The 42,740-nt window shown below is 26.8% G+C and carries 42 protein-coding genes, 1 tRNA gene and 1 other RNA gene; 21 read left to right on the top strand and 23 right to left on the bottom strand.

Annotated features, from left to right (window positions below; translation table 11 throughout):
- Positions 1 to 89: 89 nt before the first annotated feature.
- Entirely contained in the window at positions 90 to 1,592 is a 1,503-nt protein-coding gene (locus LRB30_RS03840; protein ID WP_231019589.1) for a peptidylprolyl isomerase, read from the bottom strand.
- Positions 1,593 to 1,777: 185 nt separating this feature from the next.
- On the opposite strand from LRB30_RS03840, the gene LRB30_RS03835 reads away from it, so the two are divergent.
- Positions 1,778 to 2,629, top strand: a complete 852-nt coding sequence (locus tag LRB30_RS03835) for a protein-glutamate O-methyltransferase (RefSeq protein WP_231014598.1) — start codon at positions 1,778 to 1,780, stop codon at positions 2,627 to 2,629.
- An 83-nt stretch (positions 2,630 to 2,712) separates the two neighbouring features.
- Here the strand turns inward: LRB30_RS03835 and phoU are convergent, their stop codons facing one another.
- The 4 genes from phoU to LRB30_RS03815 are packed head-to-tail and all read right to left on the bottom strand — an operon-like array spanning position 2,713 to position 7,306.
- Positions 2,713 to 3,384 (bottom strand): phosphate signaling complex protein PhoU, encoded by a 672-nt coding sequence (gene phoU / locus LRB30_RS03830; protein WP_002556647.1) that lies wholly within the window; start codon positions 3,382 to 3,384, stop codon positions 2,713 to 2,715.
- A 10-nt stretch (positions 3,385 to 3,394) separates the two neighbouring features.
- Positions 3,395 to 4,435 carry a tetratricopeptide repeat protein gene (locus tag LRB30_RS03825; RefSeq protein WP_231014599.1) on the bottom strand — a complete coding sequence of 347 codons (1,041 nt, stop codon included), beginning with the start codon at positions 4,433 to 4,435 and terminating at the stop codon, positions 3,395 to 3,397.
- Complete coding sequence (locus LRB30_RS03820; protein WP_231014600.1) at positions 4,432 to 4,833, bottom strand: hypothetical protein; 402 nt, start codon at positions 4,831 to 4,833, stop codon at positions 4,432 to 4,434. Before LRB30_RS03820 ends, LRB30_RS03825 begins: the two co-directional genes overlap by 4 nt.
- Before the next feature lie 25 nt (positions 4,834 to 4,858).
- Positions 4,859 to 7,306, bottom strand: a complete 2,448-nt coding sequence (locus tag LRB30_RS03815) for a chromosome segregation SMC family protein (protein WP_231019579.1) — start codon at positions 7,304 to 7,306, stop codon at positions 4,859 to 4,861.
- A gap of 91 nt (positions 7,307 to 7,397) precedes the next feature.
- On the opposite strand from LRB30_RS03815, the gene LRB30_RS03810 reads away from it, so the two are divergent.
- A complete protein-coding gene (locus tag LRB30_RS03810) occupies positions 7,398 to 7,943 on the top strand; it encodes a ribonuclease HII (protein WP_231014218.1) in 546 nt (181 codons plus the stop codon).
- 26 nt (positions 7,944 to 7,969) lie between these two features.
- Here LRB30_RS03810 and bpuR read toward each other — a convergent pair whose 3' ends face one another.
- Entirely contained in the window at positions 7,970 to 8,338 is a 369-nt protein-coding gene (gene bpuR, locus LRB30_RS03805; RefSeq protein ID WP_231014219.1) for a transcriptional regulator BpuR, read from the bottom strand.
- Between the two features lie 150 nt (positions 8,339 to 8,488).
- On the opposite strand from bpuR, the gene LRB30_RS03800 reads away from it, so the two are divergent.
- Positions 8,489 to 8,560: transfer RNA gene (locus LRB30_RS03800), tRNA-Gly, on the top strand.
- A gap of 82 nt (positions 8,561 to 8,642) precedes the next feature.
- Here LRB30_RS03800 and ssrA read toward each other — a convergent pair.
- Positions 8,643 to 9,004: a transfer-messenger RNA gene (gene ssrA, locus LRB30_RS03795) on the bottom strand.
- 117 nt (positions 9,005 to 9,121) lie between these two features.
- Between ssrA and LRB30_RS03790 the strand changes: the two genes are divergently transcribed.
- Positions 9,122 to 9,799: a queuosine precursor transporter gene (locus LRB30_RS03790; protein WP_231014220.1), complete on the top strand. Its 678-nt coding sequence runs from the start codon at positions 9,122 to 9,124 to the stop codon at positions 9,797 to 9,799.
- Between the two features lie 76 nt (positions 9,800 to 9,875).
- The gene (locus LRB30_RS03785) at positions 9,876 to 10,568 is read left to right on the top strand and encodes a queuosine precursor transporter (protein WP_231019599.1); all 693 of its coding nucleotides are present in this window, start codon (positions 9,876 to 9,878) and stop codon (positions 10,566 to 10,568) included.
- Here LRB30_RS03785 and LRB30_RS03780 read toward each other — a convergent pair.
- Positions 10,565 to 11,221, bottom strand: coding sequence for a TrmH family RNA methyltransferase (locus tag LRB30_RS03780; RefSeq protein WP_231014221.1), 657 nt, complete (start codon positions 11,219 to 11,221; stop codon positions 10,565 to 10,567). The genes LRB30_RS03785 and LRB30_RS03780 overlap by 4 nt on opposite strands.
- 83 nt (positions 11,222 to 11,304) lie before the next feature.
- Here LRB30_RS03780 and ung point away from each other — a divergent pair, with 83 nt between their 5' ends.
- Entirely contained in the window at positions 11,305 to 11,976 is a 672-nt protein-coding gene (ung, locus tag LRB30_RS03775; RefSeq protein ID WP_231019565.1) for a uracil-DNA glycosylase, read from the top strand.
- Between the two features lie 97 nt (positions 11,977 to 12,073).
- Here the strand turns inward: ung and secG are convergent, their stop codons facing one another.
- From secG to trxA, 8 genes are all read right to left on the bottom strand, one after another.
- Positions 12,074 to 12,439, bottom strand: coding sequence for a preprotein translocase subunit SecG (gene secG / locus LRB30_RS03770; protein ID WP_231014224.1), 366 nt, complete (start codon positions 12,437 to 12,439; stop codon positions 12,074 to 12,076).
- 17 nt (positions 12,440 to 12,456) lie between these two features.
- Positions 12,457 to 13,218 carry a triose-phosphate isomerase gene (gene tpiA / locus LRB30_RS03765; RefSeq protein WP_231019553.1) on the bottom strand — a complete coding sequence of 254 codons (762 nt, stop codon included), beginning with the start codon at positions 13,216 to 13,218 and terminating at the stop codon, positions 12,457 to 12,459.
- Between the two features lies 1 nt (position 13,219).
- Complete coding sequence (locus LRB30_RS03760; protein ID WP_231019543.1) at positions 13,220 to 14,401, bottom strand: phosphoglycerate kinase; 1,182 nt, start codon at positions 14,399 to 14,401, stop codon at positions 13,220 to 13,222.
- Positions 14,402 to 14,420: 19 nt separating this feature from the next.
- Positions 14,421 to 15,428, bottom strand: coding sequence for a type I glyceraldehyde-3-phosphate dehydrogenase (gene gap, locus LRB30_RS03755; RefSeq protein ID WP_231014228.1), 1,008 nt, complete (start codon positions 15,426 to 15,428; stop codon positions 14,421 to 14,423).
- Positions 15,429 to 15,501: 73 nt separating this feature from the next.
- Positions 15,502 to 17,472 carry a tetratricopeptide repeat protein gene (locus tag LRB30_RS03750; RefSeq protein ID WP_231014229.1) on the bottom strand — a complete coding sequence of 657 codons (1,971 nt, stop codon included), beginning with the start codon at positions 17,470 to 17,472 and terminating at the stop codon, positions 15,502 to 15,504.
- Positions 17,469 to 18,248, bottom strand: coding sequence for a hemolysin family protein (locus LRB30_RS03745; protein WP_231014230.1), 780 nt, complete (start codon positions 18,246 to 18,248; stop codon positions 17,469 to 17,471). The genes LRB30_RS03750 and LRB30_RS03745 overlap by 4 nt, the downstream gene beginning before the upstream one ends.
- Positions 18,249 to 18,716: an rRNA maturation RNase YbeY gene (gene ybeY, locus LRB30_RS03740; protein ID WP_231014231.1), complete on the bottom strand. Its 468-nt coding sequence runs from the start codon at positions 18,714 to 18,716 to the stop codon at positions 18,249 to 18,251.
- An 83-nt stretch (positions 18,717 to 18,799) separates the two neighbouring features.
- The gene (gene trxA, locus LRB30_RS03735; protein ID WP_231014232.1) at positions 18,800 to 19,153 is read right to left on the bottom strand and encodes a thioredoxin; all 354 of its coding nucleotides are present in this window, start codon (positions 19,151 to 19,153) and stop codon (positions 18,800 to 18,802) included.
- A gap of 73 nt (positions 19,154 to 19,226) precedes the next feature.
- Between trxA and LRB30_RS03730 the strand changes: the two genes are divergently transcribed.
- Positions 19,227 to 19,943 carry a 16S rRNA (uracil(1498)-N(3))-methyltransferase gene (locus LRB30_RS03730; RefSeq protein WP_231014233.1) on the top strand — a complete coding sequence of 239 codons (717 nt, stop codon included), beginning with the start codon at positions 19,227 to 19,229 and terminating at the stop codon, positions 19,941 to 19,943.
- A gap of 51 nt (positions 19,944 to 19,994) precedes the next feature.
- On the opposite strand, the gene LRB30_RS03725 is transcribed toward LRB30_RS03730, so the two are convergent.
- From LRB30_RS03725 to LRB30_RS03705, 5 genes are all read right to left on the bottom strand, one after another.
- Entirely contained in the window at positions 19,995 to 21,002 is a 1,008-nt protein-coding gene (locus LRB30_RS03725; RefSeq protein ID WP_231014235.1) for a PASTA domain-containing protein, read from the bottom strand.
- 63 nt (positions 21,003 to 21,065) lie between these two features.
- Positions 21,066 to 22,004 carry a methionyl-tRNA formyltransferase gene (gene fmt, locus LRB30_RS03720; RefSeq protein ID WP_231014236.1) on the bottom strand — a complete coding sequence of 313 codons (939 nt, stop codon included), beginning with the start codon at positions 22,002 to 22,004 and terminating at the stop codon, positions 21,066 to 21,068.
- Positions 22,001 to 22,498, bottom strand: a complete 498-nt coding sequence (gene def / locus LRB30_RS03715) for a peptide deformylase (RefSeq protein ID WP_231014238.1) — start codon at positions 22,496 to 22,498, stop codon at positions 22,001 to 22,003. Before def ends, fmt begins: the two co-directional genes overlap by 4 nt.
- 34 nt (positions 22,499 to 22,532) lie before the next feature.
- Positions 22,533 to 23,222, bottom strand: coding sequence for a hypothetical protein (locus LRB30_RS03710; RefSeq protein WP_231014239.1), 690 nt, complete (start codon positions 23,220 to 23,222; stop codon positions 22,533 to 22,535).
- Positions 23,219 to 24,997 carry an aminopeptidase P family protein gene (locus LRB30_RS03705; protein WP_231014240.1) on the bottom strand — a complete coding sequence of 593 codons (1,779 nt, stop codon included), beginning with the start codon at positions 24,995 to 24,997 and terminating at the stop codon, positions 23,219 to 23,221. The genes LRB30_RS03710 and LRB30_RS03705 overlap by 4 nt, the downstream gene beginning before the upstream one ends.
- Positions 24,998 to 25,114: 117 nt before the next feature.
- Between LRB30_RS03705 and LRB30_RS03700 the strand changes: the two genes are divergently transcribed.
- The 13 genes from LRB30_RS03700 (at position 25,115) to LRB30_RS03640 (ending at position 39,664) form a co-directional block, all read left to right on the top strand.
- The gene (locus LRB30_RS03700; protein WP_231019534.1) at positions 25,115 to 26,020 is read left to right on the top strand and encodes an HAD family hydrolase; all 906 of its coding nucleotides are present in this window, start codon (positions 25,115 to 25,117) and stop codon (positions 26,018 to 26,020) included.
- Positions 26,005 to 27,243 (top strand): aminopeptidase, encoded by a 1,239-nt coding sequence (locus LRB30_RS03695; RefSeq protein WP_231014676.1) that lies wholly within the window; start codon positions 26,005 to 26,007, stop codon positions 27,241 to 27,243. Before LRB30_RS03700 ends, LRB30_RS03695 begins: the two co-directional genes overlap by 16 nt.
- 14 nt (positions 27,244 to 27,257) lie before the next feature.
- Complete coding sequence (locus LRB30_RS03690) at positions 27,258 to 27,719, top strand: divergent PAP2 family protein (RefSeq protein WP_231014675.1); 462 nt, start codon at positions 27,258 to 27,260, stop codon at positions 27,717 to 27,719.
- Positions 27,720 to 27,734: 15 nt separating this feature from the next.
- On the top strand, positions 27,735 to 29,207 hold the full coding sequence (locus LRB30_RS03685; RefSeq protein WP_231019591.1) for a hypothetical protein: 1,473 nt from the start codon (positions 27,735 to 27,737) through the stop codon (positions 29,205 to 29,207).
- Positions 29,208 to 29,214: 7 nt separating this feature from the next.
- Positions 29,215 to 31,533, top strand: coding sequence for an RnfABCDGE type electron transport complex subunit D (locus LRB30_RS03680; protein ID WP_231014644.1), 2,319 nt, complete (start codon positions 29,215 to 29,217; stop codon positions 31,531 to 31,533).
- The gene (locus tag LRB30_RS03675) at positions 31,530 to 32,090 is read left to right on the top strand and encodes a hypothetical protein (RefSeq protein ID WP_231014643.1); all 561 of its coding nucleotides are present in this window, start codon (positions 31,530 to 31,532) and stop codon (positions 32,088 to 32,090) included. Before LRB30_RS03680 ends, LRB30_RS03675 begins: the two co-directional genes overlap by 4 nt.
- Before the next feature lie 15 nt (positions 32,091 to 32,105).
- Positions 32,106 to 33,183, top strand: a protein-coding gene (gene prfB / locus LRB30_RS03670) for a peptide chain release factor 2 (RefSeq protein ID WP_231019528.1) whose coding sequence is annotated in 2 segments (ribosomal slippage) — positions 32,106 to 32,161 and positions 32,160 to 33,183 — 1,080 coding nt in all. Because the reading frame shifts where the segments join, the coding sequence is not laid out codon by codon here.
- Positions 33,165 to 34,574, top strand: a complete 1,410-nt coding sequence (locus LRB30_RS03665; protein WP_231019513.1) for a hypothetical protein — start codon at positions 33,165 to 33,167, stop codon at positions 34,572 to 34,574. Before prfB ends, LRB30_RS03665 begins: the two co-directional genes overlap by 19 nt.
- Positions 34,575 to 34,610: 36 nt before the next feature.
- Entirely contained in the window at positions 34,611 to 35,456 is an 846-nt protein-coding gene (gene ftsY / locus LRB30_RS03660) for a signal recognition particle-docking protein FtsY (protein ID WP_231019511.1), read from the top strand.
- The gene (locus LRB30_RS03655; RefSeq protein WP_231014651.1) at positions 35,453 to 36,481 is read left to right on the top strand and encodes a hypothetical protein; all 1,029 of its coding nucleotides are present in this window, start codon (positions 35,453 to 35,455) and stop codon (positions 36,479 to 36,481) included. The genes ftsY and LRB30_RS03655 overlap by 4 nt, the downstream gene beginning before the upstream one ends.
- Complete coding sequence (locus LRB30_RS03650) at positions 36,482 to 37,732, top strand: ABC transporter permease (RefSeq protein ID WP_231014652.1); 1,251 nt, start codon at positions 36,482 to 36,484, stop codon at positions 37,730 to 37,732.
- Between the two features lie 4 nt (positions 37,733 to 37,736).
- Positions 37,737 to 38,417: an ABC transporter ATP-binding protein gene (locus LRB30_RS03645; protein ID WP_231019498.1), complete on the top strand. Its 681-nt coding sequence runs from the start codon at positions 37,737 to 37,739 to the stop codon at positions 38,415 to 38,417.
- Positions 38,414 to 39,664, top strand: coding sequence for an ABC transporter permease (locus tag LRB30_RS03640; protein WP_231019496.1), 1,251 nt, complete (start codon positions 38,414 to 38,416; stop codon positions 39,662 to 39,664). Before LRB30_RS03645 ends, LRB30_RS03640 begins: the two co-directional genes overlap by 4 nt.
- Before the next feature lie 9 nt (positions 39,665 to 39,673).
- Here LRB30_RS03640 and LRB30_RS03635 read toward each other — a convergent pair whose 3' ends face one another.
- Both LRB30_RS03635 and LRB30_RS03630 read right to left on the bottom strand, forming a co-directional pair.
- Positions 39,674 to 40,969, bottom strand: coding sequence for a hypothetical protein (locus LRB30_RS03635; RefSeq protein ID WP_231014624.1), 1,296 nt, complete (start codon positions 40,967 to 40,969; stop codon positions 39,674 to 39,676).
- Positions 40,959 to 41,279: a hypothetical protein gene (locus LRB30_RS03630; RefSeq protein WP_002656160.1), complete on the bottom strand. Its 321-nt coding sequence runs from the start codon at positions 41,277 to 41,279 to the stop codon at positions 40,959 to 40,961. Before LRB30_RS03630 ends, LRB30_RS03635 begins: the two co-directional genes overlap by 11 nt.
- A gap of 179 nt (positions 41,280 to 41,458) precedes the next feature.
- Between LRB30_RS03630 and LRB30_RS03625 the strand changes: the two genes are divergently transcribed.
- Entirely contained in the window at positions 41,459 to 42,727 is a 1,269-nt protein-coding gene (locus tag LRB30_RS03625) for a cysteine desulfurase (protein ID WP_231014621.1), read from the top strand.
- Positions 42,728 to 42,740 lie beyond the last annotated feature (13 nt).

Here is a 42,740-nt window from a genome sequence, read left to right as displayed (position 1 = left end):
TAAAAATAATTATAAAACCAAATTAATTCTTTATCCTTACTAAGAACAATTGCACTAACACCCAAAACCTTTGTCATAACATTTATTTCTTAATTTTGACTAAAGTTTTGCAAAGCAAAAAACGACTCATTAAAATTATTAACAAAATCTTTTTTATTCAGCAAAAAATCTGTAATCAAACCACTATTTGCAATATTAAAATTGTCAAGAAGTTTTTCATTTTTGATTTTTTCTTTGAGCCGATTAGATCTTTTTTTAGCTGAATTGAGAAAAAATAAATAAACTTTTTTATTTACTACAAAAGGCTTAGACCAAGAATTTTCTTTTAATCCAAAAATAATATCATAAAAAGACTTACTATTATTAAACTCAACTAACTCCTTTAGAGCATTTGGGTAAATATTAATATTATAAGACAAATTAACAATTTCTTCTTTTAAGCTAAGCTGATATTTTTCAAGAACTTGGCTTAAATTACTAAATTTAACATCACTAAGAAAATCAGATAGCTTATTTTCTAAATAACCCTCAATAACGCTTGGTTCATAAGTTTCAATGTAATTTTTAACAGAACTAATATCACGATCTAAATTTTTATCAAAATCATGAACATTGCTAAATGCTTTATATATTTGATATTCATTTTTATTTTTAATCTTAATAGGCTTACTAAACTCACCTTCTCTTAAAGAAAAAATAGAATTTAGATCTTCTTTCTTTTCAACATTAAGATCTAAATCAAAATAATACTTATCCAAAGAAACAACACCCTTGAAATTAGCTATATCATCTGAATAAAGCTTAGCAAGTTCTTCAAATGGAGTCTTGTTTAATAGTTTATCATAAGCAGTCCGAGCATCATTCATATTTTTAAAACGAATAGACGCAAGCGATAAACGTTTAAATAAATTTAAATTTTTCTCAGCATAAGATATTACCTCTTTATTGGAAAAATCCTTATAGGAAAGAGAAAGATATGAAATATGCCTTGCTACAGTACTCATATCCTTAATCATATCAAAAATAGAATCGGGAAATATCAAATTACTATTTAAAAAAATTTTCACATTAGAAAACAATATATTTTCTACCATATCATCATAAATTTTAACTTTTTGATAATCAGAAGCTTTATTATATCTTTTAGAACTGAAATTTCCACTAGAGTCTAAATATTCTGGAGATCTAAGTAAATTTTTATTTAGCATTTCTTTAGAAATATAAAAATTATATTTTTTTACTAAGTCCAAAAAAGCAACATCTTCAACATATTTCATAAATGCCAAATACCAGGCATTATAATCTGTATTAATATTTTTAGAATTGCCCTGCAATCTAGAATAAAGATTTGAATAATAATTAACATATTGGGCAAACTTACTATCTTTTTTATAGTAAATAGGTTGACCTTTATAAGAACCAAATTTTAAACCAGATGAATGAGCATTATCAAATATCCCTGGAAGCAAAGGTGCAACAATAAATCCTAAAACAATTAAAACAAGAGCAAAAATCCCCCACATACCAACTTTTTTTTCTTTAGATTCAAGCACAACTAAATTATTTTTGACTTTTCTACTTCTTTTTCGCATAAAACAACCTTCAATAAGTAAGCATACTAATAATTTAACTACTAAATTATCACAATTGAAAAATTATTGCAATTGAAATATCTAACTTAAGATATACGCTTAAATATTATAGAGCTAAAAAAAATTACATTTCTAATATGAAAACGAATCGCTATGGATAAAAAGGAGAATGAAATCAAAAGTATATGAATATGAATCAAAACAAATTCAACCTTAATATAAATATAACTAAGGACGAACTTTTAAGATTAATAAAAATAGTTTATAACAATTTTGGAATCAATCTCAGCGAAAAAAAAAAGCTACTAATTGAAAGCAGATTATCATCCCTTCTGAAAGTTAAAGGTTTTAAAAATTTTACCGAATACATCAACTTTTTAGAAGAAAGCACTGGAAATATTCAATTGATCGAATTAATAGACAAAATATCAACAAATCATACCTACTTTTTCAGAGAGTCTAAGCATTTTGATTTTTTAAATAATAAAATATTGCCCAAACTTACTGAAAAAATATTAAACTCAGAAAACTCAGAAATTAGAATATGGTCAGCTGGCTGCTCAAGTGGAGAAGAGCCTTATACAATTGCAATGATACTAAAAGAATATATGGAACAGAATAAAGTAGATTTTAAAGTTAAAATCTTAGCAACAGACATTTCAATTAGCGTTCTAAATGAGGCTCGTGAAGGGATTTATCCTGAAGATCGCATAATAAATTTGCCCAAATATTTAAAAACTAAATATTTAAATAAACTTCAAGATGATAAATTCCAAGTTAAAGAAATTTTAAAAAAAATGGTTTACTTTAAAAAATTAAATTTAATGGATGAGAAATTTCCATTTAGCAAAAAATTTGACCTAATATTTTGCAGAAATGTCATGATCTATTTTGATGAAAAAACTAGAAACAACCTTGCCAATAAGTTCAGCTACTATCTTAAAAAGGATTCTTATCTTTTAATTGGACATTCAGAAACAATCAGAGGAAACAAAAATCTTGAATACATAATGCCTGCCACCTATAAAAAGAATTAATGCTCATGAGCATTAATTCTTTTTATAATAAATTTTATATTATGTAAAATTTATTTAGCTTAAAAGGTCTAAAAATAATACTGCTAAGTTAAGTTTACTTTTTCACCTATTCTAATAAAATAAAGCAATTCACCAATTGTTGCTACATGATCGCCTACTCTTTCTAAAAAACTATTCAAAAATAAAATATTTAAAAGATAATCCAAATTTTCAGGATTTTTTTTCATTGCATCAATAACAATACTTTTCTGCTTTGAAAATAATTTGTCTATTATATTGTCATACTTAACTATCTTTAATATTTTAGTAAAATCTCCATCAAAATATGCATCAAAAATATCAGACAACATTTCTTTAGCTGTATCGGCCATTTCTCTTAAAGGTTTAAAATATAAATTAAGAAAATCAAAATCATCCAAATCTGATTCAAGCAAAAGAACAACCTTTACAATCTTAGTAGCATGATCTGCAATCCTTTCAAGAGAACTTATTATTTTAATAATTGCTAAAATTTCTCTAAGCTCTGTAGCAACAGGATGTTCAGTCGCGATTATTCTTCCACACAAATCCTCAATATCGTATTGATAATCATCTATTATTTTTTCATCTTCATTGATTATTTTTTTAGCTAAATTTTTATCTTTAGATTCTAAAGCTATTAAAGAATCATCTATAATTTTAAGCACACATTCTTTCATATCCCAAAGATAATCTTTTATTATTTCAAGTTGTTTAGTAAGCTTTCTCCTTATCATATTATATCTCCTAAAAAAACCGCTTTAAAAATAAATATCTTATCTTGGCTCTCTCATAATAATAACTAAAAGGGTAATTATCAATAACCAATTTATAGTAATGCAAAGCCTTTAAAAAATCTTTATGCTTGCTCTCAGACTCATAAAGTTTTCCCAACAAATAACTATATTTGTCTGAAAAACTTGAATTAATATACTTAGGAAAATAAAGAGAGCTAAAATTTAAAGCAAACTCATACTCTCCCCTTGTTACTAAAAATTCAAAAATCTCAAGATAAATACTCTCAGAAAAATCAACATTCTTTTCAACTAAATATCTAGCGTTCTCCAAAACCTCTTCTTTAATATTTAATTCTATACCCAGCTTAATTAGATCAAAAACAATGCTTTGAAAATATTTGCTCTTCAATTTCAAATAATTTTCATAAGATTTTAAATAATCCCCATTTTTATAATGAATTTCTGCCTTCAATAAAATATATTTATCGTCATTGAAATTATACTTATTAAGCAAATCTATTGCTCCCTTGTAATCATTTATGTAAGACAAATTTAAAGCCCTGACAATAATCTCTTTAGAGGTTGCACGGTTAATACTATCCCTTCCAAGTTTAAGATTATTAACACTTGCAATGTTATTGTCCTGGCTAGAGCCAACACCACCGCCATGTGGAATTGCAACTTCAATCTTCTTTGTAATTTTCAAGATAATTATTTTATTAAATTCACTTAAATCTTTAACATTTTGATAACTGAAAACCAATTTAATTTTGCCTTCTTTTTTAAAAGTTTGAAAAGTAAAAACAGCACCATTTTTATAAGATTCTCCAATTAACTTAATAAAAGCTTCATTTTCAATGCTTTTAATATAAACCCAAGACTCATCTTTAAAAGAAAGCTTAAACTTTGAATTGGTATTTACATTAATATCTACCTCTCTACTACTAAAATCAAGCTCGTATGAATCGTTTTGATTTATAAAAGCTGGCTTAGAGCAAACTTCAAAAACAATGAATAGCAAACTTATATAAATCAAATATTTTCTAATCATTTGGAAATTTCTAAAATCTTATCTATTAATTTTTCATTCTCCTTTTCAATATCAACATTAAATAAATTTTCCTTTTTAATCCAAAGATCCTTGAAAAAATTCTCATCAAGAAATTTATTTTTAATCAACCCATCAACAACTAAATTCTTATTTAAATTTTCATTTAAAAAATCAGGTCTTGGAATAAAAAAATCATCCATATTTAGACATTCATTTAAATCAAAATAAAAATCTTCCATATCAACTAATTTAACCTTAGCATCTAAATTGTCTTCAACAGACTTTTGAGATTTTTCTAACATTTGCGTTGAATAAAAATAAGTAATGCCTGAAACAATAAAAATCAAAAATATTAAAATTAAAAAATACTTTCTAAAGCTAAACTTTCCATATTGCATGTTAATTTCCTTAAATCTAACTTAATTATATATTAAACACCCTGCTTTCACCATTATCAAGTGTAATACCTATCAAATTTTCACAACCTTCAGAAACATATGCATTATGAGTTATTACTAAGAGTTGGATTTTTTTTCCCAATTCTTTTAAAAGTAAGGAAAGTTTTTTACTATTCTCAAAATCAAGAGCTGCATCTATTTCATCAAGCATGCAAAAACAAGCAGGAGAATAATAATAAAGTGCAAATAAAAAAGCCATACTAACCAAAGTACTCTCGCCTCCTGAAAGCATATTATTGTTTTTGACAAACTTATTTGAAAAATTTATTCTAATCTCAACATTATCGGTATTTTCATTATAAAAAAGACTGGCGGTTCCTTTAAAAATTTTTTTAAAAAAGTAAGAAAAATTTTTATTAATCTCATCAAATGATTCTCTAAATTTTTTATAAATCTCATTTTTTATTTTTTTTTGAAGCTTTTGTAATGAATATTTTGAAAGCTCTAAATCTTCTACTTGTAAACTTACTTTTTCAAAACGATCCCTAGTTTCATCAAATTCTTTATCAATATTGAAAAATACATAATCCCCCAGATTGATTGCATCTATATCTTTGCGCAACAACTCTCTTGTTGCAAGATCTTCTTCCAATTCAAATTTATCAGACATTTTATTAGAAACATTGAAATTTTCTATTTCGCTCTTAATACTTGCATTAGAATTTAAAAGAAATTCATATTCCGTCTGTTTTTTTATATATTCATAATAATTGGTTTTTTTAAATGATTTTAAAAAAACCAAGGAACTAAAATCTTTCTCCTTGAAAGGTTCGCCACTAAATTTTGAAGAACCAATAAGATTACTTAAATTAAGCTGAATATCACTCTTTTCTAAATTTAAATTTTCAAGCTTTAAATACAAATCTTTAAGCTCTTCATCAAGGCTATTCTTAGATTCAAATAAAAATTCCAAATTGCCATCTATAAGTTTAATTTCATCCAAATTTTTAAATTTAGAAAGCTCTATATACTCAAGCTCACCTAATACATCATTTAATTGAAGGGTTTTTTCTTCAATTAATCTCTCAATATTTGTTATCTCTTTAGCAAGATTTGATTTTAAAGCATTTTTTTCGAGCAAAAATTTTTTCAAATTAACATTTTGATCGAAAATAGGCTCAATTTTGTCCCTTAATAAAGCCAAAAGATTCTCATCTTTGCTTATATACTTGATTAAATTTACTCTAATCTCTTTAATATATTTTATACTCAATGATTCTTCAAAAAGTTTAAGAGAGTCTAATATATTCTCTTTTAATAAAACAAACTCTTCTGATTTGGCACTCTTTAATACAGATAAAATTAAATCAACAAGCTCAAAAAAACTTTTAGTATACCTATTAATCTCGTCACTTAAAGAAAAAAATTCATTTTTCTTTTCTTTAAGTAAACTATTTAATTGATATAAATTGCTATTTATAGAATTTTTTTTCTCTTCAGATTCAGATTTGCTCTTAGCAAACTTATCTTCTAAATTAATCTTTAATGTCTTTTCTTGCTCTAATTTTTGAATTTTAATTTCTAGTCCAAGAATTTTAGACTTCACAAGCTCAAGATCTTTTTCTAATGCTTGAATATTGTTAATGACATTTTTTTCTCTAAATGAATAAAATTCTAACTTCTCCTTAAAACTAGAAGACAAAAATTTAGTCAAACCGTCTAAATTTAATTTGCTCTTCAAGATATTAAGCTCAAAATTAATATTGAAAAGCTTTTTTAACGTTATTGTTTTTTCTAAAGCTTCTAATTTTTGACTTAAATCTTGATGTTTTTTTCTCAAAAGGTAAACATTTTTTATGTTATCGTACTTTTGCCTTAAATTTTCTTGCAGAGACAACAAAGATGATAAATTTTGATTAGATTGCTTGAAATTTTTTAAAGCCTCTTCTTCTTCAATTTTTAAAATATCTATTCCGCTTGCCTGTTCAATTAAAGATTTAAGATTTACATTTCTTTCCAAAGAAATGTCTTCAACCCTACCTTGATTTATAAACATATACGGCGACTTTTTAAACTTAAAACTATTCAAAAGTCTATTATAATCTTGAAAATTCAAAATTTTATTATTAAAATAATACTCACTTGAACCATCCTTATAAAGACGCCTGCGAATATAAAAATCTCCTTCAAATTCCTTTAAAGTCAATTCTTCAGAGTTAATGTTGCTAAAAAAAAGAGTTATTTCTGCAAAATTTGATTTTCCTAGTTTTGAAACAGAAATTAAATCAGAAATATCTTTAACCCTTAAAAATTTTAAATTATCTTCTCCCATACAAAAACGTACAGCATCAACAAGATTGCTCTTTCCACATCCATTAGGACCCACAATAAAACTTAAATTTTCACCTATTTCAAACTCTTGTCTATTTAAAAAAGATTTAAACCCTAAAAGCATTATTTTTTTTAAAACCAAACTAACTCCCAATTAAAATTAAAAACCAATTACTGATAAATCTACAATTTCATATTATAATAAATAAAAATATTTTTAAAAAAGGTCAATTATGATTTGCGGAATAGATGAAGTTGGAAGAGGTTGCATTTTTGGGCCCATTCTAAGCGCTGCTGTAGTTTTCAAAAAAAAACTTAGCTTTATAAAAGAATTGGATGACTCTAAAAAACTAAAAAAAGAAAAAAGAGAATACCTATCCTCATTAATACTTGAAAACTCGTATTATGCATTTGCTGAAATTTCAAATATAATAATAGAAAAAATAAACATTCACAACGCATCCCTTCTTGCAATGCAAACTGCATACGAAAACCTAAAATTAAATTGTAGCCTAGTACTTGTAGATGGCAAATTTGTCCCCAAAATAACAGCAAAAAATGTTAAAGCAATAATTAAAGGAGATTCAATAATAGACGAAATAAAAGCTGCTTCAATTATTGCCAAGGTCAAAAGAGACAAACTAATGGATGAATACGATAAAATTTATCCATTATATTTACTCAAGAAAAATAAAGGATACCCCACAAAAGAACATAAAAATGCAATAAAGAAATATGGGGTTTTAAGCCTTCACAGGAAAAATTTTAAACTAATTTAATTTAAAAAAATAAAGAATAATAAAATTTAATAATCCTTCTTTTTAAATCGCCCGCCTGATAAATGAGATTTCTTATCAAACCTAGAATCGTCTAATTTAGATCTCTCTCCATATTCACCATACCTTTTATTATGCCTTGCAGAAGAACTACCGAGCTCTGTAGATACTTTCTGCTTAATAACCGCTATTGCCTTAAGCAAATTGGATTCAAACTCACTTATATTTTCTTCATATACAAAAATAGAATGTCTTTCAAAATCTCCACTTGGATTTCTTTTGCTCTCTACAATATTTAAAAAATAATCTCCTTTTCTATTTTCCTTGACATTAAAAAAATAAGTTCTCTCAGACTCTGTAAATAGCTTCTCAGAGTATACTTCCCCTCTCTCTCCCATCAATTTCCTCCACACAAGTTTTTATACTTGACTACATTTAAGTTAAATTAATTGTACTTATTTAAAAAAAAAATTACTAGCCAAAAATAACATTACAATAAATCTTATTGACATAAATTGATTTTTTTTATATAAGTAAATTATTGTATTGCGTCCTTCGTATAATGGCTATTACCTTAGCCTTCCAAGCTAATGATGTCGGTTCGATTCCGATAGGACGCTTAAAATAATGACAGTACACTTTTCAAGCTTGGCAATGCTTATTAAAAATGAGAATTATATTTAAAGAATAAAAGAATGAAATAAATGGAGATGGCGGGAATTGAACCCGCGTCCTAAAAACAATACTATAAGCTTCTACAAGCTTATCTAGCATTTTATTAAGCAATATGGTTTGGAAATGCTAGCAAACCGCCAAATCGCTCTCAAGTATAAAAGTCCCTAAAAATCAACTTGAAAAATTTTTAAGCAAGCTTCGATGTCAAAAAGAGTATAAGCGAACCTCAAAGCCAAATTCAACAAAACTCCCTGCTAACTTAAGCAGCCATTACAAGATTTGAGCTTGTAAAGTTATTATTTTTTGCATTTATTTGTAGAAGTTTTAAGAGATTCCCTCTGCCTGCAACTTATAATATTAACATCTTTAGTCAAATCCAAAACATCCCCTCATATAAAAGCCACTATAGCATAATTTTAAGAAAACAACAATGCTTAAAGTCTTATTTGAAAAAACTAAGCTAAAATTTTATAATAGTAAATCCAATATTAGTAAAAGGTAATTTTATGTTTAATGAAATTTTGTGGGTTTTTATGCTAATTACTACTTATTCATTTTTGATTATTGTATCCTTTTTTTTTAAAAAAAACGGATTATTTGCATGGGTTGCAGTAGCAATTATTATAGCAAACATTCAAGTTTTAAAACAAATTACAATATTTGGAATTAATGCTACATTGGGCAACATTATTTATGCATCATCATACATTGCAACAGACATTCTCTCAGAATTTTATGGGAAAAAAACTTCAAAAAAAGCCGTTTACATTGGATTTATCAGCTTTATTGTCTTTGCAGTATTAACAAATGCACAAATACACTTTATGTCAAATAGAACTCAAGAAAATTTTAAAAGTTTAGAAAACATTTTCTCTTCAATACCAGCTTTGCTATTAGCATCTCTTGTTGCATACCTAGTATCCCAATTAAACGATGTTTATCTATATCAGCTTATTAAAAAAAAATTTCCTAAATTTTTATTTTTCAGAACCAATGGATCAACATTAATAAGTGGCTTAATAGATACAACAATTTTTGTAGGCATAGCAACATATTTTAAAGTATTTCCAAGGCAAGCTTTCCTAGATATAGTAATTTCCACATACCTAATTAAAGGTCTAGCAGGAATTTTGGGAACACCTTTTATATATTTTTTTGTAAAATATATAAAGCTTCAAAAATGAAAAAGTTAATTTGCATAAATAAAAAACTTTATCTAAGATAATTAATCTGGTACAATTAAATGTTATGAATAAAGATATGTTTGATTTAAGCTTGTGGATAGGAATGGTTCTATTTACATATGCAACATTGGGAATTCTTTACCGATTTTTTGGAAAATCTGGGCTTTTTTGTTTCAATGCAATTATTTCAACAATGTCAAATATTATAATATTAAGAAATTTAAAAACATTTGGAATGTTATTAAATTTATCAGGTATTACCTTTTTATCGGCATTATTCTCTTTAAACTTAATGGTAGAAAAATACAGCAAAAAAGAAGCAACAAAATCTGTTATATTGAGCCTTTTGTTAAACATAACTTTTACAATTATGATTAATTTTATGATACTATTTAATCGTAATAAATTAGACACCGCAGATATTCATTTTAAAATACTGTTTAATAACTGTACATATATTTTAACAATATTAATTGGAACTTATGTGTTTTTTTTATCCCAATATATAAACATCTTACTATATAATTATTTTAAGCAAATAAAAATAAAATCTTTGTGGATCATTATTCATCCTCTATCAAGACTAATTTCTGGATATATAGCTAATTTGCTAGTTTCAATAGCTATAAACACAATACTTAAATTTTATCCTGAAACAAAAAATATCGAACTTATAAAAGGTTCCCTAATTATTACATTAATAATAATTTCAATCGATACCATTTTTTACCTATTTCTAAATTCTTGGAAAAAAATAAGAGAGGCTTAAGAATTAATAAGATTTTCAATAAATTGATAATTTTTAACAACTTGTCTATAATATTTTAATCTCAAATTTGATTTCTCAACTTCATTTAGCAAGTAATCAATGCTGCTTTTTCTTAAGCGAATCAACAAAGAATATATAACTATCGAAACAGCCACAGAAATATTATAACTTTGAGTAAATCCATACATAGGGATTTTTACATATAAATCGGCAACTTCTAAAACTTCTGCACTAAGCCCTGTTAGTTCTGTGCCAAAAAATATCGCCATTTTATTGTTAATTGGAAAATTTTCAAGATTTATTGATTTTTCATTCAAAGATGTGGCCACTATTTTATATCCATCAGACCTTAATCTATCAATTGCAAAAGTAGCATTTTTATATTTATTTAAATTTATCCATTGTGAAGATCCTAAAGTAACATCTGGATTTAAAGTATACTTATTCTTTTTTTCAATAACATGAACATCACTAAGTCCTAAAATTTCACCCGTTCTAATAGTAGCGCTTGCATTCTGAGACTGAAAAATGTCTTCTAATGCAAATGTTAAATAATTAGTGCGAAGACTTAATACTTTCTCAATCCTAGCTTTTTTTTCATCTGTAATAAATTTAGATAAAACACCTATTCTTTTTAATACATCATCATCCATAATAAAAATTAAATTTCAAAAATAACAAAATTGTTTTCTTTAATATATTTCAAATTACAAACTATTTCTTATATAATACAAAAATGAAAGTAAAAATTGAAGAATCTTGGAAAGAAGTTTTAAATAATGAATTTAACAAAGAGTACTTTAAAAAGCTTGTGAGATTTATAAAACATGAATATAAAACAAAAAATGGAAAAATATTTCCTCCTCCAAGACTTATATTCAATGCTTTTAATTCTTTACCATTTAAAGATATAAAAGTGGTAATAATTGGACAAGATCCATACCATGGAAAAAATCAAGCAAATGGACTTGCTTTTTCTGTAGATTCAAAAATCAAAATTCCACCGTCTTTACAAAACATATTTAAAGAAATAGAAAAAAGTTTAAAAATAAAAACCATCCCAAATGGAGATTTGAAAAGATGGGCAATTCAAGGTGTATTTCTGATAAATACAATCTTAACAGTCGAAGAAGGCAAGCCTTCTTCTCACAAAGCCATTGGATGGGAAATTTTTACAGATGAAGTAATAAAAATAATCTCTAAAAATTTGAAAAACATTGTGTTTATGCTTTGGGGCAATTTAGCAAGAAGCAAAAAAGGGCTAATTAACCCAACAAAGCATCTAATTCTTGAAACAAGTCATCCATCGCCATATTCAGCAAACAATGGATTTTTAGGATCAAATCATTTTAGCAGCGCTTTAGATTATTTAAAAAAACACAATAGAAATATAATAAACTTTCAATAAAATTAACAAATTTAATAATGGTTAGATTTAAAATTTCTTTATGTAAAAACTCTACTTAAATACTACTCTTAGCATAAACAACGATAACCAATTTAAATCATTTCTCTTTCAAATTGTTTTCTTTAATTTCATTAATGTTGGTATCTGATTTATTATTATTCTCATCATCCCAGAAAGTTGAACTATTCTTGTTTTTAGTCTTTATATCATTTAGAAAGCTATCATCTGCTCTTCTAGTGTTTAGAAAAGATAACAAAACTACAAAGATAAAAAAGAGTGCTATAAAAAATCCAGTAATCTTTACAGCAACACTTGAAGACTTTGCCCCAAAAATAGAAGAACTACCACCCCCAAAAACACCACCTATTCCATCGCCCTGCTCATCTTGAATTAAAACCAAAAGAATAATAAAAATTGAAACAATAACAAAAATTATAAAAATAAAAAATCTAACTAAATCCAAAACAAACCTCTCTTTAACTAAAGAACATTATTAATTATAGATAAAAAAGATTCGGCCTTTAAAGATGCTCCACCTATTAGTGCACCATCAATATTGGACTCATTCATAAGCTCTTTTACATTGCTTGAATTAACAGAGCCCCCATACTGAATTATAATATTGTCTGAAGCTGACTTTGAATAAAGCTTCATAATCTCAAGTCTAATTGCCTTATGAACTGTTTCTGCTTCCTCTTTAGTTGCGGTTTTACCCGTTCCAATTGCCCAAACAGGTTCATAAGCTAAAATTATCCTTTTAATATCTGATTCAGAAACACAATTTAACCCATTTTTAACCTGATTTAAAACAACGTCTAAAGTTTTCCCAGAATCTCTCTCATCAAGAGTTTCTCCAACACAAAGAATTAAATATTTAAAAGGATGCTTAAGTCCTGCAAGAATCTTTTTATTTATTATTTCATCTGTTTCTGATAAATACAATCTACATTCAGAATGACCAAGTATAACATATTCTACTCCAAATTCCAAAAGCATTGAAGGTGATATTTCACTTGTCCTTGCTCCACTTTCCATATAAGACATATTTTGAGCACCAAGGAGAATATTACTATCCTTAATACATTCTGAAACCTTAGATAAAGCCGTAAATGGAGGAGTTATCATTATTACAACATCATCTTTTAAAGTCTTAACCTTAGTTGCAATTTCTTTTGCAACAATAGAAGCTTCTGCACTTGTATAATGCATTTTCCAATTTCCCGCTAAAAATGTTTTTCTCATTTTAATTCTCCAAAACCTTAATACCCGGCAAAATTTTTCCTTCAAGATATTCAAGTGATGCGCCACCACCTGTTGAAACATGAGTAATTTTATCAGATAAATTAAATTTATTAACAGCTGCAACAGAATCTCCACCACCAACAACAGTTAAACCTGAGCAAGATGCTACCATTTCGGCAACCTGAGCAGTTCCTTTTGAAAATAAATCAAATTCAAACACACCAAGAGGGCCATTCCAAATTATAGTTTTGGCAGTTTTTACAACCATTTCAATTTCTTTTAAAGTCTTAGCTCCAATATCCATACCAATCTTGTTTTCAGGAATATTAAAGGAATCAATATACTCAGGAGTTGCATTTTTATTAAAATCACCAGCCACAATATGATCAAGCGGCAAAATTACTTTAACGCCCAGCTCTTTTGCTTTCCTTAAGAAAGAAGATGCTATATCAATATACTCGTCCTCTAAAAGAGATTTACCTATAGAATATCCTTCGGAATGCAAAAAAGTATAAGCCATTCCACCACCAATCACAACTACATTTGACTTTGACAAAAGTGATTCTAGTACCGCAATCTTTGAAGAAACCTTGGAACCACCAATAATTGAAACAAATGGCCTTTCGGGATTTTTCAATATTCCACCAAGAAATTTATCTTCTTTTTCCATTAAAAATCCACCAACAGACGGCAAATAATCGGCAACCCCTACAGTTGAAGCATGACCTCTATGAGCTGCACCAAAGGCATCATTTACAAAAACATCTCCATTCTCAGAAAGTTTTTTTGCAAAATTTATATCATTTTTCTCTTCTTCTGCATAATACCTTACATTTTCAAGCAATACAACATCCCCATCCTTCATTTGCAAGGTACTATTTACAATTTCACTTCCAATACAATCAGAAAGCATCTTGACACCTTGGCCTAAAAGCTCTGACAATCTATTGGCAACCGGTTTAAGAGAATATTTAGGATTTTTCTTTCCCTCTGGTCTACCCAAATGACTTACAAGTACAATCCTGGCTCCTCTTTCTTTGAGATACTCTATTGTAGACAATGCGGCCCTAATTCTAGTATCATCGCTAATGTTCCCCTCTTTTAGGGGAACATTAAAATCACATCTTACTAAAGCTCGCTTGCCCGCAAAGCTACTAAAGTCTTTTACTGTTTTTATTGACATTTTATTACCTCAAGCCTACTTATTTTACCAATTTTTGAGCAAGGTCAACCACTCTTGTAGAATATCCAAACTCATTGTCATACCATGACAACACCTTTGAAAATCCATTTTCAAGAACCATTGTTTCAAGACCATCAACAATAGAAGAATGAGAATTCCCCTTTATATCTGAAGATACAATTGGATCTTCCGTGTACCCCAAAATGCCTTTAAGCTCAGATGTTTCTGATGCCTTCTTGAGGACAGAATTAATTTCTTCTTTTGTAACATTTTTTTTCTTGAGTTGAACTGTAAGATCAACAATTGAACCTGTTGGCACAGGCACCCTCATTGAAGTCCCATTCAACTTACCCTTAAGTTCAGGCAAAACAAGTCCAACTGCTTTTGCAGCACCAGTTGAAGTTGGAATAATAGAAAGTGCAGCAGCTCTTGCTCGTCTAAGATCGGAATGAGGAAGATCCAAAATTCTTTGATCATTAGTATAAGCATGAACTGTTGTCATAAGTCCTTGTTCAATTCCAAATGATTCATGAAGTACTTTTGCAAGAGGAGCCAAGCAATTGGTTGTACATGAAGCATTTGACACAGCCTTTAAATCAGAATTAATATCGTGATCATTTACACCAAGAACTATTGTTTTAATCTCGTCTTTAGCAGGAACTGTTAAAATAACTTTCTTAGCACCAGCATGATTCACATGATCAAGATATCCCCCTTTATCACTAGTTGCTGATGAAAAAACACCTGTTGACTCAATCACAACATCAATTCCAAGCTTTGCCCAAGGAAGATTTTTTGGGTCTCTCTCAGCAATAATTTTTATTTCTCTTCCATCCACAACAATAGCACCATCTCTTGACTCAACTTTTTTATTATATACTCCAAAAGTCGAATCATACTTTAAAAGATGTGCAAGAGTTTTAGGATCTGTTAAATCATTTATTGCTACAATATCAATTCCTCTTTCAAAAGCAATCTTAAAAACATTTCTACCAATACGCCCAAAGCCATTAATAGCCAATTTCATACAAAATCCTCCAATTTTTTTGATTTTATTCTTACTAGAATTATTAAATCACAAATTAATAACAAGTGTCAAACTATCTTTTTATAAGCACAGTGGCTCCTTCTTGAATATAATCCTTTAAAAAGGTAGAAGATTTTATAGTGCCTCTAGAAATATAATCACTTATATCCTCAATTAAAATTTCTCCTAAAATATCTGATTTTTTGTAAACAATAAAACCAGAATCTCTAGTATCACTATTTAAAGCACCTTCTTTAAGAATTAAAAAAACATCGCCTTTTACAACATCGCTTACTTGACCAAGATTAATAAGAGCATCGTCATTTTTAATTTGAAGAATCTTTCCTTTTTTGGGTAAATAATCATGAAAATCTTTTGAAAGAGAATTTAAAGCATTGCTTAAATAATTAATACCCCCCACATCATAAGAGAAAGAAACAACTTTGATCCCTGTTTTACCTGAAAAAATATCCACTACCAAAGTGGCTGTATTTTTTAAAATATCTGCCTTAAAATCAAAAATTAAAAATAAATCCAAATTATTATTCCTTGAATAAGAAAACCCTTCGGAAAAATTATTAATCAGATAATCTCTATTTTTATTGTAATCAAAGTTATAATTAACTATTTCCATATTTAAATTGCGTTCAAGCACCCTTTCAGCATATCTTAATATTAAATCATTTGCCCCAAAAAACTTATTTTCACTTTGAGTAAAAATAGCCATTTTATAAACCACTCTGTCATCGTAAAGCTTATTAAAATCAGCAATACTTTTATATCCATATTTATAAAATAAAGACTTTCTAACATCAAAAGACACAACATCATAAAAATCTAAAATTCTAGAATCAGTAGAATTTCGCTGTTTTACTAAATAAAAAAGCTGCTCATAAGCCATAATATCTAAATTCACAAGCTTGTATATTTTTGAAAGCAAAAACCTAGCACTATCATTATCAGGCCAAATATCAACAGCATTTTTTGCATTAAACAATGCTTTATTTAAATTTAAAGCTTTAAAAGCTTTAAGTCCCTCATTTTCATAATGTTTAGAAATTTTAACATTGGAATTATTTTTCAAAAAATTTCTAAAATTAGATGCGAAAAAACTCTCCTCAAGAGCAATATTATAAAATTCTAAATCTTTTTTAAGATTTTTAGCTCGCTCCAAATTTAAAATAGCTTTTTCAATATCTCCAAATTTTAAATAAGAATATCCCAATAAATAATAAAGCTCATCAGAATCTTTATTAACCAAAATAGCTTTCTGCAATGCCTCTATTGCATCCTCATATTTAAATTCATGCAAATAAACAAGCGCAAGCAGTCGATACGCATCAACAACTCCAAAATCTTTGTAAGAGCTTTCAATTAAGGCCAAATAATTTAAAGCATACTTTTCAGCAAGCCCTAAATTATTAATACTAATATAAAATTCAGCTACTCTTTTATGAAAATCTGGAAAAGATAAAAAATTCACCCTGACTTTATTTATCAAATGCCTAATTTTGTCATGCATTCCTAGCCTTTGATAAATATCCATAAGATGTTCAAAAGCACTATAATTATTTTGACTATAATCAAGAATAGATAAATAATAATTAGCCGCGGCTATAAATAATCCATTTTTTTCAAAAATTGAAGCAAGTCCAACCAAAGCATCAATATTATTCCTTTGTTTAACTAAAACCTCAGAATAGATTTTTTTTGCTTGATCAATTTTATCATTTTTTAACAATATATTTGCGTAAAGAATTTTATACTCAGTGTCTTCATTAGACATTTTAGCGGCTTTCTCTATGAAAAATTGTGCTTGAGTATATATCTTAAGGGAATAGTAAATTGATGCAATAAATTTATAAGCTTCATAATAATTGGGATTAATTTTTATAGCCTCAACAAGTTCATCAATAGCATCATAATACCTTTTAGATAAATAATACTCATGGGCCTTTTGATAATGTCCTAATGCTGTAGTATCACTTCCTAATAGAGCGCTAAAATTAAAAAGGAATAAAATTAAAAACCAATTAAAATTCATAAACCTTCCTTCTCGGAAATCTTTATCACCTTAATATTTCTTTGATGCATATTTTTAATTGAAAAAACTAAATTGTTATACTCTACCTTTTCATTTTTCAAAGGAATCCTCCCAAAAAGATCATAAACAAAACCACCAAGAGTATCAAAGTCTCCATTTGGCAAATTTAAATTAAGTTTCTCATTTAAATCCTCTATTAAAATTCTTGCATCACAAAGATAAGATCCATCATCAAGACGAACTATTTCATCAAGTTCGTTGTCAAATTCATCTTGAATGTCACCTACTATCTCTTCAAGAATATCTTCAAGTGTTACAAGCCCCGAAACCCCACCATACTCATCAACCACAATTGCAATATGAACATGATTTTCTTGAAATTCTTTTAAAAGAGAGTCTGTTTTTTTGCTTTCGGGAACAAACATAACTTTTCGCATAATATCTTTTAAGTCTATTTCGTAAAAATCTTTTTTACACATGTGCAATAGTATGTCTCTTGTATGGATTATCCCAACAATATTGTCAATGGTACCATGATACACAGGAAATCTTGAATGACTGCTAGATGTTACAACCCTTAAAAGCTCGTCCTTGCTCTTAGCATAATCAACAAATATAACCCCTATCCTGGGAATCATAATCTCTTTTACAATAGTTTCTTTAAGCGCATTGAAATTTTTTATCAAAGAAGTTTCAATATTCGACTTATCTTCAAGATCATTTTCTGGGCTTCCTTTTTTCTTCTTTTTGTTTTTAAAATTAAAAAATCCCAACATCTAAAATACCCTTTTATTTTCTCTTAAGATATTTTCTTGAAGAATCAACATACCTTCCTTTTGAAAATCATTAGTTTCATGTTTATATCCCATTAAATGCAAAATTCCATGAATAGTAACACGTTGAAGTTCTTCATAAATTTCAACATTAAACTCTTGAGCACTAAATTTTAAATATTCAAAAGATATTACAAGATCTCCTTGTATTTTATAATTTATACCATCAACCAAATCTTCGTTAAGTTCATTGTGTTCATTATAATTAAAAGAGAGAACATCGGTTGGCTCATCCTTGTTTCTAAATTTATTATTCAATTCTTGTATATAAGCATTATCACAAAGAATAACTGAAAATTCAAAATCGCTAATAGAAAGAGCATTCAAAACAGACAAAATAAAATCATAAAAAATACTAAGATGTTCAAATTGAATATTTTCTACCAATAAATTCAAATCAGATTTGGACAAATTAAATATACCCTAAAATAATCCATATATAACTTACAAAATAAATTAATTGCTATAGCAATTAATTTATTTTATTTTTCAAACTAAAAACCAAAAAAATCTTTAATTATGTTTTCAAAAGCATCTTCTTGTAAAAAACCAACAGAAACCTTTGGCTTGCCATCAACAGGAATAAAAAGAATAGTTGGAAGACTTTGCACTCCAATCGCAGAAGAAATATTTTGTTCCTTGTCTGTATCTACTTTGTAAAAATCAATGCTATTTTCGTACTTTTTAGAAAGTTTTTCAAAAATCGGAGAAAGCATTTTACATGGACCACACCAATTGGCATAAAAATCAATTATTGCGGGCCTATCACCTCTAAAACTCCACTCTTTATTATTTTTATAATCAAAAACTTTAACAACAAAATCTTCTTCGGTTAAAGAAATAGCCATATATTTTACATGCCCCCCTATCGACTTAAAATTATATCACAAATACAATATTAACAATAAGGAATTATAAGAAATGAATCTAATGTTAATAACCTTTAATGAATTTAAAACAGGAATTTCACTCAATGATACCAGGGCAGAACATCTTGTTAAAATCCTAAAATTAAAAGATAATGAAAAATTTAAATTTGGTATTCTTGGGGAAAAAAACATTTACCATTGCATTTACAAAAAAGATAAAAAACTATTTTTCAAGAAAATCTTTAAAATATCCGAATCTAATAAACTTAAAAAATTATATGTACTAATTGGAATTATAAGGCCAATTGTTGCCAAAAGAATCATAAAAGAACTTGCTAGCATTGGAATATACAAAATAATTTTTTTTAACACTGAGCTTACTGAAAAATCATATTTAAATTCTAAAATCTTTAAAAACAATGATTACGAAAAACATTTAATAGACGGAGCAATGCAAGGAGAAGTAACGTACTTACCAGAAATCAAAATTATGAAAAATTTGAAAGATAGCCTTAAATACATTAAACAAGAAAATTTTGAAATAAAAATATTGCTTGAAAAAAATAGTACAAAAAATTTAATTGATATAGAACAAATAAAAAATGCGGCCATTATCGTGGGGCCTGAGAGAGGATTTACAGAAAAAGAAAAACAATTGATAGCACAATATAATTTCTGCTCTTACAGTATATCCTCAAACACCATAAGAACAGAAACAGCTACAATTGCTGCATCTATTATTACAGCATCAAAACTAATTAATATGTGATTTTATATTAGAAATTTTTTTATCATTTTAAATCAATTCGTTTGAGCACAATTAATTTATAACTGTTTGATTGATTAGCTTATCATAAATATAAAGCTCAACAGTAGAACCCTTGTTAACCTCATAGGGCAATTTAATCAATCCTCCTTTTGATTTAAAAGAATAAATCAAGGAATTTTTGCCATCCAAGCCTTTTAACCTAACAGATATATCAACATAAGATGGATGTTGTCTTAATTTATAAGTCAAAATTCCAAAAACAATTTTATTGTCAACTTTGGGCTTTGCAATAGTAATTAAAATTTTATCTGATTCATTTATTTTGGTCCCAGGCGGAATAGACTGAGAAATAATATTTCCAAAATCTCCAGTATTTGCCAAATCAATGTCAAAGCTAATACTATCACTTAAAAGAGAAGCAATCACATCTTTATAATAAATTCCAATATAATTTTTAACATGTTTATCCAAACGATCTTTACCCTTACTAATTAAAAATTGAAGATCCGTTAAACTTGATATTTGACTACCCGGTGATGGATTTTGACGAATTATTATACCTTTTGGCAATTCACTCTCAACCTCAATAGGTTTAACAATATGGTAAAGTAATTTAGAATTGTCAAAAGAATTGGCCTTTAAATTAGTAATAACATCGTCAATGTTTTTACCAATAAAACTATCAACTCTGTTTATTATAGCCCCCTTGCTAATGAAAATTATAACCTTATTACCATGTCTTAAAACGGTTCCTGGTTTTGGGCCTTGATCTATTACTTTTCCTTTATCAAGAGCACTTGAAGAAAATTTAAATTCAATGTGCGGAATCAGCTCTTTTCTCTGCAATTCAAGAACAGCATCCTCAATAGTAAGAGAATAAAGATTCGGAACAACTGTAATCTCGTTATTTTCTAAAACCATAAAGAAAATTGCAAAAGAAACAATTAAAGATCCAAAAATAACTAAAAGCAATGCCTTAATTGTAATTTTAGGTAAAATCAAAATTTCATTATTACAATTTTTGTCGCTCTGAGTCAGATCTAATTTATTTTTAAACAATCCCTCTTCATTAAAAAATTTATTTTCTAGATTGTCATTATTATTAAAACTAATATATCCCTCCTATTCTATTGAAGAAAACACCTTCCCTATTAGATGCCTATTCCCATTATAAAAAGACTTAAAACCCAAAACCTTTCTTCCAGGTCTTTGAACTTCTAAAAGCAAAAGAATTCCTTTTCCGGTATTAACAAGCAATCCTTTTTCGGAATTAAAATCAACAATTTCTCCTACTTTTTTCCCCTTATATAAATCTACATCCAAAAAATCGGCACGATGAAAAATAATGTTGCTACAATCAAGCCTAGCTCTTACAAGCGGCCAAGGATTGCACGCATTAATTTTGTTTTTAATTTCAAATGCACTTAATTTAAAATCTATAAATCCAGTTTCTTTTTTTAAAAAAGAACAAAAAGTAGCTTCGCTTGATTTTTGAGGAATTCCTAAAAACCCCTTGCTAATTTTTTCCAAAGCTTCTAGAACAAGGGTTGGACTAAGACTTGATACAAGTTTTGAAATATCATGGCTTGTATCATAAGATCTTATTTTAAAATTTTTTTGCACTAAAATATTACCACTATCCATTTCCAAAGCCATACTCTGAATAGTAACACCGCCAACACAATCACCATTTAAAATTGCAGATTGAATCGGAGAAACACCTCTATATTTGGGCAAAAGAGAAGGATGAACATTAATACACCCCTTTGGGAAAAGATCTAAAAATTCTTTTTTAAAAATCTTGCCATAAGAAAAAACTAACATTAAATCCGGATTCAAACCCCTAACTAAATTTAATGTATTATCATCAATAATCAAGGGATCTAGAACTTTAATATTTCTAGCAATAGCCTCTGCCTTTATTACATTTTGACTTAACTTTTGTCCCCTACCCTTAGGTTTATCGGGTAAAGTCAAAACTCCCACTACCTCATAATGCCTTGCAACTTCCTTGAAAACTTCTAAAGCAATAGAAGAAGAGCTTACAAAAAATATTTTCATTTTGCCTTAAGACCTATTTCTCTCATATAAGGCTTTAACAATTTATTTTTTAACTTTTCTTCGTAATAATCAATAAAAAGAACTCCATTTAAATGATCCATTTCATGCTGAATAATTCTTGCCAAAAAATCAGAATTTTCTATAGTAAAAGATTTTCCATTCTCGTCATGAAAATTTACCACAACAGACTTAGGCCTCATTAAATCATAATAAACTCCTGGTATACTTAAACACCCTTCTTTGTAAGAGCTAAGCTCATAAGAAGTCTCTACGATTGAAGGATTAATAAAAACTAAAGGTTTTGCCATTTTATTTTCTCTAACTACAAAAAGCGCTAAATCAAGGCCCACCTGAGGAGCAGCAAGTCCAACTCCACCGCAAGTATCCATCAATTCTATCATATTTTTAGCATAATCTTTAATCTTATTGTCAATATTTTCGATTTGTTTTGTCTTAACACGAAGCAAATCATTAGGATAAAATACCATTTTCATAAAAACTCATCCCCCTTTTAAACAAAAAAGATACTTATTTTATTTTCCCAAAAAGCTTCCATTCCTCATTTCCCAATAATGAAAAATAAATATTACCAATCCTAGACTTAGGAATAGCATAAAGCTTGCTTTCATTAATATCTTTAAAAACTAAAAATTCTTTAAGATCTGTATCAAAAAGAACAAGCTTTCTGTCCTTACCATTAAACTTTAATCGCCAATCGCCTTTTAATGTTTTGTAAAAAAAGGTTCTCCCATCAGCAGTATTAATTTCATAATCTTTTTGTTTTTTTAAAACACTTGTTGATTTTATAGCTCCCATAACATAGCTTAAAAAATCTTTATCAAATTGAACACTACTCAAAACAGCTCCCACATAAACTGCCTTTATTTGCTCATTCTTAGAATCTACAAAAAAAATAGTTGGACTTTTTTGTAGATTAATTTTATTAAAAATTTCATTATCCTTATCAATAACTAAAAAAACACTTTTTCTAGATACCCTGTGAATAATTTCATCACTTGTAAAAGAGTTTAAAAAATCTTTTATTAAATTTTCTTTAATATCTCTGCCAACCAAAATTAAAACATTTTTATCTAATTTTTGAGCTTTTTTAATTGCAATCTCATAAGAACTCTCAAAAATAATATCTCCCGGCGGCAAAGAAAACAAATTTGAAAATCCTTGATTTAAAATCATTAAAAATGCAATTATAAATCTCATATTTTACTTGTTAGCTTTGCTAAAAATTCCAACTCTCCTTCATCATCAAAACGCTCTTTTAAGGTTAAAAAAACACATTCATGATAATAATTGATATAATTTAACTCATCTTCTGAAAGCATTTCTTTTACTATTAATTCTTTTTCAAAAGGAACAAGAGTTAAATTCTCAAACTCTAAAAAAGCTCCAAAGTCATTTGTAAAAGCTTGTCTTACAAAAACTAAATTCTCAATTCTTATTCCATAACTAAATGTTCGATAAAGACCAGGTTCAATTGAAACCACTTCAGAGCCTTTAAAAAGATAATTAGAATTGGGACTAATAGAAACTGGAAGTTCATGAACATTGAGAAAAAACCCAACACCATGCCCAGTGCCATGAATAAAATTCAATTCATTTTTTAAAAGCGGCAATCTACAAATTCCATCAAGAAAAGCTCCAGAAGATCCATATGGAAACTTTAAAGAAGAAAGGCTAATAAAAGCCTTAAGAACCAAAGTATAGTCGCGCTTTTCTTTATCAGAAGCATCGCCTATTAAAAAAACCCTTGTAACGTCTGTTGTGCCAAGTCCAAAATATGAGCCCCCAGAATCAATCAAAAGAAGGCCGTTGGCATTTATTTTTTTACCTCTTTTGGGCTTATAATGCGGAAGAGCTCCATTTTCTCTAAAACCAACTATTGAGTCAAAGCTAGAACTAAAAAAATCTTTATTCAATTTCCTAAAATGTAAAAGCATATCAGCAATGTCTATTTCATCTAATTCAGCCAATTCAGCCTTGCTAAAGCTTTTAAATTTGCGTAAAAATTTAATCAATGCAATAGCATCAATAATATGTGCTTCTTTCATCTTAAGAAGTTCATAATCGGTTTTTAATGCCTTAAAACTGCTTATAATGCTCTCTCCTACAAGGATATTATTCTCACCAAGAACTTTTAAAACCCTAACATTGGCATCAAATGAAACAAAAAATTTACCTTCATGCTTTATCTTGTCCAAAAAACAGTAAAAATTACTATAAGGCTCTATTTCAAAATTTTCCATTCCCAGTGCTTCTTTAACGCTTGAATCAAGTTTTTCTATATCAACAAAAAGAACGTTTTTTCGATTCTTATTCCTAGATATTAAAAGAAACGAATAAAACAATGCTGATTCTTTAACATCTGCCCCTCTTAAATTCAATATCCAAGCAATCTCATCAAGAGCAGTAATAACATAAAAATCTGACAAATTCTTTTCTAAGATCAAACAAATAGATTTGATTTTTTCAGCTCTTTTATTATTCTTCTCAGCATCAACCAATTCAAATATATGACCAAACTCAATCTGGGGTCTAGATTTCCAAATCAAATCAACTAGATCTTGATTTAAAGCCTTGATATGCGTATTTTTACATTTTTCAGACAACTCTTTATAAAACTTTATACTAATCTCATCTGAATAAATTCCAAGCTTTAATTCTTGAAGATTCAAATTTATATACGTAAAAACATCGGGAGATCCTTTTACTCCAAGCCTTATTAATACAACTTCAGTTCCCTTAAGTTCTTGCTCGGCTTGTAAAAAATATCTACCATCCGTAAAAAGAACAGCTTTTGATAATGTTACAATTGCCGTACCAAAGCTACCAGAAAAACCTGTAATAAACTTACGAGTGCTATACCTTTCATGAGAATATTCACTAAAATGAGGATCATAACCTGCCACCAAATAAGCATCAATTCCATTATCCCTCATATGATCTCTAAGCAAAGATAATCTTTTATTAATATCCAAAAAAATCCCCTTTATATAAAACCTTACTAATATCTAGTATAACAAATAATTATCAATTTTAAAAATATTTGATATATGATATAATTTAGCTTAAAATTAACTCCTAAAGGATAAAACATGAAAAATATTAAAGCGGTTGCCTCTGATCTTGATGGCACTCTTTTACTGTCAAAAAGCTATATTGGGGCCTTTACAGAACTTGTAATTAAAAAATTAACAAAAGAAAAAAAGAAATTCATAATAGCAACAGGAAGAAGTAAAAATGAAATCATTCAAATTACAAAAAAAACAGATCAACTGCAAGTTTCATTTTTTATTACATTAAACGGAGCAAAAGTTTACAATCAAGAATGGGAATTAATAAAAAGTCACAATTTATCTGCTGAAGTGGTAAAGAAGATTTTAAATTTAAGAGACGAAAAATTCAGTCATATACCTCATTTTTTACATAAAGCAGATCAAAACGACGACCAATTAAATATTGACATCAAGACTAAAATTGCAATTGATCAATGCAAGAAATTGCAAAAAAAATCCAACATCTTCAGACATGAAATAGTTAGCCCACTCAATAAAATTCAAGAAGTTAAAGACTTTAGCGAGCTTGAAAATTTTGAAAATGTTGCAAAAATAATACTAGCTGACAGAGAAGAAAGCCTAATAGAATATGAAGCAATGATTTTAGAGAAATATCAAGGAGAAATAAATACATACCTTTCCACTCCAAATTCACTAGAAATTGTAGATCATAAAGTCTCCAAAGGTAATGCATTAAAAGAAGTTCTTAAAACTATAAATATTGATTTAAGCGAAACCATAGCTTTTGGAGATGGATTTAATGATACTGATATGCTAGAAAATGTAAAAAAGGGATTACTAATGGGAAATGCAAATTATAGATTAAAAGCAATGCTTCCTTACTTAGAAGTAATAGGAACAAATGATGAAGAAGCTGTTGCAAACTACATTAATGAGAATATCTTAGAAGAACCATTCAGGAGAAACAAATGGAGAAAGATTTAATAAAATATGCAGAGCTTATAATTTTAAAGGGAATTAATTTACAAAAAAATCAATGTGTTTTAATTCAAGGTTCAATCGACAATTATGATTTTTTGAAAATATTAGCAAAAAAAGCTTATGAACATGGAGCTAAGTATGTCAAGCTAAATATTAAAGACATTGACATTTTAAAATCAAGATTAAAATTTTCACAAGAAGAAAACTTGGAGTTTATTCCCAATGCCGAAAAAAGATTTTTAGAAGAAATGGTTCAAGATAAATGGGCAAGAATAAACGTCGATGATACAGAAAATTTTGAAGACTTAAAAGAAAGCATTGGTCAAAAAATGTCAATTTATCAAAAAGCCTTAAATCTAGCAAGCAAAACCTTATCGCAAGCAATAATGAGTAACGAAATAGCTTGGTGCGTTGTTTGTGCGCCAGGTCCAAAATGGGCTTCCAAAGTTTTAAATAAAAAAGAAGGAAGTCAAACTTTAGAAGAATTTTTCAAAATACAAAAGAAAATATTATTACTCGACAGCGAAAATCCAATAAAAAGTTGGGAATCCCATGGAGCAAAACTTCACGCAAGATGCAAAACATTAAATGAACTTAACCTAGAAAAGATAATTTTTAAAAACGAAAAAACAAATTTGGAAGTATATTTACTTGAAACTTCTCTATGGACAGGTGGAAGCGAAAAAATCAAAGGAACAAAAATAGAATTCAATGCAAATATGCCAACAGAAGAGGTTTTTACAACTCCAAACTATAAAAAAACAACTGGAATTGTGTGCGCTACCCGCCCTGTCATGGTTCTTGAAACACTAATATCTGGAATATGGCTAAAATTCGAAAACGGAAAAGTCGTTGACTTTGGCTGTGATGATGAGAAGCAAAAAGAAATATTAAAATCACACATTGAAACCGACATTCAAGCAAAATATATAGGAGAAGTAGCATTAGTTGACAACAGCTCTCCTATTTATCAAAGCAATCTTGTTTTTTACAGCACACTATATGATGAGAATGCAAGTTGTCACATAGCACTAGGAGCTGCATATCCATCTTGTTTAAGCAATGAAGAAGATTTAAAGACAGATATCGATAAACTAACTTACGGATGTAATGTTTCATTAATACATACAGATTTAATGATTGGAAGTGATGACTTAAATGTCATTGGTGTAGACAAAAATGATAAAGAATACACAATAATAAAAGCCGGTAAATTTGCAATCTAAAAGGAGGCTTAATAATGATAAGGGCATTACTTACCAATGATCTTTTTTTATCTTGTCTTGTATCAGGAATTTCTGCTCAAGTAATTAAATATGGTATCCAAACCGTAAAAACAAGAAATTTAAAACTAACTCCAGCACATCTTTTAAAAAAAATTTTTCTAGAAACGGGAGGCATGCCAAGTAGTCACTCATCAACGGTCACTGCTCTTTCAACCTCAATTGCACTAACTGAAGGAATAGATACAAATTTTATAATAGCTCTTGCATTTGCCCTTATTACAATAAGAGATTCTTTCGGAGTAAGATATATGTCTGGAGTTCAAGCAGAATATTTGAATGCATTATCAGAAAAATTAAAAAAAGAAATAAAAATTGACACAACAAAAATAAAAGTGGTCAAGGGACACAAAAAAAAAGAGGTTCTAACGGGCATAATAATAGGAATAATCTCTGCATATATTGTGTGCTATTTTTAGCATAGGAAAAAATAAATAATGCGTTTTTTAGGTTTTTTATATTTAATTACAACAATGCCACTTATCAATTCCTGCGATATAGCTCAATTTGGAGACTACAAACCTTTATACTTTGAAAATGAAAATGATCTAAAAATCGCCAATGAATATATAAATTTGCTGGGGTACAAAACAATCTCAGAATACACAACAAAAATTGACATTTTAGACTTTCCCGAAAATAAAAAAATCACAATTAATAAGGCAAACAAACTTAACAATCTTGACCTGAGAAAAAGTATATTTTTAAAAAAGCTTCCCAATCTTTTCAACACAGAAAATAAAAAACTTCTTTATGTTGAAAACAGGTTTAAAACTATAAATTTTAAAAAACTAAAAAAAGAACTCAATATTAATGCCGACATACATTCTCTAGATTACAAAACAAAAATTAATTTTATTTCAAGCATAATATTTCTAATCATAATAATTTTATTAATTTTTCTAGACCCAGCAAATTCTATATTTACTTTAATTTTTCTATTAATTTCATCTCTTACTTTTATGATAAGTAAAGAAATAATGTATTTTTATCCATTTACAGTTCTCTCTTATTTGTTATTTTCAATAATCAGTAATTTTAACAAAAATTACAATAACATATATTTAAAAGAAATAAATTTTTTAACACTAATGACAAAAATAAAACATTTATTATTTTTATTTATATTCACAACCCTATATTTCATTGCAATCACAACCTTTTTTACTACAAACATTGATCCCACTTTGATTGCATTTGTTGCAATGCCAACCCTTTGCATTTTCTTAATTTTCAGCTGGATCAAAACAGAAAGCAATTTTAAAGATACTTTCTTGTTTCCAATCGAGATTAAAGAGAAAAAAATAGAAGAAAAAAAAGCTTTAAAATCAAAAATAGCAATACATCTGTTGCTATTTACACTCTCATTAATTCCTTTTGCTTATTCAAGCTATATGCTAAATTCTTATGGAAACATTAACTACCTTTACAGTAAAAAATTAAATTACTTTGATTATTTAAATCCTAATAATATTTATATAATGCTAGGATACAACAAAGACATACCCAACATCATAGGGTACTTGTCCCACATTCTTTATCAAAACGAACTAAGATACAATATTACCGCTAAATATGGAAAAATTCCTAAAGATATAAAAGAAAATTATTTTGAAATCAAAAACGACAAAATAGAAATTACTCCTAAAACTGTTTACGAAGTAGACAAATCATTTATTGATGAAATTCTTAAAAAAGATCTTGCAAGTCTGTTTTTAAAAAATAAAAATCCAATCCTAATATATAAAGAAAACAAAAATAATATCAACACAGATAAAAAAAATTACAAAATACTTTTCTTTTTTTCTTTACCCTTCTTTGTATTACTATTCCTATTTAAAGCAATAAGATTTACAATTCTTTTAAACATAAATGAAAAAACCTATAAAAAGTATATTCAAGGATAAATAGCTAATGCTAGATTTAGAAAAAGTAAAAACAATTTTAAAAAAATACAATAAATACGAAGTAAACATTAAAGAGATTCAAATACCTGAATATGCCCTAGTACCCCTTGAAACAGAAAATTCAAAATCCATAATATACATAATTGAAAAACAAAAAATAGAAGAAAATCAAATTCTATCTAAAAACTCAAACATAGAGCTATACACATACTCTCCAATATCTGGAATAGTAGAAAAAATATACACAGCCAATTTCCCAGATGGAAAAAAATTAAAATCAGCATTAATCAAATTTCAAGGAAAAATAAAAACCGAAAAAACACCAATTGAAGAAGGGGCCTCAAGAGAAAAAACCTTGGAAAAATTAATTCAACTGGGAATTCCTTGGTTTAACGAAAATTCTTTATTTCAATTCATAAACAAATGCAAAAAAATAGACAAAATGATTTTGTTAACAAACGGAAAAGATGCATTTACAAATATTTCAGAAGCACTGATGGCAGAAAAACTAGAAGAAATTTTTTCAGGATTCCAAATAATCGACAAAATATTTAAATTCAAAGAAATAATAATAATATCAAATAAAGACAAACTTAAAAAAGAATTCGAAAAATTAAGTATTTTTAAAAACAGAAAAATAAAAATTAAATCTTTAGAAAATGCATATCCTTATACAAATCACAAAATGATAATGCACTTCTTATACAATAAGAAAAATACAAAAGATGATACAAACCCCCACAATAATATTTTATTGGCAAATATTGAAGATCTATACAACACAAATCTTGTCATAAAAAATAACAACCCCTATAAAGAAAAATTTGTAGCTATAAATGGAAATAAAAAAATAAAAAGTAGAATACTAAAAGTAAAAATTGGAACATCTTTCAGCCAGCTAATAAATGAGAAAATTGATACAAAAAAATATGAAATTTTTTTAAACAATCCGGCCAATAAAATAAAAATCAATACATTAAACATACCAATAACAAGAGATATTTATAGCCTCACCATATTAAAAAAAAAGTCAATATATGACGAAATTAAAGCATTGTTTATATCCAGCTTTTCGCCATTGCAAATGGAAAATATTATTTTTTCATTCTTAAAAAATGAAAAAATAAATAATAATAGCAAATTAAAAATATTTAACTATACAGACAAAGAAGTAGAAGAAGAAATACATAAGGTTCAAAAAGAAATTAAAGGCAAAATTCTAAATGAAAGCCCAACAAATGAAGCAATATACACTGAAAACAATTTAAAAGACATATACTTTGCTATCATACTATCGCTATCACCCAGCCTGATATTTTCTTTCCTAAATAACACAAAATTCATGACAGACACTTTGCTGTTAATATTTATTAGTGTATTAATCTATATACCTATAATGCTAAAAATTAATTACAAATGTCTGTCTTTTTTTGTTTACGCCGCCTTAATAATAAGCATTATATTGCCTCTGGATTTAGAAATTACACTAAAAATAACCTGCTTATTATTTACTTTTTTAGTATACTTTTACTTTTTCAGACTATCAGCATTTTTAGCAAACCCCATATTAATTTCTTTTATGTTTTTTGTATTAAATTTTCCAGTAAGTTTTAAGCAAACCTATCAAGAGGAACTTAAAAACTCAAATTCAATAATTCCAACCTGGAATGAAATAATTGAAACAAATCCAAACATAAAAAATTTAAAAAGTTTAAATACCTTGACAAGATATGAAAACAAAAAAATAGATGCAATTGAAAACTTTGTAAATCAAAACATTTTTTCTGCTTTTAATATAATTGTCACAAGATATCATATTGAAAGTCTCTTGGGAGTTAATAATGAAAAAAAAATATCTCCCATCTTGCTTTATTTTGGACTCTTATTAATAGTTGGCAAATATATAATCAACAAATTAATACCATTGTCATTTTATATAAGCTTGATGACAATCTCATACATAGCACATCATATAGGAATGCTAAGCCACATCAGCTCCGATATGTTAACATTACTTATTTCTCCAATCCCAATGCTGTTAATATTTACAATGGCAACAGAATTGCAAATAACACCTCACTTTAAATTTGAACAAATACTCTACGGATCAATATTGGCATTTATATACTTTTTAACATTAAGCTATATTCCTTTTGAAACTTTATCGGTTATAATATCTATTTTCATCTTACAAATAAACTCAAACTTAATAAAAAAATATAGCTTAACCTTCAAAATTAAAAAAATAATGCATGCTTTGAAAACAAATAAAGAAAAAGCACTCAAAACCTCTCTTGAAAATGAAAAGGATATAATAAAATTATGACTAATAATTTAATTACATGCTTGATTATTAACAACTTAACCTTAATACACTTTGTTGGACTTGAGGACATAAAAATAAAAAACAATATAATCCTAATAAAAAAATACGTCATAATAACACTTACTTCTTTATTAATATATTCAATATCGTTTTATCTCTATAAACTGTTTGTAAAGAATAATTTACTATTCTTAATGCCAATTTTTTATGTAATTTTAATTTACGTATTGATTATATCATTTAAAGTATTAAATGATATAATCATTGTTTACAACAACAAATCAAATTATTCAAACGATTTCATGCTTTCAAATAGCAGCTTAATTGCAATAACATTTTTTGCGCTTGATAAAAATAACGGATTTTTTGAAGGTTTAGAAATACTTGTTCTATCTGCACTTGGCATACTAATAGCTTTAATGTTAATAACATCAATAAAAAAAACCTTTGATAACAAGCCTAAAATCAATATATTGGAAAACGAACCAATATATTTTTTTACAATGTTTATTTTATCTTTAATTCCAAATATAATTATATTAATATACAATCAATAATAGCGAGAAATAAAAATGAAAGAAAAAATAAATGCATTGCTCAAACAAGCCGAAGACATTTGGGGGAAGCTTTGACAAAAATGAAATTCAAGATAAAATCGAAAAATATGAAAAAGAAATAAACCAAAAAAATTTTTGGAATGATCCGAAAAGAGCTCAAGAAGTAATTAAAGCTCAAAGTATCTTAAAAAACAAAATTGCTCCATGGGAAGAGCTAATAAATAAAATAAAAGACTTAAGCGATTTGTGCGAAATTGTTGAAAATGAAAAAGATACTAGCAGCTTGGAAATCGAATTTAATGCGCTTGAAAAACAATACAAAGATCTACTCACAATTTCTTACTTCAAAGAAGAGCTTGACACAAATAATGCTTTTCTAACCATTCATTCTGGAGCTGGAGGCACTGAAGCATGTGACTGGGTTGCAATGCTTTACAGAATGTATTCAAGATACGCTGAGAGAAAAAAATACAAAACAGAAATTATTGATTTACTTGAAACAGAGGGTGGAATCAAATCTGTTACAATAGAAATCAAAGGTGAGTATGCTTATGGGCTATTGAAAAGTGAAGTCGGAATACATCGTCTTATAAGAATTTCTCCTTTTGATGCTGCTAAAAAAAGACATACCTCTTTTGCATCAGTATTTGTTGATCCTGTTATTGATGACAGAATAGAAATAATAATCAAACCAGAAGATATAAGAATTGATACATATAGAGCATCGGGAGCCGGAGGACAACATGTCAACAAAACATCTTCTGCTGTAAGAATAACTCACATTGAAACAGGAATAGTAACTCAATCTCAAAGCAACAGGAGCCAACACAAAAACAAAGACTTGGCAATGAAAGTTTTAAAATCAAGACTTTACGAATACTATAAGAACAAAGAAGATGAAAAAAACAAATCCAAGCAAGACACAAAAAAAGAAATCTCTTGGGGCAACCAAATAAGATCTTACGTATTTCAACCTTACAATTTGGTAAAAGATCACAGAACAAAATTTGAAAATTCAAACATCACTTCGATTATGGACGGCAATATAGACAATTTCATAGAAGAGTATCTAAAATGGAAAAGCTTAAACTAAAGCTAGTAATACCATTGCTAGTATGTACAATATGCAAAATACACTCTCAAAGTAATATTGAGTACAACTTTTCTTATATCATCAATACAAAAAAGGAAAATATTGACCTGAAAAAGGGAATTGAAAAACAATTAGACAAAATCTATGATAAAATAACAGAACATATAGCAAACAATGATGATAGGAACATCATTGAAGACATTTATATAAATCAAGATATAATAAAAACAAAACTTGAAATTAGCAAATTAAAAAAAGAAATGGATAAAAAAAAACTTCAAAATATAATAACCGCAAAAGAAAAACATAACATCAAAACCAAAATTGATGAGCTTAAAAAAAATATTCAAAATATTAACAATAAACAAAAAAAATTTGCAGAATATTTTAACAATTTAAAAAAATTAAAAGTAAAATATAAAAAAATCGAAGAACAAACAAATATATCAAATTTAAATAAAGAATTTTTCATAAGAGAAGAATTGTTTTTTATTAATTATATTGACCTAAAAAAAATAGAAAATTATTATTTGCTAGAAATTAGCAACATCACTTCTGAGAAAATTGAAACTAAAAAAGCAGTATTTAAAACATCATCTTCTGTTAATGAAATTGCAGATCAAATAACAAAATACAGCCTCAAAGAAATATTGGGCAGAGAATTTTTAAAAATCAATATTAACGTCAAAAATAACCCAGATGCAAAAATTTATATAAATGAAAAATTTGTTTCAAAAGGAATCTACTACGATAATATTTTTGACATTTCTAAACTTCCAAATAAAGAAATTGAAATACAAATCACAAGTACAAATTACGAAAACTATTCTATTAAAAAAAAGGTAAAAAATGCAGACTCAATAATATTAAATATTGACTTAAAAAGAACAATCTCTAAAAAAGTAGCAATTACAAGCAATGTACAATCTAAAGTTTTTAAAAAGGGTATATTTATAGGAGAAACTCCAATTGAAATTGAAAAACCAGAAAATCAAGACATCATTTTGCTTAAATCTAAAGGATATAAAGATAAATTCAAGTTAATAAATAAAGAAGAAGATCAAGTAGAAATAGAAATGATAAAAACCAATAAAAATAGACTTATCGACACAAGAGATAAATTTTATGTAAATCTTGCTATTTTTACATTAAGTACAATAGGAACCATTTTTGCAGGAACATTACTTAACAATTCAGAAGCACTTTATAAAATAACGGGCAATCGCTTTATTAACAAAAGATTAACAGCAGAAGATGTTTATATGGCAAAAGCAGAACAAATGACTGCAACATTTCTATTTGGAACAGGCATCACCTTAACTATTGGAAGTTTTATCTCATTAATAACTCATTTAGTAGAATATATTAAAGAAGCAAATATGGGAGAATAGACTTAATAATCTGCAAAAAAATAGGAGAACAAACTTTTGGGCATTTTAGAAAAAATAAAAAATTTATTTAAAAGCAAACAACAAGAAAATGTTATTGAAAATTTAGAAGACATTTTATTAGAGTCTGACATTAATAATGAGATTGTAATAGAAATAATAAATAAATTAACAAAAGAAAAAAATAAAAACGAAAAAACTATTATTGAAAAACTAAAAGAACTTTTAAGTAATTATATTAACACAAAAAAACTTACTCTAGAAAATAAAAAATTAAATATTTTGTTAATAGTTGGCATAAATGGAATTGGAAAAACATCAAGCATAGCAAAACTTGCAAATAAATTAAAAAATGAGGGCAAAAATATATTAATATCGGCTGCCGACACATTCAGAGCAGCTGCAATTGAACAAATGAAAATTTATGGAGAACAAATCGGAATCAGAATAATATCTCAAAACCAAGGAAGTGATCCATCGGCTGTGATATTCGACAGCATATCAAGCGCTAAGCTTAAAAATTACGATGCATTAATTATTGACACAGCCGGAAGATTGCAAAATAAAGAAAATTTAATAAAAGAACTTCAAAAAATAAACAATGTAATATTAAAGCAAATAAAAAACACCAACATCAATTACCAAAAAATACTTGTAATAGATTCTACTATTGGAAAAAATGCAAATAGCCAAGCAGAAATTTTTAATAAAGCAATAGAAATAGACGGAATAATAATCACGAAACTTGATTCATCTTCCAGAGCAGGCACAATAATAAATATTTCAAAAATTCTTGAAAAGCCTATATACTTTACTACATTTGGAGAAAAACTAGAAGATATTAAAGAATTTGATATCAACGAATATCTTAATAAATTGCTATGAAAAAAAAACAATTAATACTTCTTCTATTTATACCACAAATTATTTATACAAAAAGCTATTTTGCATCTGATGTATTTTTCAATAAATACCAAAAATTAAATGAAAAGCCAAAAACGGGATTTTACATTGAATATTATTCTATTGATGATACTGAAAAGCTCTACTTATACAAAGATAATAACTTAATAAAATACAAAACAATTCAAATCATAGAAAACACAAAGAAAATTACACGTTATGATACAAAAGATATAAAAAGGAAAGAAGAGGTTTACGACAATTTAAATAACAAAATACAAGAAATTGAATATGATAAAAAAGGAAAAATTCTTGAAACGGTAAATTACTTTTATGAAAACGAAAACTTAATATATAAAAATTTAAAAACAATAAACCAAAAACCAAAATTAATATATTATTCTAAAGACGAAAATGGCAAATTATTAAAAATAACAGGATCAAATTTCCAAATTTGGAACTATGGAATTAATGGCAACATAAAATCTACATATTTTGATATCAAAAAAGCAACAACAAAGGTGATAAAATATGATGACAAAAAAAGAAATTCAAACAGTACAATAATTGTTAATAATAAAATAAAATCCAAAGAAAAAAACCAGTATCTAGATGAAGAAAAAATAGTAAATACCTTTGAAGAAGAGAATATAAAAATCATATCTACCTATAAGGCAAACAACCTAATTAAAGAAGAAACATATAAAAATAATGAACTTATAAAAATAAATGATTTTCAATACAACGAATCTGATATGATAATTTTTCAAAACACTAAAGAAAAGGATAATGATCAATACACAAATACTAAAATTGAATACGAATATAACAAAAACAATCAATTAAAAAGCAAAAAAATTTATGAGAACGATATAATTTATCTAAAAACAGAATACCACAATGATAATGAATATGAAGAAGAAATATACTACAATAAAAAACCTGCTCTTAGGGTAAAACACAAAAACGGAAAAGTTACCGAAGAAAAACCAATAGGAACAAATTAAATGGGTATAAGAAATTTTTTGCTTAAAAGATTAATACTAAAAGAAAAAAATAGCCTAGCTCTTACAATTGTAATAATATTAAGCATTGCCTTAGGCGAAATAATAATTATCCTAACAATATCAATCATGAATGGTTTTCAAAACGATTTTTTTCTTAGCATTACAAATGTAGAAAGTGGAAACTTAAAAATAGAAAATGAACTAACTCAAGAAGAAATCAAAGAAATTAAAAAGATCAAAGGAATAAAACATATAAATAAAATATATGAAACACAAGGCATTGGAATTCAAAATTATTATTATCCAACTATTTTAAATATCATTGCAGTTGATATTAAAGATCTCAAAAAAGACCAAAATTTCATTTCATTTACAGGACTTGAAAAAGATGAACTGGATCTTAAAGAGAATGAAATCATTATTGGAAATGTACTCTCCCACAATTTCAACTTATTTGAAAATGATCCCCTAGAATTAATAATAACCGACGAAATAAAAACACTTTTAGCACTAGAAAAGGATATAAAAAGCTTTAAAATAAAATCTATTTTCAAAAGTAATTATGCAAAAATAAATGAAACTTTAATTTTTATGAACATAGACTATTTCATTAACAATAAAATTTTACATAATTCTAGTATTAATTACCAAGTAAAAACAAAAAATTTAAACCCAAGTAACAAATTAATTGAAAAGATCAAAGATGTTAATCCAAAAATTATAGCAAAAACTTGGAATGAATACAATAAAGAATTCTATAAAATATTGAAAATAGAACGAAATACAATGTTGATTATTTTAGCAAGCATTTTCATTGTTATTGCCGTTAATACATATTATCTTCAAAAAAGAATAATAATAAACAAAAATAAAGCTATTTTAATACTATTGGCCATTGGACTTAGAATAAAAAAAATAAAGCAAATTTTTTTTATTCATTCAATAATAATCTGCACTATAGGGGGACTTCTTGGCTTGACGCTGGGAATTTACATTTCCTTAAATATAAATGAAATTTTAAAAATAATTGACAATATGGTAAACATTTCAATAATTTTTTTAAATCAAATATTGGCTTTAAAAATAGCTAACATTAAAATACAAATAGTAAAAAATATGATTACTCCTAAATTATTTTTAAGCGATTTAGCATTTACTTTCTGCTTTGCATGCTTTTCTACGATGTATTCAAGCATGAGGGCAACAAAAAAAATTGAAAGCCAAAAAAACATTGAAACTATTAATGGGTAGTAAAATGGAAAATATATTAATTATAAAAAATCTTTGCAAGGCATATAAAAAAAATAAAACAAAAATTCAAGTAATAGAAAATTTAAACTTAACTGTAGAAAAAGGTGAATTTATTTCGATTCAAGGAAAAAGTGGTTGTGGAAAATCAACTCTTTTTAATATGATTTCGGGGATTGATAAAATAGATTCTGGAGAGATAATATCGTGTGGAATATTTTTGAAAAATGCAAATGAAAAAACATTAAGTTTGTACAAAAACAGACAAATAGGTTTAGTATTTCAAAATTACAATTTAATAAATGAATTTAGTGTAATTGAAAATATAATTTTACCTCAAATTATCTCAGGCCAAAAAACAAAAGAAACAATAAATAAAAAAGCTTTCGATCTAATGAAAATACTAAAAATAGAAAACAGAGCAAATCATTACCCTTCAGAACTTTCGGGGGGTGAATCACAAAGAGTTGCTATTGCTAGAGCATTAATCAATGAACCTAATATAATATTGTGTGATGAACCTACGGGAAATTTAGACTTAAGCACGGCTAAAACCGTAGAAAATCTACTTATCAATACAGCAAAAAATTTTAAAAAAACCTTAATACTAGTTAGTCACAACCCGCAATTTGCAAACAAAGCAGATTCAAAATACGAATTCAAAGATAGGACATTAAAAAAATTATGATACTAAAGCTCTCAGAAATTACAAAAATTGCGTATTTAATTTTTAAAAATTCAACAAATAAAATAGCTTTAATAGGTTCTGGAATATCATTAAGTTTAGTAATGATCCCATTAATTATCGTTTACTATATGTCTAGCAACATCATGACTTCTACTATTAATAAATATATCGAAAGTGAAGGATTTTCAATGCAAATAGAATACAACGACACAAATAAAACTCATTATCTAAAAAACAGATTAGGTTTATTGAAAAAAAAATATAATTACAAGGATTTAAATTATTTTTTTGAGAAAAGAACTTATGGAATTATTGGAAATAATAAAAAACAAGGTGTATTAATAAGAGCAATAGAAAATAAATTCATATTAGAAAACAAATCAATAAAATTAATAAAAGGTGCTAAAAACTTAAAAAAGGATTCTATACTCATTTCAAATCAAATAAAAAATAAACTTAATTTAAATCTTAATGAAAAAATTGATATTTTGATTCCAAATACAAAAAATGATAAAATAATGCCCAGAATAAAAAAATTTAATATCTCAGGAATAATTGAAACCGGATTAAAAGATATTGATAATAATTTGGTATTGATTTCTTTTGAAAACGAAAATTTAATGTCAAAAAAATTTTCAAAAAGTATAATTGGACTTAAAACAAATTCCAATTCCATAAAAAACAATGAGATCTTAAAACAGAATTTAGAAACCGAATTTCAAGAATTCCAAATAAAAACATTCTATGAGCTTTACTCAAACAAATACAATAATCTAGATATAAGTAAAAAACTTTTAATATTCATTATGGCTTTGATTATAATATTTGCAAGCATCAATATATCTTCGTCCCTTTCAATGCTTATTTTTGAAAATAAAAAGAAAATTGCAATACTAAAATCAATTGGAATGAATAATTTAAACATAAAAATAATATTTCTTTTGATATCGCTCACCTTAAGCACTATCTTTTGTGGAATTGGAATAATAATTGGAAATTATTTAACACTCAAAATATCTTATTTAATAAACTTTATTGACAATATTTTAAACTTTTTTTTAAAAATATTTGGAGAAGAAAATTCTGAAATATTAAACTCAGAATATTACGTATCTGAATTTCAAATACATTTAAACCTAAACTTTAGCCTAACACTTCTTGGCCTTTATATGTTAATAAACATTTTAACTACACTTATTCCACTTAACATTGTCTCAAATCTAAAAGAAAAAGAAATATTGAGATAGTATAAAATTCTATTTAATCATCACATTATAAATTTTAATAGAAGAAAAATCCTTTTCAATTGTAGGATAAATCTCATTTGGAAAAACTGTACTAATTGTAAAACTCTGTTTGGATTTAGATTTTAGAAAAGAATTGGCAGAAGAGATTAATTTGCGTCTCAAAGATCTAATAACTCTACCCTCCTTATCAATATAACCAATTTCAATCTCTAAATTTTTAATAACATCTTTTGAAGAATTAAAAACTTCTATCACGGTATTTGCCTTAGAAATCCCAAAAGATTTTTGAAAATAATTTCCAATATACTTAAATTTTAATATAAAAGAATCTGAATCAAGATTCACACCAATTTTATCATCAACATTCTCAAAAAAATCAATGTCAATAATATCTAATACTATTTTTTTAGGATTAACATCGATAGCTCTTGGTATGCTTGATATAACATCAATTGGAATATAAACATCTTTACCCCACTTTGCATAAAAATCACTTTCTTTAGAAAAAATTCTATTAAACACAGATTTGCCAAGATCATCGTAAACTGTAACTCTGTAGGAAATCTTTTTAACAGGGTGCATTGTTGAAACAATCCCCGCTTTAAGCTGATACGAATGTGCATCTTCAAACACCAAAACTTTAGCATCCTCTATTTCTATGTAATATAGATCTTTGGGACTTGAAATAAGATTAACAGCTTCAACTACTAAATCCGTAGCCATAGTAACAGGAGGAAGTCCTTGCGATGTGAAAGAGGAATCAAATTTTTCTTTTAAAGCCATTTTACCATGCCCATTACTAATAAAACTCTGAAAAGATCTGTAAGTAATCAAAGAAATGCAAAATATCAAGATAGAGCTTATGACTAATATTAACATTCTATTCTTAGATTTCTTTAATTCATAATAGTCGATTAAATCTAAATCATCTCTTATTTCGAATTCTTTTGCTTGTAAAGTTACATGGATTATTTTTTTTTTAGATTCTTTAGTATTTACATTATTAGCAATTTCCTTAAAAAGAAAAAAAAATAAACTAAACATTGATTTGTCGTGAAGAGAATAAAAATAGATAGATTCAAGCTCTCTAAAAGCAACATCTATCTTGCCTATATCAAAAAATCTTTTGGCTCTTGCATAAGATCTTCTAAAATGGAGTCCTATATTTTCAATATCATTATCAGAAATATCTGATACTTCAATAATATTTTTAATATTCTTTCTGCTTAAAATTTTATTTCTATACTTGCTAAGTTTTGATAAATAAATCTTAATTCTATCTTCAGATGTTTTACTATTCATTATCTTCTAATTCATCAACTTTTTTTAAAAGCCAATAAGCAATATTTCTAGCAGTGGTCTTTGTAATAGAAATCCCTATAAAAGAGTTGATTAATACTATTTTCCCCTCTTCTCCACTTTTAAATTCTTTTGAAGCCTCTTCTAAAACACCCTCTTTGGTTTTTGTGTAAGCAATCTCCTCAGAAATCTCTGTGGACTCAAAAACAAGATCGCAAAAAATTTCTCCTGTATTAGTTACATTCCCATAAATATTATTAACAGGAACTAGTTTATAATCTTCAGCTTTTTCAAACCTATAAATTACTTCTTTCATATAAACGAGTATATCATAATCAAAAAACATAACCAATAAACAAAATTTATACAAAAGTAAATTTCGATTTTAAAAAAAATGATTATTAATTAATAATCATTTTAAAATTTTTTGTGAAATAAAAAATAATGATATAATAATTAAGGCTAAAAATTAAAACAAAGGAATTTATAAGGATTATGGATTTCAAACAAATAAAAAGCAATGTCGAAAAGGTTAAATTTTTAAGAAAAGATTTTCCTATTTTAAATAAAAAGTTTGAAAATAAGCATATAATTTATTTTGACAATGCAGCAACCTCTCAAAAGCCCAAAAACGTAATTTATTCTAACGTTAAATATTATGAAAATTACAACGCAAATGTACACAGAAGCGGTCATAAATTTGCAATCCAATCGAGCATAAAAATAGAAAAAACAAGAGAACTTGTAAAAAATTTCATTAATGCAGAATCCGCAAAAAATATAATATTCACCTCTGGAACTACTGATGGAATTAATACTATTGCAAGTTCATTTTTTTACTCAAAATATTTTAAAAAAAAAGATGAAATTATTCTTACAACTCTTGAACATAACAGCAATTTACTACCTTGGGTAAATCTTGCAAATTTAGCTAATTTAAAAATTAAATTAACTAAATTCAATGAAATGGGAATTATTACCCCTGAAGAAATTGAAAAACTTATTACAGAAAAAACAAAACTTATCAGTATTTCAGGAGTAAATAATACCTTAGGAACCGTTAATGATTTGGAATCTATTGGAAAAATCGCAAAAAAATACAATATATGTTTTCTTGTAGATGCTGCACAAATGGCACCTCATATAAAAATAGATGTTAAAAAAATTGGTTGTGATTTTTTGGCATTTTCTGGACATAAAATGCTTGCTCCAACAGGAATAGGAATTTTATACATTTCAAATAATATGGCCGAAAAACTTCATAGTTCAAAATTGGGAGGAAATACTGTAGAAGAAATATTTATAGAAAATGAAAAAATTAAATTTAAATCATCCAAGTCTCCTAATAAATTTGAATCAGGAACCCCAAATATTGCAGGAATTATTGGACTTGAAGAGGCAATAAAATATATTAATAATATTTCTATGGATTTTATTTTAGAGCATGATCAACAATTAATCGAATATGGGGTAAAAAAATTACAAGAGCTTGATGAAGTTGAATTTATACTAAATACAAATCTTAAAAGAAATTCAATAATATCATTTACGGTAAAAAATATTCACTCACACGATATTGAAACCTATCTAGATACAATGGGAATAGCAACCAGAGCTGGAAAAACTTGTTCCTATGTGGCATTTTTCCCAGAAAATTTAAATAAAAATCATCTTTTAAGAATTAGCTTTTATTTTTATAATACACAAGAAGAAATTGATAATTTCATATTGGGATTAAAAAAGGTAATAAAAGAGCTTTCATAAAAATTTATAAAAT

Origin of the sequence: Borreliella americana, from assembly GCF_021043605.1 — a bacterium.
GTDB lineage: Bacteria > Spirochaetota > Spirochaetia > Borreliales > Borreliaceae > Borreliella > Borreliella americana.
This window is presented reverse-complemented; position numbering and strand designations above follow the sequence as displayed.

Coding starts and splice junctions, on each gene's coding strand:
- LRB30_RS03680 (WP_231014644.1), top strand. CDS start 29,215: ATGCTAGATTTAGAAAAAGTAAAAACAATTTTAAAAAAATACAATAAA.
- gap (WP_231014228.1), bottom strand. CDS start 15,428: ATGAAATTGGCTATTAATGGCTTTGGGCGTATTGGTAGAAATGTTTTT.
- LRB30_RS03650 (WP_231014652.1), top strand. CDS start 36,482: ATGGGTATAAGAAATTTTTTGCTTAAAAGATTAATACTAAAAGAAAAA.
- LRB30_RS03645 (WP_231019498.1), top strand. CDS start 37,737: ATGGAAAATATATTAATTATAAAAAATCTTTGCAAGGCATATAAAAAA.
- LRB30_RS03655 (WP_231014651.1), top strand. CDS start 35,453: ATGAAAAAAAAACAATTAATACTTCTTCTATTTATACCACAAATTATT.
- LRB30_RS03810 (WP_231014218.1), top strand. CDS start 7,398: ATGATTTGCGGAATAGATGAAGTTGGAAGAGGTTGCATTTTTGGGCCC.
- LRB30_RS03690 (WP_231014675.1), top strand. CDS start 27,258: ATGATAAGGGCATTACTTACCAATGATCTTTTTTTATCTTGTCTTGTA.
- ung (WP_231019565.1), top strand. CDS start 11,305: ATGAAAGTAAAAATTGAAGAATCTTGGAAAGAAGTTTTAAATAATGAA.
- LRB30_RS03730 (WP_231014233.1), top strand. CDS start 19,227: ATGAATCTAATGTTAATAACCTTTAATGAATTTAAAACAGGAATTTCA.
- LRB30_RS03625 (WP_231014621.1), top strand. CDS start 41,459: ATGGATTTCAAACAAATAAAAAGCAATGTCGAAAAGGTTAAATTTTTA.
- fmt (WP_231014236.1), bottom strand. CDS start 22,004: ATGAAAATATTTTTTGTAAGCTCTTCTTCTATTGCTTTAGAAGTTTTC.
- LRB30_RS03750 (WP_231014229.1), bottom strand. CDS start 17,472: ATGAATTTTAATTGGTTTTTAATTTTATTCCTTTTTAATTTTAGCGCT.
- LRB30_RS03760 (WP_231019543.1), bottom strand. CDS start 14,401: ATGTCAATAAAAACAGTAAAAGACTTTAGTAGCTTTGCGGGCAAGCGA.
- LRB30_RS03630 (WP_002656160.1), bottom strand. CDS start 41,279: ATGAAAGAAGTAATTTATAGGTTTGAAAAAGCTGAAGATTATAAACTA.
- trxA (WP_231014232.1), bottom strand. CDS start 19,153: ATGGCTATTTCTTTAACCGAAGAAGATTTTGTTGTTAAAGTTTTTGAT.
- LRB30_RS03665 (WP_231019513.1), top strand. CDS start 33,165: ATGGAAAAGCTTAAACTAAAGCTAGTAATACCATTGCTAGTATGTACA.
- LRB30_RS03700 (WP_231019534.1), top strand. CDS start 25,115: ATGAAAAATATTAAAGCGGTTGCCTCTGATCTTGATGGCACTCTTTTA.
- tpiA (WP_231019553.1), bottom strand. CDS start 13,218: ATGAGAAAAACATTTTTAGCGGGAAATTGGAAAATGCATTATACAAGT.
- LRB30_RS03785 (WP_231019599.1), top strand. CDS start 9,876: ATGTTTGATTTAAGCTTGTGGATAGGAATGGTTCTATTTACATATGCA.
- LRB30_RS03640 (WP_231019496.1), top strand. CDS start 38,414: ATGATACTAAAGCTCTCAGAAATTACAAAAATTGCGTATTTAATTTTT.
- LRB30_RS03835 (WP_231014598.1), top strand. CDS start 1,778: ATGAATATGAATCAAAACAAATTCAACCTTAATATAAATATAACTAAG.
- LRB30_RS03820 (WP_231014600.1), bottom strand. CDS start 4,833: ATGCAATATGGAAAGTTTAGCTTTAGAAAGTATTTTTTAATTTTAATA.
- bpuR (WP_231014219.1), bottom strand. CDS start 8,338: ATGGGAGAGAGAGGGGAAGTATACTCTGAGAAGCTATTTACAGAGTCT.
- LRB30_RS03710 (WP_231014239.1), bottom strand. CDS start 23,222: ATGAGATTTATAATTGCATTTTTAATGATTTTAAATCAAGGATTTTCA.
- phoU (WP_002556647.1), bottom strand. CDS start 3,384: ATGATAAGGAGAAAGCTTACTAAACAACTTGAAATAATAAAAGATTAT.
- LRB30_RS03825 (WP_231014599.1), bottom strand. CDS start 4,435: ATGATTAGAAAATATTTGATTTATATAAGTTTGCTATTCATTGTTTTT.
- LRB30_RS03745 (WP_231014230.1), bottom strand. CDS start 18,248: ATGTTGGGATTTTTTAATTTTAAAAACAAAAAGAAGAAAAAAGGAAGC.
- LRB30_RS03790 (WP_231014220.1), top strand. CDS start 9,122: ATGTTTAATGAAATTTTGTGGGTTTTTATGCTAATTACTACTTATTCA.
- LRB30_RS03675 (WP_231014643.1), top strand. CDS start 31,530: ATGACTAATAATTTAATTACATGCTTGATTATTAACAACTTAACCTTA.
- LRB30_RS03840 (WP_231019589.1), bottom strand. CDS start 1,592: ATGCGAAAAAGAAGTAGAAAAGTCAAAAATAATTTAGTTGTGCTTGAA.
- LRB30_RS03780 (WP_231014221.1), bottom strand. CDS start 11,221: ATGGATGATGATGTATTAAAAAGAATAGGTGTTTTATCTAAATTTATT.
- def (WP_231014238.1), bottom strand. CDS start 22,498: ATGAAAATGGTATTTTATCCTAATGATTTGCTTCGTGTTAAGACAAAA.
- LRB30_RS03695 (WP_231014676.1), top strand. CDS start 26,005: ATGGAGAAAGATTTAATAAAATATGCAGAGCTTATAATTTTAAAGGGA.